This window comes from Ralstonia sp. TCR112, from assembly GCF_007997035.1.
Classification (GTDB): Bacteria; Pseudomonadota; Gammaproteobacteria; order Burkholderiales; family Burkholderiaceae; genus Ralstonia; species Ralstonia edaphi.
This window is the reverse complement of sequence record NZ_VOSS01000001.1, coordinates 112,366-166,859: the sequence shown is the minus strand read 5'-3', so window position 1 is coordinate 166,859 and position 54,494 is coordinate 112,366. Positions and strand designations below refer to the sequence as shown.

The 54,494-nt window shown below is 65.0% G+C and carries 59 protein-coding genes and 2 pseudogenes (1 of these 61 running past the window's edge); 13 read left to right on the top strand and 48 right to left on the bottom strand.

What is annotated here, in order from left to right:
* The first annotated feature begins 124 nt into the window (after positions 1-124).
* Positions 125-1,178, top strand: a pseudogene (purM, locus tag FUT88_RS00855) (phosphoribosylformylglycinamidine cyclo-ligase).
* 74 nt (positions 1,179-1,252) lie between these two features.
* On the opposite strand, the gene FUT88_RS00850 reads toward purM, so the two are convergent.
* From FUT88_RS00850 to mutL, 23 genes are all read right to left on the bottom strand, one after another.
* Positions 1,253-1,693: a hypothetical protein gene (locus FUT88_RS00850; protein ID WP_147213419.1), complete on the bottom strand. Its 441-nt coding sequence runs from the start codon at positions 1,691-1,693 to the stop codon at positions 1,253-1,255.
* Positions 1,694-1,731: 38 nt separating this feature from the next.
* The gene (locus FUT88_RS00845; RefSeq protein ID WP_147213418.1) at positions 1,732-1,995 is read right to left on the bottom strand and encodes an Ada metal-binding domain-containing protein; all 264 of its coding nucleotides are present in this window, start codon (positions 1,993-1,995) and stop codon (positions 1,732-1,734) included.
* A gap of 6 nt (positions 1,996-2,001) precedes the next feature.
* Positions 2,002-3,087 (bottom strand): bifunctional DNA-binding transcriptional regulator/O6-methylguanine-DNA methyltransferase Ada, encoded by a 1,086-nt coding sequence (gene ada / locus FUT88_RS00840; RefSeq protein ID WP_147213417.1) that lies wholly within the window; start codon positions 3,085-3,087, stop codon positions 2,002-2,004.
* 95 nt (positions 3,088-3,182) lie between these two features.
* The gene (gene ccmI / locus FUT88_RS00835) at positions 3,183-4,091 is read right to left on the bottom strand and encodes a c-type cytochrome biogenesis protein CcmI (RefSeq protein ID WP_147213416.1); all 909 of its coding nucleotides are present in this window, start codon (positions 4,089-4,091) and stop codon (positions 3,183-3,185) included.
* Positions 4,088-4,558, bottom strand: coding sequence for a cytochrome c-type biogenesis protein CcmH (locus FUT88_RS00830; protein WP_147213415.1), 471 nt, complete (start codon positions 4,556-4,558; stop codon positions 4,088-4,090). The genes ccmI and FUT88_RS00830 overlap by 4 nt, the downstream gene beginning before the upstream one ends.
* Positions 4,551-5,093: a DsbE family thiol:disulfide interchange protein gene (locus FUT88_RS00825; protein ID WP_147213414.1), complete on the bottom strand. Its 543-nt coding sequence runs from the start codon at positions 5,091-5,093 to the stop codon at positions 4,551-4,553. The genes FUT88_RS00830 and FUT88_RS00825 overlap by 8 nt, the downstream gene beginning before the upstream one ends.
* Positions 5,090-7,108 (bottom strand): heme lyase CcmF/NrfE family subunit, encoded by a 2,019-nt coding sequence (locus FUT88_RS00820; protein ID WP_147213413.1) that lies wholly within the window; start codon positions 7,106-7,108, stop codon positions 5,090-5,092. The genes FUT88_RS00825 and FUT88_RS00820 overlap by 4 nt, the downstream gene beginning before the upstream one ends.
* Positions 7,105-7,575 (bottom strand): cytochrome c maturation protein CcmE, encoded by a 471-nt coding sequence (gene ccmE / locus FUT88_RS00815; protein WP_147213412.1) that lies wholly within the window; start codon positions 7,573-7,575, stop codon positions 7,105-7,107. The genes FUT88_RS00820 and ccmE overlap by 4 nt, the downstream gene beginning before the upstream one ends.
* Positions 7,572-7,724 (bottom strand): hypothetical protein, encoded by a 153-nt coding sequence (locus FUT88_RS26045; protein ID WP_186829210.1) that lies wholly within the window; start codon positions 7,722-7,724, stop codon positions 7,572-7,574. The genes ccmE and FUT88_RS26045 overlap by 4 nt, the downstream gene beginning before the upstream one ends.
* Positions 7,721-8,506, bottom strand: coding sequence for a heme ABC transporter permease CcmC (ccmC, locus tag FUT88_RS00810; RefSeq protein WP_147213411.1), 786 nt, complete (start codon positions 8,504-8,506; stop codon positions 7,721-7,723). Before ccmC ends, FUT88_RS26045 begins: the two co-directional genes overlap by 4 nt.
* Before the next feature lie 4 nt (positions 8,507-8,510).
* Complete coding sequence (gene ccmB / locus FUT88_RS00805; protein WP_012436331.1) at positions 8,511-9,179, bottom strand: heme exporter protein CcmB; 669 nt, start codon at positions 9,177-9,179, stop codon at positions 8,511-8,513.
* Entirely contained in the window at positions 9,176-9,808 is a 633-nt protein-coding gene (gene ccmA / locus FUT88_RS00800) for a cytochrome c biogenesis heme-transporting ATPase CcmA (protein WP_147213410.1), read from the bottom strand. Before ccmA ends, ccmB begins: the two co-directional genes overlap by 4 nt.
* A 52-nt stretch (positions 9,809-9,860) precedes the next feature.
* Positions 9,861-10,448: a cytochrome c3 family protein gene (locus FUT88_RS00795; RefSeq protein WP_147213409.1), complete on the bottom strand. Its 588-nt coding sequence runs from the start codon at positions 10,446-10,448 to the stop codon at positions 9,861-9,863.
* Between the two features lie 12 nt (positions 10,449-10,460).
* The gene (locus FUT88_RS00790; RefSeq protein WP_147213408.1) at positions 10,461-10,964 is read right to left on the bottom strand and encodes a nitrate reductase cytochrome c-type subunit; all 504 of its coding nucleotides are present in this window, start codon (positions 10,962-10,964) and stop codon (positions 10,461-10,463) included.
* Positions 10,965-11,004: 40 nt separating this feature from the next.
* Positions 11,005-13,521, bottom strand: a complete 2,517-nt coding sequence (gene napA / locus FUT88_RS00785) for a periplasmic nitrate reductase subunit alpha (RefSeq protein WP_147213407.1) — start codon at positions 13,519-13,521, stop codon at positions 11,005-11,007.
* A complete protein-coding gene (locus FUT88_RS00780; RefSeq protein WP_147213406.1) occupies positions 13,493-13,837 on the bottom strand; it encodes a chaperone NapD in 345 nt (114 codons plus the stop codon). The genes napA and FUT88_RS00780 overlap by 29 nt, the downstream gene beginning before the upstream one ends.
* A gap of 87 nt (positions 13,838-13,924) precedes the next feature.
* Complete coding sequence (gene napE / locus FUT88_RS00775) at positions 13,925-14,089, bottom strand: periplasmic nitrate reductase, NapE protein (RefSeq protein WP_147213429.1); 165 nt, start codon at positions 14,087-14,089, stop codon at positions 13,925-13,927.
* 158 nt (positions 14,090-14,247) lie between these two features.
* A complete protein-coding gene (locus tag FUT88_RS00770) occupies positions 14,248-14,898 on the bottom strand; it encodes a DNA-3-methyladenine glycosylase family protein (RefSeq protein WP_147213405.1) in 651 nt (216 codons plus the stop codon).
* 15 nt (positions 14,899-14,913) lie between these two features.
* Positions 14,914-15,570, bottom strand: a complete 657-nt coding sequence (alkB, locus tag FUT88_RS00765; RefSeq protein WP_147213404.1) for a DNA oxidative demethylase AlkB — start codon at positions 15,568-15,570, stop codon at positions 14,914-14,916.
* Between the two features lie 10 nt (positions 15,571-15,580).
* Complete coding sequence (locus FUT88_RS00760; protein ID WP_147213403.1) at positions 15,581-16,321, bottom strand: 2OG-Fe(II) oxygenase; 741 nt, start codon at positions 16,319-16,321, stop codon at positions 15,581-15,583.
* Positions 16,322-16,401: 80 nt separating this feature from the next.
* Complete coding sequence (locus FUT88_RS00755) at positions 16,402-16,929, bottom strand: GNAT family N-acetyltransferase (protein ID WP_147213402.1); 528 nt, start codon at positions 16,927-16,929, stop codon at positions 16,402-16,404.
* Positions 16,930-16,931: 2 nt separating this feature from the next.
* Positions 16,932-17,903 (bottom strand): tRNA (adenosine(37)-N6)-dimethylallyltransferase MiaA, encoded by a 972-nt coding sequence (gene miaA, locus FUT88_RS00750; RefSeq protein WP_147213401.1) that lies wholly within the window; start codon positions 17,901-17,903, stop codon positions 16,932-16,934.
* 6 nt (positions 17,904-17,909) lie between these two features.
* Positions 17,910-19,817 (bottom strand): DNA mismatch repair endonuclease MutL, encoded by a 1,908-nt coding sequence (gene mutL, locus FUT88_RS00745; protein WP_147213400.1) that lies wholly within the window; start codon positions 19,815-19,817, stop codon positions 17,910-17,912.
* A 126-nt stretch (positions 19,818-19,943) separates the two neighbouring features.
* Here mutL and FUT88_RS00740 point away from each other — a divergent pair, with 126 nt between their 5' ends.
* Positions 19,944-20,591 (top strand): VTT domain-containing protein, encoded by a 648-nt coding sequence (locus FUT88_RS00740; protein ID WP_147213399.1) that lies wholly within the window; start codon positions 19,944-19,946, stop codon positions 20,589-20,591.
* Between the two features lie 3 nt (positions 20,592-20,594).
* Here FUT88_RS00740 and FUT88_RS00735 read toward each other — a convergent pair whose 3' ends face one another.
* Both FUT88_RS00735 and murJ read right to left on the bottom strand, forming a co-directional pair.
* Positions 20,595-21,440, bottom strand: coding sequence for a SirB1 family protein (locus tag FUT88_RS00735; RefSeq protein WP_147213398.1), 846 nt, complete (start codon positions 21,438-21,440; stop codon positions 20,595-20,597).
* Positions 21,440-22,993 carry a murein biosynthesis integral membrane protein MurJ gene (gene murJ / locus FUT88_RS00730; protein ID WP_147213397.1) on the bottom strand — a complete coding sequence of 518 codons (1,554 nt, stop codon included), beginning with the start codon at positions 22,991-22,993 and terminating at the stop codon, positions 21,440-21,442. Before murJ ends, FUT88_RS00735 begins: the two co-directional genes overlap by 1 nt.
* A gap of 315 nt (positions 22,994-23,308) precedes the next feature.
* Here murJ and rpsT point away from each other — a divergent pair, with 315 nt between their 5' ends.
* Complete coding sequence (gene rpsT, locus FUT88_RS00725; protein ID WP_004631753.1) at positions 23,309-23,575, top strand: 30S ribosomal protein S20; 267 nt, start codon at positions 23,309-23,311, stop codon at positions 23,573-23,575.
* A 143-nt stretch (positions 23,576-23,718) separates the two neighbouring features.
* On the opposite strand, the gene FUT88_RS00720 is transcribed toward rpsT, so the two are convergent.
* Positions 23,719-24,042 carry a DUF3579 domain-containing protein gene (locus tag FUT88_RS00720; protein WP_027680651.1) on the bottom strand — a complete coding sequence of 108 codons (324 nt, stop codon included), beginning with the start codon at positions 24,040-24,042 and terminating at the stop codon, positions 23,719-23,721.
* Between the two features lie 369 nt (positions 24,043-24,411).
* On the opposite strand from FUT88_RS00720, the gene argF reads away from it, so the two are divergent.
* Positions 24,412-25,338 (top strand): ornithine carbamoyltransferase, encoded by a 927-nt coding sequence (argF, locus tag FUT88_RS00715; RefSeq protein WP_027680652.1) that lies wholly within the window; start codon positions 24,412-24,414, stop codon positions 25,336-25,338.
* A gap of 86 nt (positions 25,339-25,424) precedes the next feature.
* Here argF and argG read toward each other — a convergent pair whose 3' ends face one another.
* From argG to murB, 3 genes are all read right to left on the bottom strand, one after another.
* Positions 25,425-26,762, bottom strand: coding sequence for an argininosuccinate synthase (argG, locus tag FUT88_RS00710; protein WP_147213396.1), 1,338 nt, complete (start codon positions 26,760-26,762; stop codon positions 25,425-25,427).
* Positions 26,763-26,910: 148 nt separating this feature from the next.
* Positions 26,911-27,228, bottom strand: coding sequence for a pyrimidine/purine nucleoside phosphorylase (locus FUT88_RS00705; RefSeq protein WP_027680653.1), 318 nt, complete (start codon positions 27,226-27,228; stop codon positions 26,911-26,913).
* Between the two features lie 148 nt (positions 27,229-27,376).
* Positions 27,377-28,405, bottom strand: coding sequence for a UDP-N-acetylmuramate dehydrogenase (murB, locus tag FUT88_RS00700; protein ID WP_147213395.1), 1,029 nt, complete (start codon positions 28,403-28,405; stop codon positions 27,377-27,379).
* 106 nt (positions 28,406-28,511) lie between these two features.
* Here murB and FUT88_RS00695 point away from each other — a divergent pair, with 106 nt between their 5' ends.
* Complete coding sequence (locus FUT88_RS00695; protein WP_147213394.1) at positions 28,512-28,997, top strand: YajQ family cyclic di-GMP-binding protein; 486 nt, start codon at positions 28,512-28,514, stop codon at positions 28,995-28,997.
* A gap of 65 nt (positions 28,998-29,062) precedes the next feature.
* Here FUT88_RS00695 and FUT88_RS00690 read toward each other — a convergent pair whose 3' ends face one another.
* The gene (locus tag FUT88_RS00690; protein WP_147213393.1) at positions 29,063-31,447 is read right to left on the bottom strand and encodes an acylase; all 2,385 of its coding nucleotides are present in this window, start codon (positions 31,445-31,447) and stop codon (positions 29,063-29,065) included.
* Between the two features lie 160 nt (positions 31,448-31,607).
* Between FUT88_RS00690 and FUT88_RS00685 the strand changes: the two genes are divergently transcribed.
* Positions 31,608-32,624, top strand: a complete 1,017-nt coding sequence (locus FUT88_RS00685) for a GlxA family transcriptional regulator (RefSeq protein WP_147213392.1) — start codon at positions 31,608-31,610, stop codon at positions 32,622-32,624.
* Here the strand turns inward: FUT88_RS00685 and plsY are convergent.
* From plsY to queG, 7 genes are all read right to left on the bottom strand, one after another.
* Positions 32,621-33,244 (bottom strand): glycerol-3-phosphate 1-O-acyltransferase PlsY, encoded by a 624-nt coding sequence (gene plsY / locus FUT88_RS00680; RefSeq protein ID WP_147213391.1) that lies wholly within the window; start codon positions 33,242-33,244, stop codon positions 32,621-32,623. The two genes, FUT88_RS00685 and plsY, sit on opposite strands and share 4 nt — an antisense overlap.
* 70 nt (positions 33,245-33,314) lie before the next feature.
* Entirely contained in the window at positions 33,315-33,806 is a 492-nt protein-coding gene (ybaK, locus tag FUT88_RS00675) for a Cys-tRNA(Pro) deacylase (RefSeq protein ID WP_147213390.1), read from the bottom strand.
* A gap of 20 nt (positions 33,807-33,826) precedes the next feature.
* The gene (gene xerD, locus FUT88_RS00670; protein ID WP_147213389.1) at positions 33,827-34,762 is read right to left on the bottom strand and encodes a site-specific tyrosine recombinase XerD; all 936 of its coding nucleotides are present in this window, start codon (positions 34,760-34,762) and stop codon (positions 33,827-33,829) included.
* A complete protein-coding gene (locus FUT88_RS00665) occupies positions 34,759-35,235 on the bottom strand; it encodes a methylated-DNA--[protein]-cysteine S-methyltransferase (protein WP_147213388.1) in 477 nt (158 codons plus the stop codon). Before FUT88_RS00665 ends, xerD begins: the two co-directional genes overlap by 4 nt.
* 62 nt (positions 35,236-35,297) lie before the next feature.
* The gene (locus tag FUT88_RS00660) at positions 35,298-36,275 is read right to left on the bottom strand and encodes a tripartite tricarboxylate transporter substrate binding protein BugE (RefSeq protein ID WP_147213387.1); all 978 of its coding nucleotides are present in this window, start codon (positions 36,273-36,275) and stop codon (positions 35,298-35,300) included.
* A 112-nt stretch (positions 36,276-36,387) separates the two neighbouring features.
* Positions 36,388-37,038, bottom strand: coding sequence for a chalcone isomerase family protein (locus tag FUT88_RS00655; protein WP_147213386.1), 651 nt, complete (start codon positions 37,036-37,038; stop codon positions 36,388-36,390).
* A 257-nt stretch (positions 37,039-37,295) separates the two neighbouring features.
* Positions 37,296-38,453, bottom strand: coding sequence for a tRNA epoxyqueuosine(34) reductase QueG (gene queG, locus FUT88_RS00650; RefSeq protein ID WP_147213385.1), 1,158 nt, complete (start codon positions 38,451-38,453; stop codon positions 37,296-37,298).
* A gap of 16 nt (positions 38,454-38,469) precedes the next feature.
* Between queG and tsaE the strand changes: the two genes are divergently transcribed.
* From tsaE to FUT88_RS00635, 3 genes are read left to right on the top strand one after another with little or no spacing between them, the layout of a single operon-like run.
* Entirely contained in the window at positions 38,470-39,048 is a 579-nt protein-coding gene (tsaE, locus tag FUT88_RS00645) for a tRNA (adenosine(37)-N6)-threonylcarbamoyltransferase complex ATPase subunit type 1 TsaE (protein ID WP_147213428.1), read from the top strand.
* Positions 39,042-40,565: an N-acetylmuramoyl-L-alanine amidase gene (locus tag FUT88_RS00640; protein WP_147213384.1), complete on the top strand. Its 1,524-nt coding sequence runs from the start codon at positions 39,042-39,044 to the stop codon at positions 40,563-40,565. Before tsaE ends, FUT88_RS00640 begins: the two co-directional genes overlap by 7 nt.
* A 3-nt stretch (positions 40,566-40,568) precedes the next feature.
* Positions 40,569-41,114, top strand: coding sequence for a GNAT family N-acetyltransferase (locus tag FUT88_RS00635; RefSeq protein ID WP_147213383.1), 546 nt, complete (start codon positions 40,569-40,571; stop codon positions 41,112-41,114).
* Here the strand turns inward: FUT88_RS00635 and FUT88_RS00630 are convergent, their stop codons facing one another.
* Positions 41,115-42,146: a bile acid:sodium symporter family protein gene (locus tag FUT88_RS00630; RefSeq protein WP_147213382.1), complete on the bottom strand. Its 1,032-nt coding sequence runs from the start codon at positions 42,144-42,146 to the stop codon at positions 41,115-41,117.
* Between the two features lie 119 nt (positions 42,147-42,265).
* On the opposite strand from FUT88_RS00630, the gene FUT88_RS00625 reads away from it, so the two are divergent.
* Positions 42,266-43,159 (top strand): LysR family transcriptional regulator, encoded by an 894-nt coding sequence (locus tag FUT88_RS00625; RefSeq protein WP_147213381.1) that lies wholly within the window; start codon positions 42,266-42,268, stop codon positions 43,157-43,159.
* A gap of 17 nt (positions 43,160-43,176) precedes the next feature.
* On the opposite strand, the gene FUT88_RS00620 is transcribed toward FUT88_RS00625, so the two are convergent.
* The 7 genes and pseudogenes from FUT88_RS00620 to FUT88_RS00590 all read right to left on the bottom strand — a co-directional run bounded on the left by FUT88_RS00620 (position 43,177) and on the right by FUT88_RS00590 (position 48,342).
* The gene (locus FUT88_RS00620; RefSeq protein ID WP_147213380.1) at positions 43,177-43,935 is read right to left on the bottom strand and encodes a 3-hydroxyacyl-CoA dehydrogenase; all 759 of its coding nucleotides are present in this window, start codon (positions 43,933-43,935) and stop codon (positions 43,177-43,179) included.
* Between the two features lie 158 nt (positions 43,936-44,093).
* Positions 44,094-44,761, bottom strand: a pseudogene (gene adk / locus FUT88_RS00615) (adenylate kinase).
* Between the two features lie 346 nt (positions 44,762-45,107).
* Positions 45,108-45,914, bottom strand: a complete 807-nt coding sequence (kdsB, locus tag FUT88_RS00610) for a 3-deoxy-manno-octulosonate cytidylyltransferase (RefSeq protein ID WP_147213378.1) — start codon at positions 45,912-45,914, stop codon at positions 45,108-45,110.
* A 16-nt stretch (positions 45,915-45,930) separates the two neighbouring features.
* On the bottom strand, positions 45,931-46,119 hold the full coding sequence (locus FUT88_RS00605) for a Trm112 family protein (protein ID WP_004631803.1): 189 nt from the start codon (positions 46,117-46,119) through the stop codon (positions 45,931-45,933).
* 68 nt (positions 46,120-46,187) lie between these two features.
* Entirely contained in the window at positions 46,188-47,237 is a 1,050-nt protein-coding gene (gene lpxK / locus FUT88_RS00600) for a tetraacyldisaccharide 4'-kinase (protein WP_147213377.1), read from the bottom strand.
* A 27-nt stretch (positions 47,238-47,264) separates the two neighbouring features.
* On the bottom strand, positions 47,265-47,693 hold the full coding sequence (locus FUT88_RS00595; RefSeq protein ID WP_004631807.1) for an ExbD/TolR family protein: 429 nt from the start codon (positions 47,691-47,693) through the stop codon (positions 47,265-47,267).
* Positions 47,694-47,721: 28 nt separating this feature from the next.
* On the bottom strand, positions 47,722-48,342 hold the full coding sequence (locus FUT88_RS00590; protein WP_045202714.1) for a MotA/TolQ/ExbB proton channel family protein: 621 nt from the start codon (positions 48,340-48,342) through the stop codon (positions 47,722-47,724).
* 1,068 nt (positions 48,343-49,410) lie between these two features.
* Here FUT88_RS00590 and xseA point away from each other — a divergent pair.
* Both xseA and sodB read left to right on the top strand, forming a co-directional pair.
* Positions 49,411-50,820, top strand: coding sequence for an exodeoxyribonuclease VII large subunit (gene xseA, locus FUT88_RS00585; RefSeq protein WP_147213427.1), 1,410 nt, complete (start codon positions 49,411-49,413; stop codon positions 50,818-50,820).
* Positions 50,821-50,967: 147 nt separating this feature from the next.
* Positions 50,968-51,546: a superoxide dismutase [Fe] gene (sodB, locus tag FUT88_RS00580; protein ID WP_009241368.1), complete on the top strand. Its 579-nt coding sequence runs from the start codon at positions 50,968-50,970 to the stop codon at positions 51,544-51,546.
* Positions 51,547-51,598: 52 nt separating this feature from the next.
* Here sodB and FUT88_RS00575 read toward each other — a convergent pair whose 3' ends face one another.
* From FUT88_RS00575 to FUT88_RS00565, 3 genes are all read right to left on the bottom strand, one after another.
* Positions 51,599-52,318, bottom strand: coding sequence for a site-2 protease family protein (locus FUT88_RS00575; protein ID WP_147213376.1), 720 nt, complete (start codon positions 52,316-52,318; stop codon positions 51,599-51,601).
* A 3-nt stretch (positions 52,319-52,321) separates the two neighbouring features.
* Positions 52,322-53,251, bottom strand: coding sequence for a DUF2167 domain-containing protein (locus tag FUT88_RS00570; RefSeq protein WP_147213375.1), 930 nt, complete (start codon positions 53,249-53,251; stop codon positions 52,322-52,324).
* Positions 53,252-53,396: 145 nt separating this feature from the next.
* Positions 53,397-53,942, bottom strand: a complete 546-nt coding sequence (locus FUT88_RS00565) for an ester cyclase (RefSeq protein WP_147213374.1) — start codon at positions 53,940-53,942, stop codon at positions 53,397-53,399.
* Between the two features lie 257 nt (positions 53,943-54,199).
* Between FUT88_RS00565 and FUT88_RS00560 the strand changes: the two genes are divergently transcribed.
* On the top strand, positions 54,200-54,494 hold the 5' portion of the coding sequence (locus FUT88_RS00560) for a hypothetical protein (protein ID WP_147213373.1). The gene runs 227 nt beyond the window's last position; 295 of the gene's 522 nt are visible here — the first part of the coding sequence; the start codon lies at positions 54,200-54,202; the stop codon falls past the right edge of the window.

The window sequence follows — 54,494 nt, the reverse complement described above, 5'->3', positions numbered from 1 at the left end:
AAGCGGCCATCGGGACGGCCGCATCCGGTAAAATCGCGATTTTACTGGACCGGCGGGTCCGATTTTTGTGACTTCCCGCCGCCGTCTCGCTTTCTTTCCCGGTTTTTTCAATTCAGACGACTGTATGAGCGCTTCCGAAACCCCATCCGCATCGACCGGCCTGTCTTACCGCGACGCGGGCGTCGACATCGAGGCGGGTGACGCCCTTGTCGACCGCATCAAGCCGTTTGCCAAGCGCACCATGCGCGAAGGCGTGCTGGGCGGCATCGGCGGCTTCGGCGCGCTGTTCGAGCTGTCCAAGAAGTATCAGGAACCGGTGCTGGTGTCGGGCACCGACGGCGTGGGCACCAAGCTGAAGCTGGCGTTTGCGCTGAACCGCCACGACACGGTGGGCCAGGATCTGGTCGCCATGAGCGTGAACGACATCCTGGTCCAGGGTGCCGAACCGCTGTTCTTCCTGGATTACTTCGCCTGCGGCAAGCTTGACGTCGACACCGCTGCCACGGTGGTCAAGGGCATTGCCCAGGGTTGCGAGCTGGCTGGCTGCGCGCTGATCGGCGGCGAGACCGCTGAAATGCCGAGCATGTACCCGGACGGCGAGTACGACCTGGCCGGCTTTGCCGTCGGCGCGGTCGAAAAGCGCAAGATCATCGACGGCACCACCATTGCCGAGGGCGACGTGGTGCTGGGTCTGGCTTCGTCGCGCGCATTCGAACGGCTACTCGCTGGTGCGCAAGATCATCGAGGTGTCGCGCCCGGACCTGAACGCAGACTTCCACGGCCAGCGCCTGCAGGACGCCATCATGGCGCCGACGCGCATCTACGTGAAGCCGCTGCTGGCGCTGATGGAGAAACTGACCGTCAAGGGCATGGCGCACATTACCGGCGGCGGTTTGACCGAAAACGTGCCGCGCGTGCTGCAAGACAACCTGACCGCCGTGCTGCACAAGGACGCCTGGACGCTGCCGCCGCTGTTCCAGTGGCTGCAAAAGGCCGGCAACGTGGCCGATGGCGAAATGCACCGCGTCTTCAACTGCGGCATCGGCATGGTGGTGATCGTGTCGGCAGCCGATGCACCGGCCGCCATCGCCCACCTGAAGGACGCAGGCGAGACGGTCTACCAGATCGGCGAAATCCGCGCCCGCCAAGCCGGCGAAGCGCAGACGATCGTGGTCTGACGCGAATTTCGCACCCACAAAAAACCGCCGATGCGTTCGGCGGTTTTTTTATGCGCGTTCTGTCTTGCGGGCGCTTATTTGAGCGGGACGTATTCGCCGCTGGCCGGGTCGTCCTTCTGCAGAGCGCCGGTGTTCTTGTCGATGAGCAGCGTGACGACGCGCGGTGCAGTGTTCGGGTCGCCGCCGCAGGCCGGAGTGTGGTTTTCCAGCACTTCAACGCTGTTGTGCGCGTCGTCGGCGCGGTCCACCACGAACGACAGGCACTCCTGCGGCAGGGTGGTCAGCTTGTACTTTTCGATGGCGGCGCGGGCGAGGTCGACGGCCTTGGCCTGTTCGGCTTCGCTGACGGCGGGCGCGCTGGCGGCCGGAGCACTGGCCGCGTTGGACGCGCCAGGGGCGGAGGCCGCAGGTGCGGAAGTCGTAGCGGGGGCGGCAGGTTTGTGCGCGTCGTCGGAGCGGCCGCAGCCCGCCAGCGCGAGAGCGGTGAGCAAGGCAAGCAGCAGGGGTTTGGTCATGATGTGCGGAGCGTGTCGGCGATGTTCAGCCCACGACTTTACCCGGAACTGACCGATCGTTTCCATGCCGCATACGCCTGCGGCATGCACACTGCGCAGGGCCGGTAGCCGGCGGCACGCGCATCGGCTTCGTTCAGGAAAAATACGCGGTGGCGCACATAACCGCCGCGCGCGATGGCCCGGCGTGCGGCGGCGCAATCGAGGCGGCCATAGATGCGAGCGCGCCGATGGCCGCCCAGCGTGCCGGGCACGGCGCTCTCATAAGGCTGGCCGCTGGCGCCGATGAGCGTCCACGTTTTCACGCGGTTTCATGCGGCGGATTGCGACTCGCGCTCCAGCAGCGCCAGCTTGCGCTCCACGCCCCAGCGATAACCGGAGGTGTTGCCGTCCCGGCGGATCACCCGATGGCAGGGAATCGCCACTGCGATGTGATTGGCCGCGCAGGCCTGCGCAACGGCGCGGACGGCCTGGGGCGCGCCGATGCGCGTGGCAATCTCGGTGTAGCTGGTGGTGCTGCCGGGCGGCACTTCGCGCAGCGCCTGCCACACGCGCTCCTGAAACGCGGTGCCGCGCACGTCCAGCGGTAGGTCCAGGCCGATGGACGGCGCCTCGACAAAACCCACGACCTTCGCCACCAGATCTTCAAAACCCGCATCGCCGCCGATGAGTTCCGCCTTCGGGAAGGTGTCCTGCAGATCGCGCGCGAGAGCGTCGGGGTCGTCGCCCATCAGGATCGCGCAGATGCCGCGATCGCTCTGCGCTACCAGGATCGAACCGAGCGAACATTCGCCCACCGCAAAGCGGATCGTCGTCTGTACGCCGCCGGCGCGGTAGCGGCTGGCCGTCATGCCCAGCACGTTGTCCGACGCCTCGTAGAAGCGGCTGCTGGCGTTGAATCCGGCGTCGTAGATGGCTTCAGTGACGGTGCTGCCGCGTTCCAATTGCGCGCGCAGCTTGCGGGCGCGATGCGCATCGGCGTAGGCCTTGGGCGTGAGGCCGGTGACGCTTTTGAACAGCCGATGGAAGTGATAGGGGCTCAGGCCCGCGCCCTGTGCAAGCGCTTCAAGCGTGGGCGGTGTGTCGGCTGCCTCGATGCGGCGGCAGGCTTGCGCGACCAGCGCAGCTTGCTGCGCCCGGACGGTGGTCTGATCCGGGCTGGCGCGGCGGCTCGGGCGGTAACCGGCGGCTTCTGCGTCGGCAGGTGTGTCGAAAAACTCGACGTTTTCCGGGCGCGGCAGGCGCGACGCACTGCTCGGCTGGCAATACACGCCGGTGGTCTTTACCGCGTAGACGAATTGCCCGTCAGCAGAGGCATCGCGCGCCAGCACGCGAGCCCAGCGCGGGTCGTGTTCGACGAGGGTGGTGTCCGGTACGGGGCGGGCGGAGGTTTGCATGGCGTCATCCAGTGGACTGCGATGACTGTACTGTAGGTGCGGCCCCCTGGCGGGACACTCCGGGTCTTGCGGTCAAATTCGAAGCACCGATTGCTTCACTTTCTGCGCGGTGCCTTTTGCTGATCGGCGCGCGCGGCGGCCAAGTTGGCGGCGATTTGCCTGGCGCCGGAAGATTCGGGCGGCAGCAACTGGTAGAGGTGCTCCCACTGGGCGATGGCCTCGGCCACGTCACCACGTTCCGCGGCGGCGGAAGCGGCCAGCGCCAGCGCTTTGGGCTCGTCCGGATCGCTCTTCAGTGCGAGGCGCACCTGCTCCATGGGCGCTCCGGCGAGGGCGCCGCCCTGTGCCGTGGCGAGTGCGTCGGCGTAATCGGCGCGCAGGCTCGCGACGTCGGGCGCAAGGGCGACTGCCTTGGCGTAAGCGGCGACGGCATCGGCCGGGCGCTCCATCGTGCTGTAGGACCGGGCGAGCAGGGCCCAGCCGGGCGCGTCGTCAGGCGTGTCGCGCAGGCGTTGCGCGAGGCTGTTGACCATCGATTCGATCTGCGCATCTCCACCGGTGTGGTCGCTGCGCGCGGCGGTCAGCATGTCGCCGGGCATCCACAGCGCGGCGGGCTTGCCCAGGTGCTGATAGAGCAGCACTGCGGACGTGGGCAACGCAGCCAACAGCAGTGCCGCGAGCACGACGGGGCGGCGGTCCGGGCGCGCCGGCGGCGTGGTGGCGGTATCGGCGGTATCGGCGGTATCGTCCAGCAGCCGTTGGCCAAGCTCTGCGCGTGCATGCGCGTGGCCGGCGGCATCGATAGTGCCGGCGCGCAGATCGGCATCCAGCTCGCGCAGTTGATCGTGGTACCAGCGAACCATCTGGCTGCGCGCCGTGGGGCCTTGGATGCGCGTATCGAGCTGATGGGTGCGCGCGCGCCGCAACAGCGGCGTCAGCAACACCGCCATGGTGACGGCCGTGAGGGCAGCCGCCAGCAGCCAGAACAGGGTCATCACAGTCATGGGCGGGGGTCGTCCGGTGACGACGACGCAAGCAGTGCAGCGAGGCGCGCCTGGGCGTCGGGGTCCATCTCGGCAGGCGCCGGCTTCTGCTGTTTGCGGGACGACACGATGCCGAACACCACCGCCATCAGCAACAGCACCGGGCCGAACCACAGCAGATACGTCAGCGGTTTGACGGGCGGACGGTACAGGACGAAATCGCCATAGCGCTGCACGAGGTACTGCTTCACGTCGGCTTCGGTGGCGCCGGCGCGCAGTTGTTCGCGAATCTGGCGGCGCAGGTCGACGGCGAGGTCGGCGTTGGAGTCGGCGAGGGTCTGGTTCTGGCAGACGAGGCAGCGCAGCTGCTCCGACAGCGCATGGACGCGGGTGTCGAGATCGGCGTCCGACGCCGTCGCACGGGCGGGCATTTGCAACGTGAACGCCGCGACGCCCGCGAGAACCAGCGCAGCCAGTCGTTTATGCATGACCGCCCTCCTGCTCCAGTTGCTGCAGCAGCGGCACGATCTTGCGTTCCATGGATTCGGCTGTGACGGGGCCGACCTGGCGATAGCGGATCACGCCGGCGCGATCGATCACGAAGGTTTCCGGCACACCGTACACGCCGTAGTCGATGCCGACCTTGCCGTCTGCATCGATGAGCGAGGCGACATACGGATCGCCCATCTGCTTGAGCCACGCGCGGGCGGCGCTGGCGTCGTCCTTGTAGTTCAGGCCGTAGATCGGCACGGGTGATTGTTTGGCGAATGCGTTCAGCACGGCGTGCTCTGCCCGGCATGCGGTGCACCACGACGCCCAGACGTTGAGCATCCACACCTTTCCGCGCAGGTCTTGCGGCGTGATAGGGGTGGCAGTTGAATCCAACGCCGTCAGCCGGAACGCCGGTGCGGGCTTGCCGACCAGCGGCGAGGGCAGCTCACGAGGATCACGCGACAGCCCTGCCGCCAGCGCAATCACCAGAACAAAGAACGCTGCCAGCGGCAGCACGTAACGCAGCTTCACCGGGGCTCCTCGGTTGCCGGCATCGCCAATGAGGGACTCGCCAGTGCGGTGTCGGGTGCGGTGCGCGATGCCGTGGAGCGGCGACGGAGCCGGTAGCGGCGGTCGCACACGGCCAGCAGGCCGCCCAGCACCATCAGCACGCAGCCGCCCCAGATCCAGCTGACGAAGGGCTTGATGTAGACGCGCATGGCCCAGTTGTCCTGTCCGAGTGATTCGCCGAGCGCGACATAGAGGTCGCGCGTGATGCCGCTGTCGATGGCGACCTCGGTCGTGGGGTTGTCTTGGCTGTGATACAGGCGCCGCTCAGGCAGCAGTGTGGCCACGGGTTTGCCGTCGCGGCTGACGTCGACGTGGCCGCGCAAGACGTCGTAATTGGGGCCCTGGGCCGGTACAACGCTGGTGAGGTGGAACGTGTAGCCGCCCACCTCCACCGTGCCGCCTACGCGCACGGGCAACTCGCGTAGCGTCTCTTGGCTGAGCACGAGCGTGACGCCCGCGATGAACACACCGACTCCCGCGTGCGCCACGAGCATGCCGAAGTAGCTCGGCGGCAACTGCCGCAATGTCGTCAGTCGATTGCCGGGCCGCCGGAGCTTTTCGGCCAGACTGGCCAGCGCGCTCGCAAGACACCATGCGGCGAGCGTCAGCCCCAGGCCTGCCAGTGCGGACGTCCGATAAAACACCGCGAGTCCGAGCCCGACCACAACACTCGCCACTGCCGCCCAGCGCAGCCGCACGGCCATGGACGGCAGCGCACCATGACGCCAGCGCGCCAGCGGCGCCGCGCCCATCAGCAGCACCGCAGGCGACATCAGCGGCACAAAGACCTGCTCGAAATACGCCGGTCCGACCGAGATCTTCCCCAGCCGCAGCACATCGAGCACCAGCGGATACAACGTGCCGAGCAACACCGTGGCGGCAGCCACAGCCAGCAGCACGTTGTTGGCCAGAAGGAACGATTCACGCGCGAACAGCGAGAACGTGGCGCCTTCCGCCGTGTTGCCGGACAACCGCTTTGCCCGCCACGCAAACAGACCCAAGGCGCCCCCCGTCACGATCCCCAGCAAGGCGAGGATGAAGAGACCGCGTTTCGGGTCGACCGCAAACGCGTGCACCGACGTCAGCACGCCCGAGCGGACGAGGAACGTGCCGAGCAGACTGAGCGAGAACGTGAAGATGGCCAGCAGCGCCGTCCATGCGCGGAACACGCCGCGCTTTTCCGTCACGGCCAACGAGTGGATCAGCGCCGTGCCCGCCAGCCACGGCATGAACGAGGCGTTTTCGACCGGGTCCCAGAACCACCAGCCGCCCCAGCCGAGTTCGTAATACGCCCACGCGCTGCCGAGCATGATGCCGGTCGTCAGGCATGCCCAGGCGGCCGTCGTCCACGGCCGCGACCAGCGCGCCCAGGTGGCATCGAGCCGGCCGGACAGGAGTGCGGCCATGGCAAACGAAAACGCCACCGCAAAGCCCACGTAGCCCATGTAGAGCATGGGGGGATGCGACACCATGCCCGGGTCTTGCAACAGCGGATTGAGATCACGCCCTTCCATCGCCGGCGGCAACAGGCGCAGGAACGGGTTGGATGCGAACAGCAGGAACAGCAGCAGCCCCGTGCTGATGGCGCCCATCACGCCCAGCACGCGCGCCACCACGGGCAGCGGCAGCTGTCGGCTGAACAACGACACGGCCAGCGACCACAGCGCCAGCATCGTCGTCCACAGCAACATCGATCCCTCGTGCCCGCCCCACACGGCGGCCACGCGATAGGGCAGCGGCAGCGCGCTGTTCGAGTTGGCAGCGACATAGAGCACGCTGAAGTCGTTGCTGACGAAGGCCCATGTCAGCGCGCCATACGCCAGAAGCACCAATGCGCATTGCAAGCGCGCGGCAGGGCGCGCCACGGCCATCCAGCGCTCGTCGTCGCGCGCGGCGCCCACCAGCGGCAGCACGGATTGCATGGCCGCAGTCAGCAGCGCGAGGATCAACGCGAAGTGGCCCAGCTCGGCGATCATCGTGACGCACTCCGGGCGGATTCCTTCGCCATCTGGTCGTTGACCTGCGCGGCGCGTCGTACGGCATCGGCGGCTTCGGGCGGCATGTAGTTCTCGTCGTGCTTGGCGAGCACCTCGCTGGCGACGAAGACGCCGTCCTGGCCGAGACGGCCGCGCGCCACCACGCCCTTGCCCTCCCGGAACAGGTCGGGCAGCAAGCCGCGGTAGACGACTGGCACGCCGCGCCCAGTGTCGGTGACGATAAAGCGGATCGTCATGCCGTCACGTTCGCGCTGGATGGAACCGCGCTCAACGAGCCCGCCCAGACGGAAGACCTGCGCCACGGGCGCTTCCTTGGCGGCGATCTGGCTCGGGCTGAAGAAAAACACCAGATTCGAGCGGAACGCATTCAGCGTAAGTGCGGTGGCTGCACCCGCGCACACCAGTGCGGCGATCAGGATGCCGAGGCGGCGTTGTCTGCGTGTCATTGGTCGCCGCCGTCTGGATGGGAGTGACTGGCGCGGTTGGCCGCGCGCCAGCGGCGGGCAAGCAGCAGCATCTCGGCCGCAATGCAGATCGCGGCCACAATAAACGCGCCCGCAATATAGTCGACGTGATTGACGGAGAACTGGCTCATGCGGGCGTGCTCAAGTTGTGGTCATCGTCGGCGCGTTCGCGCATGATGCAGCGCACGCGAATCAGCGCCACGCAGATGCTGTACATCCAGCACGCGAGCGTCATTAGCAGCATGCCGAGCAGCATCGTCATCACCATGGACGGTGCCGCCGTCAGGCTGATGGACGCGCCCTGGTGCAGCGTGTTCCACCACTGCACCGAGAAATAGATCACGGGGATGTTGACTACGCCGACCACGGCCAGCACGGCGCAGGCGCGTTCGGCGCGGCGCGGGTCTTCAACGGCGCTTTCCAATGCGATGAAGCCGAGGTACAGAAACAGCAGCAGCAACTCCGACGTCAACCGCGCATCCCATACCCACCATGTGCCCCAAGTGGGCTTGCCCCACAGCGCGCCGGTCCATAGCGCGATGGCGGTGAAGAGCGCACCCGTGGGCGCGAGTGCCGACGCCATCATCGACGAAAGCCGCGTGCGCAGTACCAGCCCCAGCGCGCAATAACCGGCCATCACGAGGTAGATGAACATCGACATCCACGCAGCCGGCACGTGCAGGAAGATGATGCGATAGACCTCACCCTGCTGCGCATCGGTGGGCGCCACCATGAAGCCGACATAGAGGCCAGCGACGAGGAACACGAGAGCGGCTGCACCAAACCACGGTGCGAGCTTGCGCGCGAGCGGATCAAACCGCACGGGGGACGCATACGCGAGCCAGTTCCAGCGCCGCGACGCAGGCTGGCGCACGGTGATGGGCGTGGTGTGGAGTCCGGATCGATTCGTCATCGGGTCATTCCACGGCAATGCGCAGCCCGGCAGCCGTGGCCAGCGGGCAGACAAACAACGACAGCGCCAGGCAAGCGCCCAGCAACGACAGATGCGGCATCACATCGAGCCCCGCATCAGCGGCAGATCCGGCGCCTGCGCCAAACACAAGCACGGGCACACAAAGCGGCAGCACGAGGATGCACAACAGCGCTGCGCCGTTGCGCACGCCCAGTGTGAGCGCTGCACCAACGGCACCGATCAGCGCAATGGCCGGCGTACCGATCAGCAGCGTGGCGGTCAGCAGTAGCGTTGCATGCAGCGGCAGGCTGTACTGCTGGGCCAGGATGGGCGTCAGCAACAGCAATGGCAAGCCGCTGGCGAGCCAGTGTGCGGCAATCTTTGTCAGCACGATCAGCGCAAGCGGGTGCGGCGACAACAGCAGTTGATCCAGGCTGCCATCGGCGTGTTCCTGCGCAAACAACCGAGAGAGCGAGAGCATCGACGCCAGCAGCGCCGCGACCCACAGGATGCCCGGCGCGAGCATGCGCAACTGCTGCGGGTCGGGGCCGATGGCCAGCGGGAACAGGCTCGCCGCAATGACGTAGAACACCACGCCGCCGACAAGGTTGCCGCGCCGCCGCCATGAGAGCGCAAGGTCGTGTCGCAGGATGGCCATCAGCATCGGCTTCATGCGGTGCTTCCCAGGCTGAGCACGCGACTCGCCCCTTGCGGGCGCGACAGCAGGTGGTGCGTGGCCATGATTGCCATGCCGCCTGCACGCAAGTGCGCATCGAGCTGTGCGGAGAAGAGGCCGACTGCATGATCGTCGAGCGAGGCGATCGGTTCATCGAGCAGCCACAGTTCGCGCCGCGCGAGCAGCAAGCGCGCCAGTGCCACGCGCCGACGCTGTCCCTGCGAGAGCTTGCGCACCGGCGTGGCGGCAAGCTTGCCGAGTTCGAGCGCCTCCAGTGCGCGCCCGATACCAAACGGCTCAGACGCCGAGCCGCGCAATCCGGCCAGTTGCATGGCCAGCCGCAGGCTCTCGGTCACCGTGAGATCAGGGTCGATGCCGTTGGTGTGCCCAACGTAGCAAAGCGCATTGAGGAAAGCGGGGCCGTTGCTGCGCACGGGCACGCCGCGCCATGTCAGCGTGCCGCTTGCCGGTGTCAGCAGGCCACAGAGCACACGCAGCAGCGTGGTCTTCCCGCTGCCGTTCGCTCCGGTGATCTGCACCAGCTCGCCTGCCGACACGGAGAGTTCCAGCTCGCGGAAGATTCGGCGGCCGGCGCGCGAAAACGTCAATTGGCTGGCAACAAGCACGTCAGGTGTCGGAGTCGAATGGGGGCTGGCACATGTTGCACGATCGCGTGCGTCACTCGGTCTTCATCTTCGACATGTCGGGCAGATGGTGCGCAATGCCCTTGTGGCAGTCGATGCAGGTCTTCTCCTTGCTGCCCAGGTACTGGGAGTGCATGGCAGACGCGCGCGGGCTTTGCCGTGTGAAATCCATCGAATCGTAGTTGTGGCAGTTGCGGCATTCCAATGAATCGTTGGCCTTGAGGCGATCCCATTCGTGCTGGGCCAGTTCGAGCCGGTGGGCTTCGAATTTCTCGCGCGTATCGATGGTGCCGAAAATCTTGCCCCACACTTCCTTGGAGGCCTGCATCTTCCGTGCAATCTTGTTCGTCCAGGCGTGCGGAACGTGGCAGTTCGAGCAGATGGCGCGTACACCGCTGCGGTTGGTGTAATGGATGGTGCTCTGCAGCTCCTGGTACACGTTGTCGTGCATTTCGTGGCAGCCCGTGCAGAACGCTTCGGTGTTCGTCACCTCCATCGCGGTGTTGAACGCGCCCCAGAACACCACGCCGGCAACAAAGCCACCCAATGTCAGAAAGCCCAGGCTGAAATACGCACTGGGCCGGTTGATGGTGCGCCAGTAGCGCTTGATCAGGTCGAACATGGCTGCACCGCCTCAGTTCTTGCCAACGCTCTTGCCGTCAGGCTTGCGTTTGAGCAGTTCATCGACATCGACAAACGTATTGGTGATAAGCGGCTTGGCGTCGGCCTGCGGCACGTGGCATTGCGTGCAGAAGAAGCGGCGCGGCGAAACGTCGGCCAGTTGATGGCCGTCGCGGTCAACGTAGTGCGTGGGGCTGATCGGGATCGCCCGCATCTCTTCGGCCTTCGTACGCGCATGGCAGGACAGGCAACCGTTGTTGTCCTTGGTGATCTGATACATGTAGGTGCCGTCGATCTTGTGCGGAATCGTCGGCGGCTGCCCGGTGTAGTTGCGCTCGCGGCGCACGTCCTTGTTCTCGGTCGGATACAGGATGGGCGGTGTCGATTCGGCCGCGATCGGCGTGGGGCCGCGCATGGCGTCGACAACGCCTTGGGCCTGCGCGGGCAAGTTGGCAAGGGTCGCCAGCAGCAGCGCACAGAGTACGGCTGGCAGTCCCAGGAGTCGGCTGAGCTTCATGACGTTTTCCGGTTGCGCGTGTGTCGTCTGCCTGGGCTCGTCAGACCTTCACGATCTTGACGGCGCATTTCTTGAAATCCGTCTGCAGCGAGATCGGGCAGGTTGCATCCAGGGTGACCTTGTTGATGAGCTGGCTTGCATCGAACCAGGGCACGAACACCAGGCCCTTCGGCGGCTGGTTGCGGCCGCGCGTTTCAATGCGGGTGCGCATCTTGCCGCGCCGCGAAATCACCTCGACCTCGACACCACGCCGCAGCCCCAACGCCTTCGCGTCTTCGGGGTGCATGAAGCAGACCGCATTCGGGAATGCGCGATACAGCTCGGGCACCCGCCGCGTCATCGAGCCCGAGTGCCAGTGTTCCAGCACGCGGCCGGTCGACAGCCAGAACGGGTATTCCTTGTCCGGCACTTCCGGCGGCGCCTCATAGGGCAGGGCGAAGATCACCGCCTTGCCGTCCGGGTTGCCATAGAACTGGTAGCCGGTGCCGGCCTTGACGTACGGATCGCTGCCTTCCTTGTAGCGCCAGCGTGTTTCCTTGCCGTTGACCACCGGCCAGCGCAATCCGCGCGCCTTGTGATAGTCGTCGAACGGTGCCAGGTCGTGGCCGTGGCCGCGCCCGAAGCTTGCATATTCCTCGAACAAGCCCTTCTGCAGGTAGAAGCCGAACGCTTTGGCTTCGGCATTGTTGTATTCCGGGTCGACGTCCTTGAGCGGGAACTTGTCGACGTTGCCGTTGCGGTAGAGCACGTCGTAGAGCGTCTTGCCGCGCAGCTCCGGCTTCTTGGCGATGAGGTCTTCCGGCCAGACTTCTTCCACCTTGAAACGCTTGGAGAATTCCACCAGTTGCCACAGGTCGGAACGTGCCTCGCCGGGCGCATCAACGAGTTGATGCCAGAACTGCGTGCGGCGCTCGGCGTTGCCGTAGGCGCCTTCCTTCTCGACCCACATGGCGCTCGGGAGGATCAGGTCGGCGGCCAGCGCGGTGACGGTCGGATACACGTCCGAGACAACGATGAAGTTCGCCGGATTGCGGTAGCCCGGGTAGCCTTCCTCGTTGATGTTGGCGCCGGCCTGGATGTTGTTGTTGACCTGCACCCAGTACGCATTGAGCTTGCCGTCTTTCAGCATGCGGTTCTGCAGCACGGCGTGATAGCCCGGCTTTTCCGGGATCGTGCCGGCGGGCAGTTTCCAGATGTGCTCGGCTTCCTCGCGGTGCTTCGGGTTCGTCACGACCATGTCGGCCGGCAAGCGGTGCGAGAACGTGCCGACTTCGCGTGCGGTCCCGCAGGCCGAAGGCTGGCCCGTCAGCGAGAAGGGGCTGTTGCCCGGCGTGGCGATCTTCCCCGTCAGCAGGTGCAGGTTGTAGATCATGTTGTTCGCCCAGGTGCCACGCGTGTGCTGGTTGAAACCCATGGTCCAGAACGAGACGACCTTGATCTTCGGATCGGCGTACAGCTCGGCAAGCTTCTGGAGCTGCTGCTTGAACTCCTTCTCCTTGCTCTTGTCCGGGTTCGCCAGCTTGGTGGTGTAGTCCAGGTCGTACGTCGAGACGAACTTTGCGAACTCGTCGAACGAGATCGGTTTGGAATCGCCCACCTTGTCGGCATTCTTGGCGGCCTTCTGCACGGGGTTGTCCGGCCGCAGGCCGTAGCCGATATCGGTCACGCCCTGCTTGAAGACGGTGTGCTTGTTGACGAAGTCCGTGTTGACCTTCTTGTTGGTGATGATGTAGTTCGCGATGTAGTTCAGCATCGCGAGGTCGGCCTGCGGCGTGAAGACGATCGGAATGTCGGCCAGATCGAACGAGCGGTGCGTGAACGTCGACAGCACCGCGACCTTCGTCTTCGGCGCAGACAGGCGCCGATCCGTCACGCGCGACCACAGGATCGGATGCATCTCCGCCATGTTCGAGCCCCACAGCACGAACGCGTCGGCGACTTCGAAGTCGTCGTAGCAGCCCATCGGCTCGTCCATGCCGAACGTGCGCATGAAGCCGGCCACGGCGGAGGCCATGCAGTGGCGCGCGTTGGGGTCGAGGTTGTTCGAGCGAAAGCCCGCCTTCATCAGCTTGACGGCGGCGTAGCCTTCAAAAACGGTCCATTGGCCGGAGCCGAACATGCCGACAGCGGTCGGGCCCTTTTCCTTGATGACGCGTTTGAACTGCACCGCCATCTCGTCGAACGCACGGTCCCAGCTCACCGGCGTGAACTCGCCGTTCTTGTCGTACTTGCCGTTCTTCATGCGCAGCAGCGGCTGGGTCAGCCGGTCCTTGCCGTACATGATCTTCGACAGGAAATAGCCCTTGACGCAGTTCAGGCCCCGGTTGACCTCGGCCTTCGGGTCGCCCTGCGTGGCCACCACACGGTTGTCCTTGACGGCCACTTCAACGCCGCAGCCGGTGCCGCAGAATCGGCAAGGCGCCTTGGACCACTTGAGCTGCGTCAGCTCTTTGTCGGTGACGAGGTTTGCGGCGCCGACAGGAAGCGTGACGCCCGCTACCGAAGCGGTGGCGGCGGCAGCGGTCTGCTTAATGAACGCGCGGCGAGAGACTTTCATCGTCCATTTCCTCATTCATGGCGTCTGCCATTTCGTTGTGCTGATAGATCAGCGCGGTGTTCAGCACACCGTCGATCTGCTGAATGAACGCCAAGTGGGCTGCAATGGCGCGCGAGCTGGGCGCCTCGAGCGTGACCACGAGCTTGCCGTTGTCGCTGGCCGCATGGATTTCGCTGCCGGCGATGGCTTCGATGGATTGGCTTACCGATGCAAGCTGGGTTGGCCGCGTCTGGACCAGAACCCCGGCGATATGCCACTCGTCATCTTCGAGCGGCGCCGGCCGAATGGGGATGTCTATTTTTCTTGTGTGTCGCATGACGCTGTTGTGGCGATCAACGCCTTTTCTAATCAGTGCTGCGCGAACATATGACCGACTCGCCCTCGGACCCCCCGGGGCGTTAAATCAATGCGTTGGCGGACCGCTCAGTAATTGCGTTGCCCAGACGATAAAGCCGTATCCGGCCACGATAAGTACGGAAAGAACCGGCACCATCACCGCTGTCAGAAACAGGAAGCTCCGCAGTTCTTCGGATTTACGTTGCGCGTCGACGTTTTGGGGCTGTTCCACGATGACTCGACCAATGAGGGCGGCGCAATGGCGCGCGAACGTTTTCCAGTAAAGCGAACGTCGCACGGGAATTCAAGGTTTTCGCATGATCCCGGCGTGCCCGCTATCGCGCAACCGATATGTCGGTGGGGCGTGATCTAGCGCAAGATTTGCCCGATTCACGCGCGTGAAACATTGACGGGCACGCGCCATAAATACCAGGCCGCGACGGTCCGATATGGGCTCCATGCAACGCCGAGTTTTTCCATCTGCTTGCGCGTGGGCGTGCTGTCGAGCCGCTTCAGGCGGCGGTAGCCATCACGCACGCCGAAGTCATCTGCGGGCAGGATGTCGGAGCGCTCCAGCGTGTAGATCAGCAGCATTTCGACCGTCCACCGGCCGACTCCGCGCAATGTCACCAGACGTTCGATGAGCGTTTCGTCCGGCATGGCGCGCGCCTGTTCACGCGTCGGGACGACGCCGTCGAGCGCGGCTTGTGCGATGCCGCGAATGGTCGCCAGTTTGGTCGCCGAGAAGCCGCAGGCGCGCAGCGCCGCCTCGTCGGTGGCCAGCACTTGCTGCGGTGCAGGAAAAGCCGCTGCCGGATACAGCGCGAGGAAACGTCCCAGGATGGCGTCGCCGGCCTTGGCGTGCAACTGCTGATAGGCGATCGCGCGGATCAGCGCTTCATAAGGTTCGCGCGCAGGCTTGGCGGCGTGGCGGCACGGTCCGATCGCTGCGATATGGCGGGCCCAGTCTTCGTCCAGCGTGGCAAGGAAGGCTTCGGCTTGTCGGTAGGCCGTATCGGACAGGTCTGCGGCGATGGTCATGCGGTAATTTGCCGGTCAGCCGGCCTTGCGGAACGTGAGGTTGATGCGCTGGCTACCAAGCAGCGCATGCGGGTGGTCTTTGAGCGGCGCAACGCCGTGATAGCGCAGGCGATCCGGCCCGCCCCAGACGACGACATCGCCGTGAAAAAGGGGGATGCGCTGCGTCTTGTCGGCGCGGCGATGTCCGCCAAACAGAAAGACGGCCGGCATGCCGAGCGACACGGAGACGATCGGCGCGCCGTAATCCTGCTCGTCCTTGTCCTGATGCAGCGACAGGCGTGCGCCGGGCACATAGCGGTTGATGAGGCAGGCGTCGGGCGTGAAGCCCGGGAAGCCGGCCGCTGCGGCGGCGTTGCGCGCAAGGCGCAGGAACACGTCGGGCAGCGGTGGCCACGCGGCTCCCGTGAGCGGGTCGTGCGTGGCGTAGCGGTAGCCGCGGCGGTCTGAAGTCCAGCCCAGCGTGCCGCTGTTGGTGAGCGCGACCGACATCTCAAAACCGCCCGGTGTGACCATGTGGCGAAACGCTGCCTGCTGCGCGATGGCGTCGACCGCTGCGAGCAGGGCCGGTGCATCCGTCAGCGCAAAACCACGCAGTACGAACGCCGCCTCGCCGAGCGCAATGCGGGCGTCATCGGCGGGTGCGTGATCGGCAAACAGATCGCCGGTGGTCATGGTTTGGTCGCTACAGCGCGTCGTGGAAGATGATGCCAACAGTATGCCGCTGGCCGGAGCGCAGGCGGCTCACGCCGTGGCGCATGTTCACGCGGTACGTGCCGCGCGTGCCTTGGACGGGGCGATGGTGTACCGCAAAGACCACCGCATCGCCTTTGCGCAATGGCACCACCTCGGGCCGCGACTGCATCCGCGGGCGCTGCTCCGTCATGACGAATTCGCCGCCGCTGAAATCGATGCCCGGTTCCGACAACAGGATGGCGACCTGCAGCGGGAAGACGTGTTCACCGTAGAGGTCCTGATGCAGGCAGTTGTAGTCGCCGGCGCCGTATCGCAGGATCAGCGGCGTGGGGCGCAGCTGGCCGGCTTCGTGGCAGCGACGCAGGAAATCGGCGTGTTTGGCTGGATAGCGCACGTCGATATCCATGGCTTGATTCCAGCGGTTGGCGATGGTCGCCAGCGGCGGGTAGAGCGAGGCGCGCAACTGCGCGATGAGGTCCGGCAGCGGATACGCGAAATACTGGTATTCGCCGCGCCCGAAGCCGTGGCGTTCCATCACTACGCGCGACCGAAACAGGCTCTGTTGCGGGTACAGCGCGGCGAGGGAGTTGCACGCGTCAGCGGCGAGCAGGCTTGGCAACACGGCGCAGCCGGCCTCGTTGAGGGCCTCCTCAACGGCATGCCAGTCGATGCAGTCAAGACTTGGACGGTGCCCCGCGCTGATATGTGCGGCGGCCGTGGAAGGCGGCATATGGGCTCCTTTCCGAGATTCGATATGCCAAGCCTACGCTCGCTGGAGTGCGCGCGGCACTCCGGAGCTTGCGGTCAAATTCAGGCGGCTGCGGCCAGGCTGGCGGGCATGGTGGTAGCGGCCAGCTTGGTCAACGCATCGCCGGTGGCGCGGCAGATGCGCCACTCGGGCAGCACATCGGCGCCCATGGCTTCGTAGAAGGCGATGGACGGCGCATTCCAGTCCAGCACGCTCCATTCGAAGCGGCCGCAGTCTCGCTCCTGCGCCAGGCGCGCCAGGTGGATCAGGAGTGCCTTGCCGATGCCCAGGCCGCGGTATTCGGGTTCCACGAACAGGTCTTCCAGATACAGGCCCGGCTTGCACAGGAAGGTCGAGAAGTTGTGGAAGAACAGCGCAAAGCCCACGGCCCGGCCGTCGACTTCCGCCAGCACCGCCTCGCAATACGGGCGCGGCCCGAACAGCATCGTCGCCAGCGCTTCAGGCGTGGTCTGCACCAGGTGCGTGAGCTTTTCGTACTCGGCCAGTGCAGAGATCAAGCGAACGAGCGAGGCGCAGTCGTCCGGCGTGGCAGGGCGCAGCGTGAAGCTGCTCGCTGTGGTGGCGGTCATTGTCATCGTGGTTCCAGTGAGGTTTGGACCAGGCGCGCAACCTGGTCGACGTAATCGGGCGCGAGGCAGTCGACCACGTGCCGCTCGGGGGTGCTGCGCAGCCACGTGATCTGGCGCTTGCAGAGCTGACGCGTGGCGGCGATGCCTTGTTCGCGCAGAGCCGCCATGTCGATTTCGCCGTCCAGATAAGCCCACGCCTGGCGATAACCGACGCAGCGGATGGATGGCAGCGTGGGCGAAAGATCGCCGCGGCGGCGCAAGGCCTCCACCTCGTCGAGCAGGCCGCCGGCGAGCATCGCGTCAAAGCGCTGCGCGATGCGCGCATGCAGCACGAGGCGGTCGGACGGTTCCAGCGCAATCGTCAGATACGGCGCAGCCGCATCGTGCTGCTGGAATGCATTTGCGCCAACCTCGCGTGCGAGCAGGGCGGACATCGGCTGGCCCGTCAGCCGATACAGCTCCAGCGCGCGCTGGATGCGCTGCGCATCGGTCGCGTGCAGTCGCGCGGCCGTCACCGGATCGACCTGCGCCAGTTTGGCGTGCAACGCCGGCCAGCCATCGCGGGCGGCTTCGGCATCGATCTCCGCGCGGATGGCGGGATCGGCGCCGGGCAAATCGGAGAGACCTTGCGTGAGCGCCTTGTAATACAGCATCGTGCCGCCGACGATCAGCGGCAGCCGGCCGCGCGCGCGGATGGCATCGATCAGCGCATTCGCATCGTTGGCAAATTGCGCGGCGGAATACGCATCGAGCGGATCGATGATGTCGATCAGGTGATGCGGCGCGATGGCTTGTTCTTCGGCGCTGGGCTTGGCGGTGCCGATGTCCATGCCGCGATACACCAGCGCGGAATCCATGCTGATGATCTCGACCGGCCAGCGCTCGGCCAGCTTCAATGCGGCGGCGGTCTTGCCGGAGGCGGTCGGCCCGAGCAGGCAAATCGCGCGCGGGGCGCTTGCAGCAGACGCAGTCATCGGAATTTACTGACCACGCAGGAAGAGGCGATCCAGGTCGGCCACGGTGAGCTGAATCCACGTCGGCCGACCGTGGTTGCATTGGTCGGCGCGTTCGGTGGCTTCCATCTGGCGCAGCAGCGCGTTCATCTCATCCAGGTTCAGGCGGCGGTTGGCGCGCACGGCGGAGTGGCACGCCAGCGTGGCCAGCAGTTCGTTCTGGCGTTCGGCCAGCACGCGCGAGCCGCCATAGGCGTGCAGATCGCGCAGCACGTCGCGGGCCAACGCCTGCGCATCGGCCTTCTGCAGCAGCGTCGGCACCGATCGCACGGCCAGCGTGGTCGGCGACACGGCGGAGATGTCGAAGCCCAGCAGCGTGAGCGTGTCGCGGAATTCCTCTGCGGTGCCGATCTCCACCGGGCTTGCGGCAAACGTGACGGGAATCAGCAGCGGCTGGACTTCGACGCGCCTGGCTTCCAGCGCGGTCTTGAGCTGTTCGTAGAGGATGCGCTCGTGCGCGGCGTGCATGTCGACGAGCACCATGCCGCGCGTGTTCTGCGCCAGCACGTAGATGCCGTGCAGCTGGGCGACCGCAAAGCCGAGCGGGTGCGCATCCTCGTCATCGGCGTGCTGCGCAGCGGCCGGCTCCGCAACGGCGACAGGCGCTTGCGCAGTTGCCGTACCGCCGTCGAACAACGTCGCGGCGCTCGGCACATCGGTCATCCAGGCGGGGCGGCTCGACGGCATGGGCGCGCTGTCGCCGCGCATCATCGACAGGTATTCCGCACGCGGCTGCGCAATGCCGAGCGACGTTTGCCGTGCCGCCATCTGGTTGATCCAGCGCGTGGTGTTGTCGGCGGGCGAGGGCGCCGTCGTGACCCCGGCCACCTCGGGCGCGTCGGCGATGTCGGTGCGCAGGCTGTCGCCTTGTTCGCCGGCATGGCGGGACAGGGCGCGTTGCACCGCGTGATAGACGAACTGGTGCACCGCGCGGCTGTCGCGGAAGCGCACCTCGATCTTGGACGGATGCACGTTCACGTCCACCGCTTCGGGCGGCAGCTCCAGGCACAGCACGTAGGCGGGGAAGCGGTCGCCATGGAGCACATCTTCGTAAGCGCTGCGCACGGCGTGCGTGAGCAGGCGATCCCGCACGAAGCGGCCGTTGACGTAGAAGAACTGGTGGTCGGCCCGGCCGCGCGACGCGGTCGGCAGGCCGGCAAAGCCGAACAGGCGCAGCTCGCCGGCGGATTCTTCGAAAGGCAGGCGCGCGCGCGCGAATTCGGTGCCGAGCACGGCCGCCGAGCGTGAATCCGCCTGCGTGGCGTTCCAATGCTCCAGCGGCTTGCCGTTGTGATGTACGGAGATGGCGACATCGGGCCGCGCCAACGCGGTTCGGCGGATCACTTCCATACAGTGACCCAGCTCGGTCTGCTCGGTCTTGAGGAATTTGCGGCGCGCCGGCGTGTTGAAGTACAGGTGCTGCACATCGACGGTGGTGCCGACGCCGCCCGAGGCGGGCTGTGCTCGGCCGGTCTGCGCGATGATCTGTGTGGCGTGGGCGTCATGGGCGGTGCGTGACGTGAGCGTCAATTCCGCCACCGAGGCAATCGAAGCGAGCGCCTCGCCCCGGAACCCCAGCGTCGACACCGATTCCAGTTCTTCCAGCGAGCCGATCTTGCTGGTCGCATGCCGCATCAGCGCGACGGGCAGTTCATCGGCCGGAATGCCTGCGCCGTTGTCAGTAATGGCAATGCGCCGCACGCCGCCTTCCTCCAGCTTGATCTGGAGCTGCGTGGCACCGGCATCCAGCGCGTTTTCCAGCAGTTCCTTGACGACGGACGCCGGCCGTTCGACCACCTCGCCGGCCGCGATCTGGCTGATCAACTGGTCGGGAAGCGGGCGGATGGGGCGGCGGGAAGTCGAGGCGGAAGTCATCGCGGCATTATAAATGTCACGCACTGTGCGGCGCACCGACGCAAGCCCCGCAGGCGCAAGGGGAAAATTAATTGACATCCGGTATCATTCCCCGCTGCTCAATCGGGGGTTGGTTTGGATATCGTGATGCAACTCGTCGACATCGTTCTGCATGTCGACAAATCGTTGGGACTGCTCATTCAGCAGTACGGCGCGTGGGTCTACGTGCTGCTGTTCGCCATCGTCTTTGCCGAGACCGGCCTGGTGGTGCTGCCCTTCCTGCCGGGCGACACGCTGCTTTTCATTGCCGGCGCCATGTGCGCCACGGGCCAGATGGACGCCTGGCTGCTCATCGTGCTGCTGGTCACCGCGGCGGTAACGGGCAATACGGTCAACTATTTCGTCGGCTCGTGGATTGGCCCCAAGGTGTTCGACGGTCACATCCGCTTCCTCGATCACGAAGCGCTGATGAAGACCCACGGCTTCTATGAGCGCCACGGCGGCAAGACGCTGGTGATGGCGCGCTTCATCCCGGTGGTGCGCACGTTCGCGCCGTTCGTGGCCGGCGTGTCGAAGATGACGTTTGCGAAGTTCCAGCTCTTCAATATGATCGGCGCCGTGCTGTGGGTCGGCTTGTTGGTTCTGGCCGGCGACCTGTTCGGCAACGTGCCCATCATCCGCGAGCACCTGAACACGATTGTGCTGATCGGTCTGGGAGCGGCGATCGTGCCGCTCATGCTGGGCGGGCTGTGGAAGCTGCTCAAGCGCCGTCGCGGCGCTGTGGCGCCGAAGTAGGCGTCAATTCAAGTTCTTGCTCATGGCGCGCAACGTTGGCATGCGCTCCTTGAGCTTGGCGGTGTCGGCCGCATCGGGGCGGGCGTCCACGTAGGCTTCCAGGTCTTCCAACGCAGGGCGGAAGCACTCCAGGTTGGCGTAGGCCAGTCCCCGGTCGCGCACTTCTTCGATCGAATCGGGCAGCAGAATCACCAGCCGCTGCTGCACGGCCAGCAGGCGCTGCCACCGCGATTCCTGCAGGTAGATCGCCTTCAGGTTGCGCAGCATGCGCGCGATGATCTCGCGGTGCGTGGCCACTTGCAGGAACACCCCGAGCGGCACCGTGTTCGGGTCTTCGATGCCTTCCTTTTCCAGGTACGGGTCGAGCATGTCCTGCAACTCTTCCTTCGAGAGCGTCTGCCCCGTCAGCGGATCGAGCACGACCTCGCCCGCAGGAATGCTCATGCGCACCAGGAAGTGATTCGGGAAAGACACCCCCTTGAGCGGCAAGCCGATCTGCTGGCCGATCTCCATCAGCAGCACGGCCAATGAGATCGGAATGCCGCGCCGGCTTTGCAGCACGGCATTCAGATAGGAGTTTTCGGGGTCGTAGTAGTCGTTTGCATTGGGCCCGAAGCCCAGCTCGCGATAGAAGAACTGATTGAGCAGGCGCAGGCGCTGGATGGCCGGCGTGCCGTCGGCAATGCGGTTCTTGATCCGCGCGACGAGCACGTCAATGGCGGCCAGCTCCGCCTGCAGGTCCAGATCCGGATATGCGTCCTGCGCAATCGACAGTGCCGTTTCTGTGAGGGGGATGCTGTCGTCGTCCGCGACCAGGGCCGAAAAATAATCGAGGACTTTAGTGGTCATCAGATGGCCTTTTTTCGGAACGTGGAGAACTTCAATCCAGTGAGCCACAGTGTACCGAAATAGACCACCGCGCACAGGACCAGGCTTGCGGCCAGCAGCGCGATGCGCACAAGCGGCTTGGCGCCCAGTCCCACCCAATCGAAATTGTGGGCGAGCCACAGCAGCACGCCGGCCAACAGCAGTACGGCCGACATCACCTGCGCAATGAACAGCCCCCAGCCCGGCAGCGGATGGTAATAGCCGCGCCGGCGCAGGCCGAAGAACAGCAGCGCCGCATTGATGGTTGCGCCAAAGCTGATCGACAGCGCCAGCCCCGCGTGCCCGAAAATCGGCACGAAGACATAGTTGGACAACTGCGTCGCCACCAGCACCACCAGCGCGATCTTCACCGGCGTGCGAATGTCCTGCCGTGCGTAGAAGCCAGGCGCCAGGATCTTGATGACGATCAGCCCGATCAGCCCCACGCCGTACGACGTCAGCGCCTGGCGCGTCATCTCGACGTCCATGCCGGTGAATTTGCCGTAGTGGAACAGCGTGGCCGTGAGCGGCGCGCCAAACACGAACAGCCCCACCGCAGACGGCACCGCCAGCAGCACGGTCAGCCGCAGCCCCCAGTCGAGCAGCGATGAGTACTCTTCACGGTTGTCCTCCGCGCTGGCCTTCGACAGGCTTGGCAGCAGGATCGTCCCAAGTGCCACGCCCAGCAGCGCGGTCGGGAATTCCATCAGCCGGTCTGCGTAGTTCAGCCACGACACGCTGCCCGTGGGCAGGCGCGACGCAATGTTGGTGTTGATGATCAGGCTGATCTGCGCGACGGACACCGACAGCGTGGCCGGCAACATCTGCTTGAGCACGCGCCGCACGCCCGGGTGATGCCACGCCGCCCGCACGTTGAACGACACGCGCGGCAGCATCCCGACCTTGCGCAGCGACGGAATCTGAATGGCGAGCTGCAGGATGCCGCCCACCATCACCGCGTAGGCCTGGGCGTAGATCGGCGTCTCAAGGTGCGGCGCCACAAACACCGCTGCCACGATGAACGACAGGTTCAGCAGCACCGGCGTAAAAGCTGGCACCGCAAACTGCCGCCACGTATTGAGAATGCCCGACGCCAGCGCCACCAACGACACCAGCCCGATGTACGGAAACATCACGCGCGTCATGAAGATCGCCGAGATGTACGCCTGGCTCTCGTGCTCCTTGAAGCCGGTCGCGACAGCGGTGACGATCAACGGCGCGCCAATCACGCCCAGCGCCGAGATGATCACCAGGAACCAGGTCATCACCGTGGCCACGGAGTCGACCAGCGCGCGCGTTTCGGCTTCGCCCTGGCGGTTCTTGAATTCGCCCAGGATCGGCACGAACGCTTGCGAAAACGCGCCCTCGGCCGAAAGCCGGCGAAGCAGGTTGGGGATGCGGAAGGCGACGTTGAAGGCGTCGGTGTAGACCGAGGCACCGAAGGCGCGGGCGATCAGCGTTTCGCGAATGAGCCCCGTGATGCGCGAGAGCATCGTCAGGCCGCTGATCGTGGCGAGGGTTTTGAGGAGATTCAAGATGAAAGCGTGGTTGGGCGCCGCCTGGGAGGCAAACACGGCGATGGCGGTCTGACCGACGGCGCCATGCGGGGTTCGCGCCCGGCGTGACGAACGTGACCGGAGGGCACAATTGCGGCCGTATTATAGGGACCGGCCTGCCACGCGCCCAAAAGTGCTGCAAAAGCCGCAAACTGCAGCTATCCGGGCGATTTCACAACAGGGTTTGCGTTGAAGGCGGAAGTCTGCGTATAATTGCCGTCTTTCACCAATTTGCGCGCTTCGGCCTTCCGTGTCTCCCGGGGCGCTTGCTACCGTTTCTTCAGGGATTTTTCCATGGCAAACACCGCACAAGCACGCAAGCGCGCACGCCAAGCCGTCGTTCAAAACGCTCACAACTCGGCTCTGCGCTCGCGTCTGCGTACCGCAATCAAGGGCGTCCGCAAGGCTGTGGCTGCCGGCGACAAGACTGCCGCTGCTGCTGCATTCAAGACCGCCCAAAGCACGATCGACAGCATCGCTGACAAGAAGATCGTCCACAAGAACAAGGCTGCACGCGCCAAGTCGCGTCTGTCCGCTGCCATCAAGGCAATGGCTGCCTAAGTTCGGGTGATGCCGGCCTGGGCCGGCATGGCGCGACACGAACGTTGCGCTCCGACGATAAAAAAGCCCGTCTTCGGACGGGCTTTTTGCATTCTGCGCGCCTGCAATGTGCAAGGCGCTGCGTCGAGCGGCGTTCTTGGGGATCAGGCTTTCGCTGCAGCGCCGCCTTCCGGCAGGATGCAGGCTTCCACGAGCTGGAGGTTGTTGTCGTGCGCGAAGTTCAGCACGAAATCCAGCGCCTTGGGTTCGATGTCGCGCAGACGCTCGTCGACGAACACGCTGCGGATGCCGCCCGACATGACGGGGCGCACATATGGGGAGTAGGTGAAGCGGGGATCTCCGGAATCACCGGCGGGGCGGAACTGCGCCATCACACCGCACAGCCGGTCGGCCCAGTCGCTCGGGCGGAAGGTCTTTCCGTCACGGGTGACGCCCTGGATAAAGAATTGGCGAGGGTTGGCTGCCATGGACTGCGTGGGGCTGTGGAGATTTGCAAACGACTTCGACCGTGCGGGTGCCGCAACGTTCGAGCGGGGTGCACTTGTGGTGCGGATGATGCGCCTGCCTGGTTGCCGATTCGTGAACCGGACGGACCGGCTCGTCGTGCCGGCGTGCGGACGGGTGGGGCATCCGAGGCAGCCAGTATTATATCTTATATAAGACTTTCATCGGCCTTTCACCGGGGCCTTTGTGGTAGCCGGCCCGCGCAGGCGCGAAACTCGCCAAACGGGTGGCGATCCCGTATGATGGCCTGAATCTTCAACAGGCAAGGCGGCTAGGGCGACGTGCCACGGGATGTTCCCGGTGCGTCATCTGCAGGCCGCCTTCGTTGTTTTATGAACCCACCAAGCTCGATCAAGCACTACCTGCAGTTCAAGGACTTTTCGCTGGAAGAGTACGAATACCTGCTGGACCGTTCCGCGATCCTCAAGGCCAAGTTCAAGAACTACGAGACGTGGCATCCGCTGCACGACCGCACGCTGGCCATGATCTTCGAGAAGAATTCCACGCGTACGCGCCTGTCGTTCGAAGCCGGCATTCACCAGCTCGGCGGCCACGCGGTCTTCCTGAACACGCGCGATTCCCAGCTGGGGCGCGGTGAGCCGATCGAAGACGCCGCGCAGGTCATCTCCCGCATGACCGACATCATCATGATCCGCACCTTCGGGCAGGAGATCATCGAACGTTTTGCCGCGCATTCGCGCGTGCCGGTCATCAACGGGCTGACCAACGAATACCACCCGTGCCAGGTGCTGGCCGACATCTTCACCTTCATCGAGCACCGCGGCCCGATCAAGGGCAAGACCGTCACCTGGGTGGGTGATGCCAACAACATGGCCTACACGTGGATCCAGGCGGCTGAGATCCTCGGTTTCCGCTTCCATTTTTCTGCGCCGAAGGGCTATCAGCTGGATCCGGCCATGGTGGCCGATTCCGCTTTGCCGTTTGTGCATGTGTTCGAAAGTCCGCTCGAGGCCTGCGACGGCGCGCATCTGGTGACCACCGACGTGTGGACCAGCATGGGCTACGAAGCCGAGAACGAGGCCCGCAAGAAGGCCTTTGGCGACTGGATGGTCACCGAGGCGATGATGCAGCGCGCACAACCCGATGCGCTGTTCATGCACTGCCTGCCCGCACACCGCGGCGAGGAAGTCGAAGCGGCCGTCATCGACGGCAAGCAGAGCGTCGTGTGGGACGAGGCGGAAAACCGCCTGCACGTGCAGAAGGCGCTGATGGAATACCTGCTCTGCGGTCGTTATTGAGCGCGTAGCCGCCCAAATCTGCAGGCATAAAAAAGGCCGCTCCGATTGACGTCGGAGCGGCCTTTTTGCCTTGATGCGGCAGGCAGTTACTTCTTGCCGCCATCGAGCTGGGGCAGCGCGTTGGCGGTGCCCAGCGACAGCAACCCGGCCTTCGAGTAGATAGCGAGCTTGTCGCGTGTGTCCATCAGGTCGAGGTTGCGCATGGTCAGTTGGCCGATGCGGTCAGCCGGGCTGAACGGGGCGTCTTCCACCTTCTCCATCGACAGGCGCTCCGGCGCGTAGGTCAGGTTGGGCGACTCGGTGTTCAGGATCGAGTAGTCGTTGCCGCGGCGCAGTTCCAGCGTGATGGTGCCGGTCACGGCGCGGGCCACCCAGCGCTGGGCGGTTTCGCGCAGCATGATGGCTTGCGGGTCGAACCAGCGGCCCTGGTACAGCAGACGGCCCAGGCGCAGGCCGTTGATGCGGTACTGCTCGATGGTGTCTTCGTTATGGATGCCGGTCACCAGGCGCTCGTAGGCGATGTGCAACAGCGCCATCCCCGGGGCTTCGTAGATGCCGCGGCTCTTGGCTTCGATGATGCGGTTTTCGATCTGGTCGCTCATGCCCAGGCCGTGGCGGCCGCCGATGCGGTTCAGCTCCAGGAACATCTCCACCGGGTCGGCAATCTCGCGGCCGTTGACGGCGACCGGGCGGCCCTCGTCGAACGTGACCGACACTTCTTCCGCCTTAACCTCGACTTCCGGCTTCCAGAACGCCACGCCCATGATCGGGTTGACGATGCGGATGCCGCTGTTCAGCTGTTCCAGATCCTTGGCCTCGTGCGTGGCGCCCAGCATGTTGCTGTCCGTCGAGTAGGCCTTCTCGGCGCTCATCTTGTAGCCGAAACCTTCCTTGGTCATGAACGCCGACATTTCAGCGCGGCCGCCCAGCTCGTCGATGAAGGCCTGGTCCAGCCAGGGCTTGTAGATCTTCAGTGCCGGGTTGGTCAGCAGGCCGTAGCGGTAGAAGCGCTCGATGTCGTTGCCCTTGAAGGTCGAGCCGTCGCCCCAGATGTTGACGTCGTCTTCCTTCATGGCGGCGACCAGCATGGTCCCGGTCACGGCGCGGCCCAGCGGCGTGGTGTTGAAGTACGTAATGCCGCCAGTGCTGATGTGGAACGCGCCGGATTGGATAGCGGCAATGCCTTCATTGGCCAGCTGCGGGCGGCAGTCGATCAGGCGGGCCTTCTCTGCACCGTACTCCATGGCCTTGCGCGGGATGGCATCGTAGTCTTCCTCGTCGGGCTGGCCGAGATTGGCGGTGTAGGCATAGGGCAGCGCGCCCTTGTTCTTCATCCAGCGCAGCGCAGCGCTGGTATCGAGACCGCCCGAGAAGGCAATGCCGACCTTCTGGCCGACGGGAACGTGTTGCAGGATGGTTTCCATGGTGTGTCTCTTCAGTCTTTCAGTTCTTTGAACCTGTTCAGAATCCGTAGCGAGCGGTTCGAGGTTGGCCTGAGAAGCGCAGCCGTACACGGGTACGGCGAGCATCACAAGGTCAAGATCGAGCCGCGCAGTAGGATCCTGGACAGGTTCAGGCGTAGTGGCAGATGTAGTGGTAGGCCTCGGTCACGCGAATATCGAACTTCGAGTTGGCCGGAACCTGGAAGCTTTCGCCTGCGCCGGACGTCTTCCACTCGTCGGTGCCGTCGAGCTTGTATTCGCACGAACCGCCCACGCATTCCATGATTTCCGCGGCGGCCGTGCCGAAGGTCAGCGTGGCCGGCAGCACCACGCCCACGGACTTCTTGGTGCCGTCGGGCAGGGTAAAGCTGTGGCTGACGCACTTTCCGTCAAAGTACACATTGGCCTTGGTGGTCAGGCGGACGCCGTCAAAGGTTTCGGTGGTCATGAAATGGAATGCGAAAAGGGAGGTCGTGGGGTCAAACCAGCCATTTTAGGCCATTGGATCGACCGCGGGTACGTCAGGCGAGTGCTGCCCGGATCTTGAGGCGTGCGATGTGGCGCAAGATGCCCAGCGCGCCCATCCGCCCGCCTCTTTACACCACGACCGGCTCAGGTTCGATGCGCACGCCAAAGCGCGCATGAACCGCGTCCTGGATTTCGCGCGCCAGCGTCATCAACTGGATCGCGCTGCCGCCGCCACGATGTACCAGCACCAGCGCCTGTTTTTCATACACCCCAACCGCGCCGCTCTGCCGGCCCTTGAAGCCGCACTGATCGATCAACCAGCCGGCGGCGAGCTTGTAGGTGCCGTCGGGCTGCACATATCCGACCAGATTCGGGAAACGCTCGGCGAGGGCATCGCGCGTGGCGGCATCGACGATGGGGTTCTTGAAGAAGCTGCCGGCGTTGCCGATCTCGGCCGGGTCGGGCAGCTTGCGGCGGCGGATGGCGACTACCGCGTCGAAGATGTCCTGCGCAGTCGGGCTGGCGATGTGTTGCGCGGCCAGCTCGCGCGCGAGTTCGGCGTAATGCGTGTCGGGCTGCCAGTCGACCGGCAGGGCGAAGGTGACCTCGGTAATGACGTAGCGATCGGCGCCGCTGCGCTTGAAGACGCTGTCGCGATAGCCGAAGGCGCACTCGGTGGCGGTGAGGGTGACGAATTCGCCGGCGTGGCGGTCGTAGGCGCGCAGCGAATGGAACCGGTCCTTGATCTCGACGCCGTATGCGCCAATGTTCTGGATGGGCGCGGCGCCCACCGTGCCGGGAATCAGCGCGAGGTTTTCCAGCCCAGGCAAGCCATGCGCCACCGTGTGGGCGACCAGGCCATGCCACGATTCGCCGGCGCCTGCGGTGACGGTGTGGACTGCGCGGCCATCGGCCATGCTTCGGCCGGTGGCGATGCCCGGAATCTCCATCAGCAACACCAGGCCTTCGAAATCGCGCGTGAGCACGACGTTGCTGCCACCGCCCAGCACCAGCACCGGCAAGCCCTGCACGCGCGGGTCGGCCAGCGCGGCGGGAATGTCGTCCGGCGTGCGAACGTGGGCGGCATAGCGCGCAGTGGCCTCGAAACGGAACGTGTTGTGCTGGCCTAGGGGATAATGCGTGTCGAGCAACGCCATGGCGCCAAATCTGCTGGGAAAGCCGAGATTATAGAAGCCATGGCGCACGCGGCCCCCGCACAGAGGCGCCGCAGCAATCCGAATTCAAGTCTGCAAGGAGAACACGATGCCGTCGTTTGACGTGGTATGCGAAGCCAACATGGTGGAAGTGAAGAACGCCGTGGAACAGGCCAACAAAGAAATTTCGACGCGATTCGACTTCAAGGGCTCCGACTCCCGCGTCGAGCACAAAGAGCAGGAACTCACGCTGTTTGCCGACGACGATTTCAAGATCGGTCAGGTCAACGACGTGCTGATGAACAAGCTTGCCAAGCGCAACGTCGACGTGCGCTTCCTGGACTACCAGGACAAGCAAAAGATCGGCGGCGACAAGATGAAGCAGGTCGTCAAGATCAAGAAGGGCGTTTCGGGTGACCTGGCCAAGAAGATCGTCAAGACGATCAAGGACAGCAAGATCAAGGTGCAGGCGAGCATCCAAGGCGACGCGGTGCGCGTGACCGGCGCCAAGCGCGATGACCTGCAAAGCGTGATTGCCATGCTGCGCAAGGAAGTGACCGACACGCCGCTGGATTTCAACAACTTCCGCGACTGAACCCGCCACGCTTCCAGGCAAAACGCCCGCACGAGCGGGGCGTTTGCATTTGCAGTGGCAAAACTTCACTGCGACAGCTTGGTCACCTTCAGTGCCGGATCGGCGGCGATGGCGGCTTCCGAGAACGGCAGCCGGTTCCAGCGCTTGGCCGAAAACTCGCGCATCTGGTCGAACGCATGCGGCGAGGCCGCGTCGGTCGATTCACCGTAGGTCAGAAGCGCATCCGCCACCGGGCCCTGATCGTCAAACGTGACGGTCTGAATGTAGCTCGTGCCGAAATACACCTGCAAGCCTTTCGGCCCGATCGGCGTGCTTTGCAGCTTGTTCAGCACGCCTTCGTACTCCTCGCCGCCGTGCAGGGCGATGTCACCGCCCGGCGCATGTGCTGCCTGCACAGTCCCCAGCGGTGCGTCGAGCGCAAAGCCGGCGGTGCGGACGGCGCCCACGGCATCCTTCAACGCCTTGAACACGGCCGTGCGCACAGCTGCATCGCTCATGCGCAGGCTGCGCGGCGTGTGGATCGGATCGGCCGGGTCAAAGTCGACGGCGTAGACATGTGGGATGTCCTTGGCACGCATCCAGAACTCGCGGAACACATGCGCGGCGCGCGCGTCGACGTTGTCCGTGAGGTTCCATTGCGCCAGGGCAGCGCAACCGTCGCGCACGTCGGCGTCGAGGTTTGCCGTGGCTTTGCAGGCGGTCAGCAGATCGTCACGCACGAGGTGGCCGGCGAGGTTGGCATTCCGGAAGATCATCGCCTGCAGGTTCGGCAGATTCACCTTGTTGCCGGGCAGGCCGTCTGTCCCGGCGAGGCGGCGCTCGATTTCGATGATGCCGATGCGGGTGCGCAGGCGTTGCGGCACGTCGGTCGAGCCCATCACCGGCGAGAAGCCGGTCAGCTTCTGCGCCGGGTTGGTCAGCCACGAGCTGTCGTTGCTGTTGGCGACGTAGTCATCGCGCTCCAGCACGGGCATGCGTGCAGGCGCTACCAAGCCTGGCACCGGCGATGCCGGATCCACCTGCCAGTTGCACGCGCTGCGTGAACCGTCGAGCAGCACGAGGCCCACGCCCTTGAAGAGCTTGTCTGCGAGCGGCGACGGTGCGCAGCGCTTGAGCGCTTCAGTCGACACGTCGGGCGTGGTCGACACATCGGCAAACAGCGCGCGGCCGTTGCGGTCGGTGGCGATCGTGTTCACCCAGGGAATGCCGAGATTGCCGATGGCCTGCCGGATACCCGCCACATCCTTGGCCTGCGCGATATGCAGCCACGTATCGATGGAGCGCGTGTTGTTGCGATTGACGTCGCGCAGCGTGTAGGCCTTCTGCGAGGTCCAGGGCATGCCGCCGGCGGGCATCGACAGCACCGGCCCGTACACCGTGTTGTAGAAGGTGTGCGTGCGGCGCTCGATGCGGCCGTCCGGCAGCTTCACGTCAAAGGCGACGGTGCGCGTGGTCATCTTGTGCGGCTTGCCGTCGATCAGGTAGGTGGTCGGGTCACCCTCGGCAAGCTTCAGTTCGAACAGCGTGAAGCGGCGGCCCGTGGAGACGGTGTGCGTCCACGCCACGTCTTTGTTGAAGCCGATGCTGACGACGGGGAAGGCGGCAATCGACGCGCCCATCACGTCCAGCTTGCCCGGCACCGTCAGGTGGACCTGGTAGAAGCGGTTGGTGGTCGTCCACGGGAAATGCGGGTTGCCGAGCAGTACACCGCGGCCGTTGTCTGTGGCGGCCTTGCCGAAGGCCCAACCGTTGGAGCCGATCGGCATGTCGCGCAGCTGCAGATCGCGGTCAAGCGCGGCGGTGTCGACGGCATGCGGTGGAATGACCGCCGATGCTGGTGCGCCCCCCGGCGGCTGCGCTGCGACGATGCTTTGCAGCATGGCGCCCGCGCTCGCCTGAATGGCTTTCTCTTCGCCCATCCGCATCATGTCGGCCACCGTGAGCGGGCGCACCCAATCGGCATTGCGGCAAGCGGCCGGACGGCTGGCGGCCGGCGTGTCTTTCAGATAGCGGTTGTAGCCGGCGATGTAGCCGCGCAGCAGTTCACGCGCCTCGGGCGACATCTGTGCATAGCCGGCGCGCAGGCCAGCCTCGTCGAATGCGCCCTTGAAGAACGCGTCGGCTTGCGTGTTAGGCACCGGCTTGAACGACACCACGACCGTGCCGTCCGGCCCGAACGTCTTCGAACGTTCGCCGTTGACAGTGACGACCTGGTCGGCCAGCAGACAGACGTTGTCCTGCGCATAGGCGTAGGCCATGCCGAAGCCGAGGCTCGCGTAGTCGTTGGCGCGGACGTGTGGAATGCCAAAGCGGGTGCGGCTGATTTGCGCCGAGAGGCCCGTGTCCGAAGGCGTGGCCCAGCCGCTGTCTGTGCTTGCGCAGCCGGCCAGCGCCGCAAGCGCGGCCGTGGCAAGCGTGCCGCGTGCGAATCCCTGCATGAATCGCTGCATCGTGCGTTGTCTCCTGATGTCGATGTTGTTATGGGCGGTTGCGTCTGTGCGCAGCCACCGCGGCATCCTCAATCGCGCGGGTCTGATTCGAAAGAGGTATTCCCGCCAGAATTCGGGGCAATATCGCCACGCGTATTGCCGCCCAGACCTATACTGCGGCATGCCGAAAATCGACTTGCTGACCTTTCCTGACGCCGGTTTCTCTATGCTGGCCACGGCTTCCGACACGCTTGGCGTGGCCAATGCGCTGGCTTCCATGCAGGCCGGCAAGCGGGCCAATGCCGCCAAGGCGCCGGTGTTCGGCTGGCGCCTCGTCGCGCGGGACCCGGCGCGTTGGCAGGCGACTGCAGAAACGCTCGCTTGCCGTTGCGACGCACTGCCGCAAGACGACACGCAGCTGGGCGACGCGTTGATCGTCCCGCCGCTGCATTTCGACCACATCGGCACGCTGGAGCAGCGTCTGGCCCTGCTGGAAGCGGAGCGCGCCACGATCCGCCGTTATTTGCATGCAGGGCGGCTCGTGGCGTCGCCGTTCACGGGTGTGGCGATGTTGGCCGACGTGCTGCCGCCCGGGCAGCGCCTGACCGTCACGTGGCTGATCGCCGGGTGGGTGCAGGGCAATTTCCCCAGCCTGAAGGTGGTGCCGGCACAGGCGATTGTCAGCAGCGGCAACGTCATCACCGCACGCGCCATGGAGCATGGCGTGGCGCTCACGCACCGCGTGGTCGCGCGACTGGCAGATGCGCGGCTTGCTCGCACGCTGGGCAATACGGCGCTCGATCACCCCTCGCGCGGCGAGGCGATCGGCATCTGGCTGCGCAGCAAACCGGCCATTCGCGACAGCGTCGTGCTGCGCGCGCGGCGCTACCTGCAGCAGCATCTGCACGAACCGTTTGATCTGGAAAAACTTGCGGCCGCGGCCTCAACCAGCGAGCGGACGCTGCTGCGGCATTTCGCGAAAACGGTGGGGATGTCGCCGTTGCAATTGCTGCACCGGTTGCGCGTGGAGCGCGCGTGTCACCTGCTCGAAGTCAGCACGCTGAGCCTGACGGCGATCGCCGAGCAGTGCGGCTATCAGGACATGTCTGCCTTCCGGCGATTGATCCGGCGGCACACGGGGCGGCCGCCGGGAGAGCATCGGCGCGCCCATTCGGTGCGCGCGGAGCTGCGGAATTAGGCCGCTTTTTTCTTCTCGCCGATGCGGCTTTCCTTGCCGGCGAGCAGCTTGGCGATATTGGCGCGGTGGCGCGCGATGAGCAGTACCGCCATCAACGCAACCGCCCCGGCAATCCAGTCGAAGCCGTTCATCAGCACGTAGAAGAACGGCGCGAACACCGCCGAGACCAGCGCCGCCAACGATGAATAACGGAAGAACACGGCGATGATGAGCCACGTGGCCAGCGTGGCCAGCCCGAGCCACACGTTCAGCGCGAGCAGAATGCCTGCCGCCGTGGCCACGCCCTTGCCGCCCTCAAAGCGGTGGAACACCGGAAACAGGTGACCCAGGAACACGGCGATCACCACCAGCGCGATGCCGGTTTCGTCCACGCCAAAGCGCGCGGCCAGCCATTGCGCCAGCCACACTGCCAGCCAGCCCTTGGCCGCATCGCCGAGCAGCGTGAGGACAGCCGCCTTCTTGTTGCCCGAGCGCAGCACGTTGGTGGCGCCGGGGTTGCCCGAGCCGTAGGTGCGCGGGTCTGCCAGACCCATCGCGCGGCTCACCACCACGGCAAACGAGATCGAGCCGATCAGGTAGGCGGCCACGGCAAAAATGACGGTTGCGACGACTGGGGACATAGGAAATCGGTGAAATCAGGCTGCGGGATTGTAGCGTGCCGCGTAGGGTGCCCCGGCCGCCGCGTTCGTTTCAATCGGGGTTTGCACAGTTGACGGGCTGCGCGTTCAGCACGGTGGTCAGCACGCTGGGCGCGATGCTGACGAGAAAGCCGCGCCTGCCGCCGTTGATGTAGATGCGCTCCAGTTCCAGCACGCTCGCTTCCACATACACCGGCATCGCCTTGCGCAGGCCAAACGGCGACGTGCCGCCCACCAGGTAGCCGCTGTGCCGCTGCGCCACCTCGGGCTTGCACGGCTGCACGTTCTTGCGCCCGGTCTGGCGCGCGAGGTTCTTGGTGGAGACCGAGCAATCGCCGTGCATCAGCACGATCAGCGGTTTGGCGTGCTCGTCTTCCATCACCAGCGTCTTGACGACGTGGTGTTCATCGACGCCAAGCTGGCGCGAAGACTCGGTCGTGCCGCCCTTGTCGACATAGTCGTAGGTGTGCTCGGTGAAAGCGACGCCATGTGCCTTGAGGAACTGCGTGGCGGGTGTCTCGGAAACGTGCTTGGACTTGCTCATACGGGGCAGGGAAACGATCGCTATCCGCGCGGATGGTGCTGCGCATGCAGTGTGCGCAGACGCTCGCGCGCGACGTGGGTGTAGATCTGCGTGGTGGAAATGTCTGCGTGGCCGAGCAGCATCTGCACGACGCGCAAGTCTGCGCCGTGGTTGAGCAAGTGCGTGGCAAACGCGTGCCGCAACGTGTGCGGCGACAGCGGCGCGTGAATATCAGCCAGCAGCGCATAGCGTTTGATGAGATACCAGAACGCCTGGCGCGTCATGCCTTCGCCGCGCGCGGTGACGAACAGCGCGTCAGCCGTGCGCTCGCCGAGCAGCGCCGTGCGGCCATCGCGCAGATAACGCCGCAGCCAGTCGCCCGCTTCGGCGCCGAACGGCACGAGGCGGTCCTTGCCGCCCTTGCCGCCAACCACGCGCACCACGCCTTCATTCAGGCCGACTTCCACCGTTTTCAGCGCGACGATTTCCGACACGCGGAGCCCGCTCGCATACATCAGTTCGATCATCGCTCGGTCGCGCAGGCCGAGCGGCGTGTCGACATCGGGCGCGTTGATGAGCGCCTCGACTTGCGTTTCGGACAGTGTCTTCGGAAAGCGCGGCGGCTGTTTGGCGGTCGGCAGCAGGCGCGACGGATCGGTGCTCACCACGTGCTCGCGCAACGCCCATTGAAAGAAACGCTTGAACACCGTGCGGCGCCGGTTGGCGGACGATGCGCGGCTCTCGGCATGGCGTGCGGCGAAGTAATCGGCCAGGTCGCCGTCTTCGGTTTCGGCGATGGATTTGCTGCGCTCGGCGAGCCACTGCGCGTAGAGGGTCAGGTCGCGCCGGTACGCATCGAGCGTATTGCGGGCGAGGCCATCCTCCAGCCATAGCGCGTCGCAAAAGCGCTGGATCGCGTCTGCGCTTTGCGGCGGCAGGCACGGTGCTTCGGCGTCTTTCCGTGCGGCCTTTCTCATATCAGCATCACGCCTTCGTGGCGCAGCAGCCAGTGCTTGATGTTCAACAGATAGCCATCCGTGTGATGCGAAAACCCGCCGATGCCGGATGCACTCACCACGCGGTGGCACGGGATGAGGATCGGGAACCAGTTGTCGCCGCAGGCCTGACCCACCGCGCGTGGCACGCTGCCGACCTGTTGCGCGATGGTGCCGTAGGTGATGACGCTGCCGCACGGGATGGCGCTGATGGCCTGCCATACGCGGTGCTGGAAATCCGTGCCGGCGCGCGCGAGCGGGATGTCGAATGTCGCGCGAGGGTCGCTGTAGTACGCGTCGAGCTGCCGGGCGAGCCTTGCGATCAACGCGTCGGATGAATCGACGCGGGGCGTGCCTTCCGGCAGATAAACCAGTTCACGAAGCGCGCCGTCGGCCACGCGCACGCCCAGCTTGCCGAAGGGCGCTTCGAGAACGGCGTCGAAAGGGGATGGCATGACAGGGGCCGGCGCTGGAAAACAATCCTGCGAATCTAGCACAGGCCCCAGGTGAGGCAGGGTTACTGATCCAGCTTGATGTTCTGCTGCTTGACCAGGGTGCGCATCTTGTCGAATTCGCGCTTGATCTCGGCCGCGTATTGCTGCGGGGTATTGCCGACAGGCTCGGCGCCGGCGCCGCGGAATCGGTCTGCCAGGCCCGGGTCTTTCAGCGCCTTCACGGCGGCTTCGTTGAGCTTGCGGATGATGTCGTCTGACGTGCCCGCCGGCGCGACCAGGCCATACCACGCCGGGTCATTCGCATCCTTCAGGCCGACTTCGGCAAAGGTCGGCACATCGGGCAGGCTATCGATGCGTTTGTTCCACGCCACCACGATCGGCCGGAGCTTGCCGCCCTTGATGAACTGAATGGACGACGGCAGGTTGTCGACCATGATCGGCACCTGGTTGGCCAGCACGTCGTTCAGCGCAGGCCCCGCGCCGCGATACGGCACATGAACCATCTGCGTTTTGGTCAGCACCTTGAACTCTTCGCCGAGCATGTGGCCGATGCCGCAGGTGCCCGATGTCGCAAACGAATATTTGCCCGGATTGGCCGTCAGCACCGCGACAAATTCCTTGTAATTCTTGGCCGGAAAGGTCGGGTTGACCGCAATCACGTTGGCCACCGTGGCCAGGTTGGTGATCGGCTTGAAATCCTTGAGCGGGTCGTACGAAAGCTTCGGGTTGCACGCCGGGTTAACGGCATGCGTGGAGACGGTGGCGATGCCGATCGTGTAGCCGTCCGGCGCCGCCTTGGCGATGGCGTCTGCGCCGATCGAACCGCCGCCGCCGCCCTTGTTTTCCACCACCACGGCCTGGCCCAGCACCTTGGAAAGCTGGTCGGCTACGCCGCGCCCCACGATGTCTGTCGTGCCGCCTGGCGGAAATGGAATGATCAGCTTGAGCGGCTTCGTGGGGTAGTTGTCGGCCACCGCCGGCCCGCACAACGCCATTCCTGCGGCGCCGATCAGGCTGGCAATCAGTCGTCCCTTGGTCATGGTCTCCTCCTAGCGTGGTGTGCGTTCTTGTGGGGAAACTGCTGAATAGCACAACGGCAAACGCCCGCCACACGGCAACCGGGGAAACCCTGAAAAGCCAATCGTCAGATTGTCAGGTTCCCAGCAGCCCGCTTTTCAGATCACGGTCGACCGGGCTGTTGCCGATGAAGATGCTGAGCACGGCCTGGTAGAAATCTTCGCCGGGGATGGCCTTTGTGCGCGCCACGCCGTTGATGCTGATGGTGGTGCCGGCGTCGGGAGCGTAGTCGAAGTTGATGGTGTCGCCGCGCTTGGTGGAGCCGATCTGGCGCATCGCGTCTTCCAACTGCGTCAGCCGGTCGGCCAGCCTCTGTACTTGAATTTCGGTCTGGTTGCGATGGATGCCGTCGTTCAGTGCGTGGATGAACGTGTCGGCGCCCACATCGCGCAGCGGGTGGATCTGCAGCCGCTTCGGCCCTTTCATGCCGAGGATGACTGCTGCGTTCTTCGCGCGCTCAGGCAGGTACAGGCCTGCCACGTAGCCCTTGATGACAAACACTGAACGCAGGCCTGTGCCGTTGAGCAGCAGTTCGCGGCCGCCCACGCGTGCGGCATCGTCGAACGGCACGCCTTCGACGTTCACCGTTGCCCATGCTGGGCCCATGCACGCGGCACAGAGCACCGTGGCCACGACGCCGCCGCGCCACGCGCGTGCCGTCCACGATGAGCGGGCACGTGCGGCAACCTGCAATGCGCGGCGGAGATCAACAAGAGCGGAAAACATCGAAATGAGCGGTTTGAGATTAAGCCGCCATTTTCGCGATAATTTATTTGCAAACAATCGGTGTCTGCCCTGATGCGCAAGCGTTTGCGTACTAGGCGGTATAAGGCGCTGTCGGCATGAGCGTTAAGCAGGCATTCGTGGCTTTGTACCAGGCGCGCATTGTCCGGTTTTAAACCGATCGGTGCGGCAACTTGGAATTCCAGATTAAAACCACATCACAGTCCTGATGCATTCGCGTGCCCCACACGAGCGAGCGCTTACGTCGACTGTGTCAGCGCCCAGGCCACGTGCTCACGCACGAGTTCTGAAGGATCGTCAGCGCGTGCGTGCAGGGCGGCAGTCAATTGCGCACGCGCGCTATCGGGCAGCGGCGCGCGAAGCGCGTTGCCGATCGCCACGGCAATGTTGCGCAGCCAACGCTCGTGCCCGATGCGGCGGATCGGGCTGCCTTCCAGCCGTTGGTTGAATTCGGCGTCGGTCCAGTGGAACAGCCCGGCCAGCGTGGCCGCGTCCAATCCGTTGCGCACGTCAAAGTCGGGCAGGTTGGCCGGCACGGCAAACTTGTTCCATGGGCAGATGAGCTGGCAGTCGTCGCAGCCGTAGACGCGGTTGCCCATCGCTGCGCGCAGTTCGACCGGGATGCTGCCCTTGTGCTCGATCGTCAGGTAAGAGATGCAGCGCCGCGCGTCCACGGTGTATGGTGCGACGATGGCCTGCGTGGGGCACACGTCGATGCAGCGCGTGCAGTTGCCGCAGTGGGGCTCCACGGGTGGGTCGACGGGAAAGGGCAGGTCGACGAGGATCTCTCCGAGGAAGAACATCGAGCCCGCATCGCGGTCGAGCAGCAGCGTGTGTTTGCCGCGCCAGCCGAGGCCGCCGTTGGTGGCCAGTGCGACTTCCAGGACCGGCGCCGAGTCGGTGAATACGCGAAAGCCGTACGGCCCGACGGCGCCGGCAATCTTTTCTGCCAGCTTCTGCAGGCGCTGGCGAAGTACCTTGTGATAGTCGCGGCCGCGCGCGTAGAGCGAGATGGTGGCGTCTTCAGGGCGGCGCAGGCGATCCCACTCGATAGTGCGCCAGTCGCTGCCGGGTGTTTGCGGGTCGGCAAGATGTGGCAGATACGGCATCCGCGCGACGATCGCGCGTACCGTTCCGGCAACAAGTTCGGCCGGGCGTGCGCGGAGCATGCCGTGGTTCGCCATATAATCCATGTCACCGTGAAACCCCTGCGCGAGCCATGTCTGGAGCCCTTCTTCAGCATGCGACAGGTCGACATCGGCGATGCGGACCGCATCGAAACCGAGTTCGGCACCCCAGGAGCGAATCTGCGCGACAAGCGCTTGCATGCCGGCCGCATCGGCTGGCAGGCGTGCATCGAGGTTCGTTTCGGGTGATGACGTGGGGGTGGCGGACATGCCCAAATTGTACGCAATGCCCACCGTGCTCCCTGCTGACGCGCCTTCTGGTCTGACCCCTCCGCTCGCCGAGCGCACGCTTTCGCTCACCGATGAAGCGGCCACGTCGGCCTTTGGCGCGGCACTCGCGCAGGCCGTGCTGGCATTGGGCCCACGGCCCGTGCAGGTGCAGCTTTCCGGCGATCTTGGCGCGGGCAAGACGACGCTGTCGCGCGCCATCCTGCGCGGCATGGGGCATACCGGGCGCGTGCGCAGCCCCACCTATACGCTGGTTGAGCCGTACGACGTTGCCGGAACCACTGGCACGCAAAAGGTCTATCACTTTGACCTGTACCGCTTTGCCGATCCCGAGGAGTGGACCGACGCCGGGTTCCGCGACTGCTTTGCCGAACCTGCGCTGTGCCTGGTCGAATGGCCCGAGAAGGCGCAGGCGCTACTGGGCACGCCCGACCTGCACATCGCTTTATCGGTCGACGTTGTGCACGAAACCTACGATGACGGCGTTGAGCATGCACCGCGCGCAGCACGTCTGAGCGCACGCACGCAGACCGGCCTTCAACTTCTACAGTCGTTGCAACACCTGTTCCCATGCTGATCAAGCATCTGCCGACCGACCGACCGGATGATCCCAACCTGCCGAGCCAGGCCCGCCGCCAATGGCTCACGCGCATGGCGAAGGCCGGCGCAGGCACGGTCATCCTGAGCCTGGTGGGCCCGCAGATCGCACGCGGCGCCAACATCGTCGCCGTGCGCGTGTGGCCCGCCGAGGACTACACGCGCGTGACGATCGAATCCGACGTCGCGCTCAAGGCCACGCATCAGCTCATCAAGGATCCGGATCGACTGATGGTCGACATCGACGGGCTGGACCTGAACCCGACGTTGCGCGAGCTGGTGGCCAAGATTGCGCCGAACGATCCGTACATCCGCCAGGTGCGCGTGGGCCAGAACCGGCCGAGCGTCGTGCGCCTGGTGTTCGACCTGAAGGAAAGCGTCAACCCGCAGGTGTTCACGTTGCTGCCGATTGCCGGCTATCGCAACCGGCTTGTGTTTGACCTGTACCCGACCAACCCGCCCGACCCGCTGATGCAGCTCGTGCAGGCCACCGAGGGCAAGCAGGAGCGTTTTGCCGCATCCGGCGGCACGCCGATGCCGGAGCCGTCGGATGACGATGACCCGATTGCCGCGCTGGCGCGCCGCGGCAGCAGCGGCAGCCCGACCAAACCGCCGATCGAAGAGCCGCAACACCCGGCGCTTGCCGGCCGCACGCCGCCTCGCAAGACGCCGCCTGCCGCCGCTGCGAATCCTCCGTCGACGCTCGCCAACGCGCCGAACACGCCTCCGCTGGAGATCGTTCCCGAGCAGCCTGTGCCGCGCGCGTCGTCAAACGGCCCGCGCATGCGCCGCCTGCTTACCGTCGCCATCGACCCCGGCCATGGCGGCGAAGATCCGGGCGCCACGGGCGGTGCCGGCACGCACGAGAAAGACGTGGTGCTGTCGATCGCCCGCATGCTCAAGGCCAAGATCGACGCCCAGCCCAACATGCGCGCCATGATGACGCGCGATTCCGACTATTTTGTCCCGCTGGGTGTGCGCGTGCAGAAGGCGCGCCGCGTGCAGGCGGACCTGTTCGTCTCGATCCATGCCGATGCGTTTCTCTCGCCGGAGGCGCGCGGGGCATCGGTGTTCGTGCTGTCCGATCGCGGCGCTTCGAGCGCGCAGGCCAAGTGGCTCGCCAACAAGGAAAACGCGGCCGACATGATCGGCGGGGCGAATCTCGGTTCGAAAGACGCGCAGGTCACGCGCGTGCTGCTGGATCTGTCGACCACCGCGCAGATCACTGACAGCATGAAGGTCGGCAAGGCGGTGCTGGACCAGATTGGCGGCATCAACCGGCTGCACAAGGGGCAGGTCGAGCAGGCGGGTTTTGCGGTGCTCAAGGCGCCGGACATTCCGTCGATCCTGGTCGAGACGGCCTTCATCTCCAACCCCGAGGAAGAAGCCAAGCTGAACGACCTGGGCCACCAGAACCAGCTTGCCGACGCCATCTTGCGCGGCATTCGGGCGTACTTCGCCAAGAACCCGCCGCTGTCGCGCAACCCGGGCGTCTGAGGCATGGCGACGCTCGTATTGCGCGAAGGCGGTGCGTCCGACGCCGGCACCATCGCCGACATTCATACCCGCAGCTGGCAAAGCGCGTATCGCGGGCTGGGCGTTTTGTCCGACGCGTATCTCGATGGCCGCGCAGCGACCGACATCCAGGCGAAATGGCGTGAACGCATGGCCGCACCCGTTGCCGGACAGCAGGTGTGGTGCGCCGATCTGGACGGCCAGACCATCGGTTTTCTGTGCGCCCTGCGTGAAAACGGCACGCCCTGGGGTGCGTTCGTCGACAACCTGCATCTGCTGCCAGCCTCACGCGGCCATGGCGTCGGCAAGCGCCTGATGAGCGAAGCGGCGCACTGGGCCGCCGCTCAGGGCATCACACAGTTGCATCTGCTCGTGTACGAGGCGAACACCGCCGCGATCGGCTTCTACGAAGCCCTGGGTGGTGTGCCGGTCAGCCGTGACTGGCTGGAGACGGCCGATGGCGGCCACGCTTGGGTGCGCACCTACCACTGGCCTGAAGCGGAATTCGCGGGTTTGGTGGGCTCGCGCTGATCAGGCCGGGCGGCTGGCCGGAGCGTTAGCGCCATCCTCCGCCTGCGCAACGCGATCCGCGTACCTGCGCGCCAGCGTCGAGCACACGATCAGCTGCAGCTGGTGATAAATCATCAGCGGCAGCACGATCAGCCCCAGCGCCGGGTTGCCGGCAAACAGGATCTTCGCCATCGGCACGCCGTTCGCCAAGCTCTTCTTCGAGCCGCAGAACACGGCAGTGATTTCGTCGGCCAGGTTGAAACCCGCGCGCCGCGACAGCCATGTCGTCGCACCAAGCACGACGAACAGCAACGCGCCGCTCATCACGGCCACGGCCACGATGGTCTCCCACGGATACTTCGACCACACACCCGCGTGCGTCGAGTCGGCAAACGAGTTGAACACGATCAGCAGGATCACCGCGCGATCCACCTTGTTGATGATCGCCTTGTGCTTGTTGATGAACCCGCCGATGACCGGGCGCAGCAACTGACCCAGCACGAATGGCAGCAGCAGTTGCTCGGCCACGCCCAGCAGCGCCTTGCCGACCGACAGGTCCGCGCCCGACGCCTGGATCACGAAGCTCATCAGCAGCGGCGTGGCGATCATGCCGATCAGCCCTGAGATGGTCGCGTTGAAGATGGCGGCCGGCACATTGCCCTTGGCCATGGCCGTCATTGCCACCGACGACGACACCGTCGACGGCAGCGCGCACAGATAGAACACGCCCAGCAGCAGCTCGGCCGGAATGAACGGCTTGCAGACAAACAGAATGACCGCGCCGATCAGCGGAAACAGGATGAACGTGCAGCTCTGCACGAACAGATGCAGCCGCCAGTTGCGCGCGCCTTCGACGATCTTCTCGCGCGAGAGCGCCGCGCCGTGCAGGAAGAACACCAGTGACACGCCGACGATGGTGACGATGTCCAGCCGCAGCGGCCCATCGCTCGCGCCAAGCGCCGGGAAGAAGAGGGCCAGTGCGACCATCACCAGCATGGCGCGAATGAACCCATCGATCTGGGACAACAACGGAGACAACAGCGGGATCTTCATGTGCGTGCGCCGCCACCATTACGTGACGGCGCGGATTGGATGGCGGGATAGCCGCTATTGCACAACATCCCTATCTAGAATACAAATGCATTGATCGAATCAATTCATACGTCGTCAGCATGAATGTGACCTTGCGCCAGTTGCGCGTCTTTCTCGCGGTGGCACGCGCGCACAGCTTCAGCCGAGCGGGCGACACCATCGGCCTGACGCAGCCGGCCGTGAGCCGTTCGATCTCGGAGCTGGAAGGCGAACTGGGCTTGAAGTTGCTGGACCGCACCACGCGCGAAGTCGTGTTGACGGAAGTGGGGCGCTCGCTGGCGACGGCGCTGGATCGCCTCGTGGCCGATCTGGACGACACGTTGCAACAGGCGCGCCAGGTCGGCGAGCAGCGGCGCGGACGCGTGGTGGTGGCGTCCAGCCCGACCGTGTCGACACGGCTGATGCCGGTGTATGTGGCCGAGTGTGCGGTGCGCTATCCGGACATCCGCATGATCGTGCGTGACTCCGTCCAGGTCGACACGCTGCAATTGATCCGCACGGGCGGCGCCGATTTCGGTGTGGTGGTGGAGCCGCTCGATACCGAAGGCCTGTGGACCGAGCCGCTGCTGATCGATCCGTTCTGCCTGGTCTGTCGCAGGGATCACCCGTTCGCGCAGCGCAGCAGCGTGCGGTGGAAAGATCTGCATCGCACAGCGGTCGTCCTGCTCGATCACGCCTCGGGCAGTCGACCGCTGATCGACCGCATCTTCCTGCGCCACGGCGTCCAACCTGAGGTTGCGCAGGAGATGGGCCACAGCAGTGCTGTCTTCGGGATGGTCGAAGCGGGCATCGGCGCGGGGGTGGTGCCGTCGCTGTCGTTGCCGCTGCCGTCCTCGTCGCCATTGGTGGCGGTGCCGCTGTCGCCCAAGGAGACCCGCGCCATCGTGCTGGCGCGGCGGCATGACAGGTCGCTTTCGCCGGCGGCCGAGGCCGCGTGGCAGATGATCCGCCGGATGGCGCTGCCGGCCGCCTGATGGCCTGACTGCCGCGCTTATTTCGGCTGCATGCGGATGGCGCCATCCAGGCGGATGGTCTCGCCATTGAGCATCGGGTTCTCGACGATCGCGCGCGCAAGCTGCGCATACTCCGCCGGCTTACCGAGGCGCGGCGGGAACGGCACCATCTTGCCCAGGGCGTCCTGCACTTCGGCCGGCATGCCAAGCAGCATCGGCGTCTCGAAAATGCCCGGTGCAATCGTCATCACGCGGATGCCGTCGCGCGACAGGTCACGCGCAATCGCCAGCGTCATCGCCACCACGCCGCCCTTGGACGCCGCGTAGGCCGCCTGGCCAATCTGCCCGTCAAATGCCGCCACCGATGCCGTGTTGATGATCACACCGCGCTCGCCGCCGGCGTTGGGCGTGTTGCCGGCCATGGCCGTCGCGGCCAGGCGGATCATGTTGAACGTTCCGATCAGGTTGATGTTGATCACGCGTGCAAATTGGTCCAGCGGGTGCGGCCCCGTCTTGCCCACCGTGCGCGACGCTGTCGCGATGCCCGCGCAGTTCACCAGCCCGCGCAGCGTGCCCAGCGACGTGGCGGCGTCCACCACCGCTTGCCCGTCGGCCTCGGACGTGACGTCGCAACGCACGAAGCGGCCGCCTAATTCCTGCGCCAGCGCGGTGCCGGCGGCCTCGTTCAGGTCTGCAATCACCACCTTGCCGCCAGCTTCGGCCAACGTTCGTGCCGTGCCTGCGCCCAGTCCCGACGCGCCGCCGGTGACGATGAATACCTGATCGCGAATCTCCATGCCATGTCTCCTTGTGTGTGGTTTGCGAGTTACTTGACGTTTACGTTCGCGTCAAGTTCAGCGTCGTATGGTAGCGCGAAGCGGTCGGCGATCGGGCAAAAAAAAGGGCGCCTCATGATCGAGGCGCCTTTTTTCGTCGCGGGTATTGCGTGGTGCGCTCAGTCTTGCAGCGCACCGAACACGCGGGCCGTGATTTCATCGACGTTGCCCACGCCGCTGATCTTGCGGTACTTCGGCGGCGCGACCTTGGCGGCGCCGTTGCCGTTGGCGGCCCATTGGGAGTAGTAGTCGACCAGCGGACGCGTCTGGTTCTCATACACGTCCAGGCGCTTGCGCACGGTCTCTTCCTTGTCGTCGTCGCGCTGGATCAGCGGTTCGCCGGTTTCGTCATCCACGCCTTCGGTCTTGGGCGGGTTGTACTTGACGTGGTACGTGCGGCCCGACGCCACGTGCACGCGGCGGCCGCTCATGCGCTCGATGATGGCGTCGAATGGCACGTCGATTTCCAGCACGTAGTCGATCGCCACAGCGGCGTCTTTCATGGCTTCCGCTTGCGGAATGGTGCGCGGGAAGCCGTCGAACAGGTAGCCGTTCTTGCAGTCGGGTTGTTGCAGGCGGTCTTTCACGAGGCCGATGATGATGTCGTCCGACACCAGACCGCCGGCATCCATCACCTTCTTTGCTTCGATACCTAGCGGGGTGCCGGCCTTGACGGCCGCGCGCAGCATGTCGCCGGTGGAGATCTGCGGAATGCCGAACTTTTCGCAGATGAATTTGGCTTGCGTACCTTTGCCGGCGCCGGCGCGCCCAACAGAATCAACCGCATGGTGACGAGTTCCTCAAGTTTTCGAATCCTGTCGCGCTGTCAAGCTGTGTGAAGCGCGTTGGGAATCGGTCCAAGAGGGCGGATTCCCAATACGCCTGGTGGTCAAGCCATGGCGACGCAATCGACGCGAACAGGCAGCCTAGCGGGCGAAGTTGACGCCAGCCTTACCGGACTCTGGGGAATCAGGCGTCCGCCGGACGGCGGCACCCATGGCTCGATCTGTCTCCCTGTCGCCGCTGTGGCGCCTGCGTGGGCACCGTCATGCGGCTTGTCGTCCTCGCGATTATGCCATGGCGAGGACGGGGTTTTGGCAGCCCCGCACGCAAAGTTCAGAGAAATCGCGGGCTCAGGGGCCGTCCTGGGCCAGAAGTTCAGCCCAGGCGGCGCGCACCCGTGCAAGGTCTTCGGGGGTGTCGACGCCGGCGGCGGGTGCGTCTTCGGTGGTCAGCACGGCAATGCGTTCACCGTGCCACATGGCGCGCAGCTGCTCCAACTGCTCCGTCTGCTCGATGGGGGCGGCGGCCAATTGCGGGAAGCGGCGCAGGAATCCGGCGCGGTACGCGTAGATGCCGATATGGCGCAGCACGGGCATGGCCGGCAACGGGCGCTCCACAACGGACCGCGCCATGACCGCGGGCGTCCAGGTGTCGCGCGCCCAGGGCAGCGGCGCGCGCGAGAACAACAGTGCGCGTTCAGCAGCGTCGAGCACGACCTTGACGACGTTCGGGTTGAACACGTCGGCCGGGTCGTGGATCGGGTGGGCAGCGGTGGCGATGGCGCAGTCGGGATGGTCGCGCAGGTGCGCGGCCACGTTGTCGATCAGCGTCGGTGCGATCAGCGGCTCGTCGCCTTGCACGTTGACGACAATGGCGTCATCGGGCAGGCCCAGCACGGTGGCCACTTCGGCCAGGCGGTCGGTGCCCGAGGCGTGGTCGGCGCGTGTGAGCACGGCTTCCACGTGATGCTGCATGCAGGCATCGGCGACCGACGCTGCATCGGTGGCGACCACCACGCGCGCGGCGGACGACTGATGCGCGCGTTCAGCCACGCGCACCACCATCGGCTTGCCGTCGATGTCGGCCAGCGGTTTGTTGGGCAGCCGCGTGGACGCCAGCCGCGCGGGAATGACAGCGATGAATGGCGGGTGCGACATGGCGGCGACCTTCGTATCAGGCCGGATCGACTGGCGTGCCTTCCACGGTCTGGCGCGCTTCGTCAGCCAGCATGACGGGGATGCCGTCGCGGATCGGGTAGGCCAGCTTGTCGACGTGGCAAATGAGTTCGTTATTGGCGCGGTCGTGTTGCAGCGTGCCCTTGCACAACGGGCAGACGAGGATTTCCAGCAGGCGATTGTCCATGGCGGTAGAGGCTCCGTGGCGGCCGCTCAAGGCGAAGGGCGGCGCGCCGGTACAGCGGAAGGGTGGCGTTATTGTGCGCTTGCCTTGAGCGTTGCGCGATCGGCCAGGGCGCGCACGCGCTGGCAGACCTGTTCGACCAGCGCCGCGTCGACCACCGGCGTGGTCGGCACCACCCAGATGCGCGGGTCGTCGAGATGGCCGCATTTTACGGCATCCTTTTCGGTGATCAGGATGACCTCGGCGTGGCTGTCGGTGAACGGGTTGTCAGCGAAATCGTAGTGATCGGGCAGCGGCAGCGTGCTCGGCTTGAGGCCGGCGGCGCGCAGCGAAGCGAAGAAGCGCTCGGGGTTGCCGATGCCGGCCGCGGCCAGCAATTGCGCGCCTTCAATGCGGGCGAACTGGGCCAGCGGGCGGCGCAGCGCGGGGTCGGCCAGGTTGTAGGCGTCCTGCAGCTCGAGGTGCATGCCGAACACGTCCGGGCGGTCCGGTGTGGCGCGGTAGTTCGGATCGTTGATGAGCGTGGCGTCACGGCGGCGCGTCATCGGTTCGCGCAGGGGGCCGGCGGGCAGCAGGAAGCCGTTGCCGCCCATGCGCGTGTCGAACACAATGATTTCGATATCGCGGCGCAGGCGATAGTGCTGCAGGCCGTCGTCGCAGACGATCACGTTGCAGCCCGGGTGCGAGGCCAGCAGCGTCTGCGCGCACAGCACGCGGTCGGGGAAGACCCACACCGGCAGATCGGTGGCGCGGGCGATCAGCAGCGGTTCATCGCCCACGTCTTCTGCGCGAGAGTGTTCTCGCACAGGGCGAGGATGCTTCAGTTGCGCACCGTAGCCGCGCGAGACGATGCCCGGGCGCAGGCCGGCTTCAGCTAGCGCCGAGGCCAGCGCAATCACGGCGGGCGTCTTGCCGGCGCCGCCCACGGTGACATTGCCGATCACCACCACCGGCATCGGCAGCCGCACCGAGCGCAGCACGCCAAGGCGGAACAGCAGCCGGCGCAGCGCGCTGATCCCACCAAACAGCCACGACAGCGGCCACATCACCCACGCAAACCAGCCGCGTTGCTGCCATTGGCGGGTGACGAAGCTGGCGAGACGGTGCTGGGCGACGGGCATGCGTGATGGTGGTTGAGAAGCGGTCTCTTAGCGGGCGTTGCCGGTTTGCGTGGCGAAGGTCAGGTGCGAAAGACCGGCCACTCGCGCGGCTTCCATGACATTGACCACTGCCTGGTGCGCGGCTTGCGCATCGGCGTTGACGATGACGATGGGCTCGGGGCCGCCGGCCTTGCCTGCGGCATTGCGGAGCGCATCGGCCAGGCTGGTGACATCGCGCGTGTCGAGCACCTGCTTGTCGACAGAGTAGACGCCGTTGGCGGTGACGGACACGACGATCTGGCCCGGACGCTCGGTGGCTTTCTCAGCCTCGGCGGTGGGCAGGTTGACCTTCAGTTCGGTGTAGCGGGAATACGTGGTCGTGATCATCAGGAAGATGAGGATCACGAGCAGCACGTCGATCAGCGGGATCAGGTTGATCTCCGGCTCTTCGCGGGCACGGCGCGGGCGGAAGCGCATGGCTGTTTCCAGTAAGGCGTGGCCCGGATCAGCCGCGCCGCGGCGGCAGGATCGCGTCGAGGTACGTGGTGGACAGATGCTCCAGCTCGACCACGTAGTTATCCACCACGCCACGGAAGTAGCGCCAGAAGATCAGCGTCGGGATGGCCACCACCAAGCCCAGCGCCGTGTTGTACAGCGCGACCGAGATACCGTGCGCCAGCGCCTGCGGGTTCGTGCCCGCGGCGGTCTGGCTGCCGAATATCTCGATCATGCCGACGACCGTGCCGAACAGGCCCATCAGCGGCGCCACCGAGGCAATCGTGCCAAGCGCGTTCAGGTAGCGCTCCAGGCGGTGGGCAACGTTCTGGCCGGCTTCTTCCACCACTTCCTTGGCGGCATCGCGCGTGGTGTTCGGATGCAGCACCACGTGGCGCAGCGCGGCAGCTAGCAGGCGGCCCAGCGGCGAGCCCTGTTCCAGCGTATTCACCACTTCCGGTGTGGCGCGGCGCTGATGCGCGACGGCCAGCGCCTCGTCATAGACCTTGGGCGGAATGATCTTCTTGCGTTGCAGGGCGACGAAGCGTTCGATGATGAGCGCGAGTGCGAGCACCGAGGCGATCAACAGCGGCCAGATCGGCCAGCCGGCGGCTTGAATGATGGAAAACACTGGACAACCCGTTTTGTCGTTGTGGAAGGAGTGTGATTCTGATGGTGTGCTCGTGCCGTCCGCGTCCCCGAACGCTGTCCGTTGCGGCAAAAACAGGCAGCACTCTAGCGCGTCGGACCTGCCTCGGCAACACGATGGCGCAGCATCGCGACATGCGCGGGCGACGGTCAACGCGCTGTCACGAAAGAGACTGGCCGCGCAATCCACAGCCAGGCGGGACAGTCTTGTGGACGGGTTGTGGACATTGCCCGAACAAGCAAACTAAGTGCTTGATGCGAAAGGGTGTTCGGGGTCTTGCTTAAAAAATATGCAACCGGCGTTTTCGCGGTCCATCCATGAAAAAGCGCGCGCTGGCCCGGCAAAACGGCGGGTAATCCACACCGCTGCGGGACAGTCTTGTGGATGGGTTGTGGACATTGCCTCAACAAGCACGCTAAGTGCTTGATCCAAAAGGAAGTCCGATGACCTGCTTAAAATTCAGGCAAGGGGGGTTTTGCGGGAATTTGGAGAAGACCGGAGGCGCGCCTCAAAAAAGGGCGCGGAAATCCACACCGACACGGGACAGTCTTGTGGACCAGTTGTGGACATTGCCCGGACAAGCACCTTAAGTGACTGATTCAAAACGGTGTTCGGTGTTGCGCTTAAAAATTGAGCAGTGGCGATTCCGGCGAAAAACTGTGGAGACGCAGCCCTGACGTGTGAGAATCGACGGCCGATTTATCCACCGCCCAGGCGTCACACCGCGGTTTTCCAGCGATGCTGTGGATAACTTTGTGAACATCCTTGGGGCGCTCGCGCTAAATGCTTGACGCAGAACGAAATTACTTGCGTTGCTGAAATTTTGACATGGGTGGATTTTTCATAAGAATCAACGGGTTGCGTCAAAATGCAGAGAGCGCGTCACCTGACCTCTGTCAAGCTTGACAAGCACGTTATGCTGTGGACAGGTAGCCCACTTGCCATGCGTTGCCTCCCCTATTCAAGGTAGAAGTCGACCCGAAGCCTCATTGTTTTGCGCTGCTCGCACCACTTATGACCCCGCCGCCGTCTTCCCGCCGCCCGTTCTGGATGGATGCCTCCGCACCCACGCCCGCCCCCTCCTCGGAGATGCCGGCCGCACCTGCTGCCGCGTCTGCACCGACCCGTGGCGGACAGGAAGTGCTCACCGTCAGCGACGTCAATCGCCGCATTGCGGGGCTGCTCGAACGCAACTTTCCGCTGGGCTGGGTGCGCGGCGAGATTTCCAACTTCACGCGCGCAGCGAGCGGCCATTGGTATTTTTCGCTCAAGGACACAGGCGCGCAGATTCGCTGCGTGATGTTCAAGGGTCGCAACCAGTACGCCGATTTCACCCCGCGCGAAGGCGAGGCCGTCGAGGTGCGCGCGCTGGTCACGCTGTACGAAGCGCGCGGCGAGCTGCAATTGAGCGTCGAAGCCATCCGCCGCGCCGGTCTGGGCAATCTGTACGAGGCCTTCCTGCTGCTGAAGGCCGCGCTGGAAGCGCAAGGGCTGTTCGATGCCGACCGCAAGCGGCCGCTGCCACGGCATCCGCGCGCGATTGGCGTGGTGACGTCGCTGCAGGCGGCGGCCTTGCGCGACGTGCTGACCACGCTGCGCCGGCGTGCGCCGCATGTGCCGGTGGTGGTGTATCCCGTGCCGGTGCAGGGTGCCGGGGCGTCGGAGCGCATCGCCGCCATGCTGGAACGGGTCAATGCCCGGGCAGAGGTCGACGTGGTCATCCTGTGCCGGGGCGGCGGCAGCATTGAAGACCTCTGGGCCTTCAACGAAGAGCCGGTGGCGCGCGCGGTGGCCGCATCGGAAATTCCCATCGTGGCCGGTGTCGGTCACGAGACGGATGTGACGATCGTCGACTTTGTGGCCGACGTGCGCGCGCCCACGCCCACCGCAGCGGCCGAACTGGTCAGCCCGGACCGTGCGCGCATGCTGCGCGATGTGGGGCGTGACTGGGATGCGCTGTCTGCCCAGTTCCGCCGGCAGCTCGATCGCCGCGCGCAGACCGTCGATTGGCTCGCGCGCCGCCTGCGCAGCCCGCAGGCGCAGATGCGCGAACGCCGCACGCAACTCGCCCATCTGGAGGGCCGCCTGCGCTTTGCCCTGACCGGCCGCATGCAGCGTGCGGAACATCTCCAGCGTCTGCTGACGATGCGCCTGTCCGCGGCGCGCCCCGACGCCACGCGAGAGCGCACGCGCCTCCAGCAAGCCGAAGCGACGCTGGCACGCGTCATGCGAGACACGCTGTCTCGCGCCCAGGAACGCCTGGCGCGTCAGCACGCCGGTCTGGAACTGCTGGCGCCGCAGCGCACGCTGGAGCGCGGCTATGCGGTGTTGCTCGATGCCAAGGGCCACGCCATCCGCGATCCGAACGCATTGCATGCCCGGGCGCGCATCGAGGCGCGGCTGGCGCAAGGCACGGCCGACATCGAAATCGCCCGCGTGCAACCGAAGCTCGAACTGTGACCAGCGCATGACCTGATCGCGGCAATGATCGCGATTCCGCACGCGTTTAGCGGGTATTCCGACTATTTAGCCTGCGGTTTGCGCCGGTTTTGCAAGTCTCCTACAATCGTCGCTCCCAACCTGTACAACCCACAGAAGGCAAGAACAATGGAACACACGCTCCCCCCGCTGCCGTACGCCCAAGACGCTCTGGCGCCGCACATCTCCAAGGAAACGCTGGAGTTCCACTACGGCAAGCACCACCAGACCTACGTCACGAACCTGAACAACCTGATCAAGGGCACCGAGTTCGAGAACCTGAGCCTGGAAGACATCGTCAAGAAGTCCTCGGGCGGTGTGTTCAACAACGCCGCACAGGTCTGGAACCACACGTTCTACTGGAACGGCCTGAAGCCGCAAGGCGGCGGCGCTCCGACCGGCGCGCTGGCTGACGCCATCAACGCCAAGTGGGGCAGCTTCGACAAGTTCAAGGAAGAGTTCACCAAGACGGCCATCGGCACGTTCGGTTCGGGCTGGGCCTGGCTGGTGAAGAAGGCCGACGGCTCGCTGGATCTGGTGTCGACCTCCAACGCCGCCACGCCGCTGACGACCGACGCCAAGCCGCTGCTGACCTGCGACGTATGGGAACACGCCTACTACATCGACTACCGCAACGCTCGTCCCAAGTACGTCGAGGCGTTCTGGAACCTGGTCAACTGGGACTTCGTTGCCAAGAACTTCGCCTAAGGCGAATCGCTCCGGCGATTCAGAAAAAACCTCCGCACCGGCGGAGGTTTTTTTATGCGCGCACGCTGCCCAGCATGTCGTGCAGCTCGTGGCTCATCATCGCCAGGAACACGACCAGGCCGATGTAGTAGACGGTGTAAGTCAGCCGCGACTCGTTCGAGATGCTGTAGTACGCGCGGTTTTCCGGCGCATCCGGGTCGTAGCGCCACGCCTTCATCAACTGCGGCACGGCCAGCACCGCAATCAGAATCAGGATCGGGCTCGGCCGCCAGACGAACAGCGCCACCAGCACCGGCACGCCTAGAAACCAGATGCGCGGCGACAGCACCGCCGTAATCCGTCCGCCGTCAAACGGTGACAGCGGGATCAGGTTGAACAGGTTGAGGAAGCAGCCGGCGTAGGCCAGCGCCAGCAGCAACTGGCTGTCGGTGTAGCGCGCGAGCCCGTAGCACAGCATCGCGCCGACCGTGCCGGCGACGGGGCCGGCCAGGCCGATATGGGCCTCGGTTTCCACATCCATCGGCTGCTCTTTCAGGTCGATCCACGCACCCACGAACGGGATGAAGGTCGGCGCGCCCACGGCCAACCCGCGTTGGCGTGCCGCCATGAAATGGCCCATCTCGTGGATGAACAGCAGCACCACGAAACCCACCGCATAGCGCCAGCCGAACACGAAGGCATAGGCGGCCACCGACAGCAGCATCGTGCCGCCGGTGGTCAGCAGCTTGCCGAACTTCAGCCCTGAAAACAGCAGGATCAGCAGCTTGGCCACGGCTTATGCGCTCGGCTTGCGCTTGAAGAACTTCGCGAAGGCCGCGCCAAAGCCTGCCACCGCCAGGATCGCCACCTTGGCAAACTTCGCGAGGAACGCGGCGATCACCGCAAACAGGCCGAGCTTCTTGGCGGCGATGCCACCGACCAGCGCGGCCAGGCCGTACTCGGCGACCTTGTCGGTCTTCGCGTTGAAATCGGTGTAGCGCTTGCCGTCTTTGAAATCGAGATCGGCGAGCAGCTTTTGCACGGCGGGTTTGTCGGTGTCGACGTGGTTGCGGCCGGTGATCAGGTTCAGGCTGATGTAGCCGTCGCGGCCCAGTGCATAAGTGTTGTAGTTCACCGCGCCGGGGTCATCAGCGGGCTGGCCCTTGGAGCGTGCAGCCATCGACCAGATCAGGCGGTGCGTGGCGGCGTCATAGTGCGGACGCTCGACCCAGCCTTGGATTTCCAGTGCGGGGATGCCGCGCTTCTCGCGCTCTTCGTTGGCAGCAGCGGTGCCTTCCTTGAGCGATTTGTATAGATCGTCGACGTTCCAGTCGCGGGCGTCGTCGTCCTTGATGTAGCCCGAGGCCTCGTACTTGGCGACGACCATCCATTCGTCGTCGTCGCTGGTGGGCATGACCAGGCCGAGCATGTCGGGGTTGTTGCTGTTGCCCATGGCGTGCATGAGCTGCCCCGCGGCCGGCTGTGGAATAAAGACCTCGTCCTTGCCGATCTTGAGCGTGGCCTGGTCTCGTAATTCGATCGACGTGGGGCCGACCTTCGCAGCGGCCTTGGCAGCGGCCCAGGCCTGCTTCATTTCCTGTTGCGGATCGCTGGCCTGTTGCGCGTGGGCTGCCGTAGCGCCCGTCAAGCTCGTTGCGCCCAGCACTGCTGCGCAGGCGAGTGTGCCCGCGCAGGCGCGCAACGCGCCCTGAAACCCCTTTCCCATTGCTTCTCCCGAAGATGTTCTTGTGTGTTGATTGGCTCGATTTTTCTGACGCTTGGGCAGCCGCATCAGCGGTCTGCAAGCTGGGCCGAAGCATAGCGGGAGCGGGCAGCAGGGCTGTTAATGGGCGTTAATGAAGCCGTGAGGATTACGGTTGAAGGCCCATCTGCCGCAGCAATGTCTGGTTGTCTTCCAGGTGCCAGTTTTCGGCGATCTTGCCGTCGGCGATGCGGTACAGGTCGAAGGCCTGGAAGTCGATCGGCTGGTTCTGCCCGTGCGTGCGGCCGAATTCGCCAGTGAAGTGTCCGCGAAAGCGCAGGTGAACCGAGACGCGGTCGCCGGCGACGACCATGTCTTCGATCTCCACGCGCATGTCAGGCACGGCCGTGTGAAACGCCTTGGACGCATCGAGCGGGCCTTGCGTGCCCTGCACGCGTCCGGCGGGCAGTGTGCGGTCGACAAACGCGGGCGACAGCGCTTCCGTGGCATAGCGGGCATCGCCGGTATGCCAGAAGGTGGCGTAGCGGCGCGCAGCGAGCACGGCGGCTGCGGCCTGCGGCGTGTCCGCTGCGGCGACGTGGTCTGGGCGGATGAGGTCGGCATCGGACATTGACGCAGCCGCTGCCGGCGCGATGCCGATTGCAGTTGGCAGCGTCAGCACGGCGGCGGCAAGCAGGGCGGGGCGGATGAACATGGTGAAACTCCGTTTGGGTGGCAATGCGCTGCACTGTAGATTTCCAATCGCAGACGATAAAGGGCCTGTGAGTCGATCTGGTTTCAATCCGGATTTGATGATCGATTGCCATGCCGCTCCTCCGCACGAACGCAATCGAGCGCACGTGATAGTCGGTATCGCGCCCCCCGCGGCGTTCGAATGGTCCGCGCCGCGCCGGGTTTTTCTAGACTGGCCTCTCATCCGACAGACGCAAAAAAAAAACAAGGGAGGGGACGGTGGATCTGAGCCATATCCTGTCGCGCACGGAGCGCGGCACGCAGGAGCTGCAAACGCGCAGCGGGCACGTCACGCATCGGCAGCGGGCGATCCTGCTGCTGGTCAATGGCGAGCGCTGCGCGGCGGACATCCTGGCGCAGTTGAGCAGCGCCGGCCCCGATATCGAAGACCGTGCCGAAGACCTCGCGCGCCTGATTGCCGACGGCCATGTCGCAAGCCGCGCGCCCATCAAGACCGCGCCCAAGCCGCCCAAGCCGGTGTCGTCCACGCCATTTGCGCCGCGCCACGTGCGGC

What these genes read in the sequence shown, in the direction of transcription:
- xerD (WP_147213389.1), bottom strand. Translation starts at nt 34,762, where the DNA reads ATGAGAAAGGCCGCACGGAAAGACGCCGAAGCACCGTGCCTGCCGCCG.
- FUT88_RS00760 (WP_147213403.1), bottom strand. Translation starts at nt 16,321, where the DNA reads ATGCCGCCTTCCACGGCCGCCGCACATATCAGCGCGGGGCACCGTCCA.
- ccmI (WP_147213416.1), bottom strand. Translation starts at nt 4,091, where the DNA reads ATGACTGTGATGACCCTGTTCTGGCTGCTGGCGGCTGCCCTCACGGCC.
- FUT88_RS00625 (WP_147213381.1), top strand. Translation starts at nt 42,266, where the DNA reads ATGAATGTGACCTTGCGCCAGTTGCGCGTCTTTCTCGCGGTGGCACGC.
- ccmB (WP_012436331.1), bottom strand. Translation starts at nt 9,179, where the DNA reads ATGAAGCCGATGCTGATGGCCATCCTGCGACACGACCTTGCGCTCTCA.
- FUT88_RS00735 (WP_147213398.1), bottom strand. Translation starts at nt 21,440, where the DNA reads ATGACCACTAAAGTCCTCGATTATTTTTCGGCCCTGGTCGCGGACGAC.
- FUT88_RS00640 (WP_147213384.1), top strand. Translation starts at nt 39,042, where the DNA reads ATGCTGATCAAGCATCTGCCGACCGACCGACCGGATGATCCCAACCTG.
- FUT88_RS00755 (WP_147213402.1), bottom strand. Translation starts at nt 16,929, where the DNA reads ATGACCGCCACCACAGCGAGCAGCTTCACGCTGCGCCCTGCCACGCCG.
- FUT88_RS00770 (WP_147213405.1), bottom strand. Translation starts at nt 14,898, where the DNA reads ATGACCATCGCCGCAGACCTGTCCGATACGGCCTACCGACAAGCCGAA.
- sodB (WP_009241368.1), top strand. Translation starts at nt 50,968, where the DNA reads ATGGAACACACGCTCCCCCCGCTGCCGTACGCCCAAGACGCTCTGGCG.
- queG (WP_147213385.1), bottom strand. Translation starts at nt 38,453, where the DNA reads ATGTCCGCCACCCCCACGTCATCACCCGAAACGAACCTCGATGCACGC.
- FUT88_RS00720 (WP_027680651.1), bottom strand. Translation starts at nt 24,042, where the DNA reads ATGGCAGCCAACCCTCGCCAATTCTTTATCCAGGGCGTCACCCGTGAC.
- mutL (WP_147213400.1), bottom strand. Translation starts at nt 19,817, where the DNA reads ATGACTTCCGCCTCGACTTCCCGCCGCCCCATCCGCCCGCTTCCCGAC.
- FUT88_RS00685 (WP_147213392.1), top strand. Translation starts at nt 31,608, where the DNA reads ATGCCGAAAATCGACTTGCTGACCTTTCCTGACGCCGGTTTCTCTATG.
- FUT88_RS00790 (WP_147213408.1), bottom strand. Translation starts at nt 10,964, where the DNA reads ATGAAGCTCAGCCGACTCCTGGGACTGCCAGCCGTACTCTGTGCGCTG.
- plsY (WP_147213391.1), bottom strand. Translation starts at nt 33,244, where the DNA reads ATGTCCCCAGTCGTCGCAACCGTCATTTTTGCCGTGGCCGCCTACCTG.
- FUT88_RS00595 (WP_004631807.1), bottom strand. Translation starts at nt 47,693, where the DNA reads ATGCGCTTCCGCCCGCGCCGTGCCCGCGAAGAGCCGGAGATCAACCTG.
- FUT88_RS00605 (WP_004631803.1), bottom strand. Translation starts at nt 46,119, where the DNA reads ATGGACAATCGCCTGCTGGAAATCCTCGTCTGCCCGTTGTGCAAGGGC.
- FUT88_RS00780 (WP_147213406.1), bottom strand. Translation starts at nt 13,837, where the DNA reads ATGCGACACACAAGAAAAATAGACATCCCCATTCGGCCGGCGCCGCTC.
- FUT88_RS00830 (WP_147213415.1), bottom strand. Translation starts at nt 4,558, where the DNA reads ATGCATAAACGACTGGCTGCGCTGGTTCTCGCGGGCGTCGCGGCGTTC.
- FUT88_RS00850 (WP_147213419.1), bottom strand. Translation starts at nt 1,693, where the DNA reads ATGACCAAACCCCTGCTGCTTGCCTTGCTCACCGCTCTCGCGCTGGCG.
- ccmC (WP_147213411.1), bottom strand. Translation starts at nt 8,506, where the DNA reads ATGACGAATCGATCCGGACTCCACACCACGCCCATCACCGTGCGCCAG.
- FUT88_RS00665 (WP_147213388.1), bottom strand. Translation starts at nt 35,235, where the DNA reads ATGCCATCCCCTTTCGACGCCGTTCTCGAAGCGCCCTTCGGCAAGCTG.
- FUT88_RS00630 (WP_147213382.1), bottom strand. Translation starts at nt 42,146, where the DNA reads ATGAAGATCCCGCTGTTGTCTCCGTTGTTGTCCCAGATCGATGGGTTC.
- miaA (WP_147213401.1), bottom strand. Translation starts at nt 17,903, where the DNA reads ATGACTGCGTCTGCTGCAAGCGCCCCGCGCGCGATTTGCCTGCTCGGG.
- FUT88_RS00690 (WP_147213393.1), bottom strand. Translation starts at nt 31,447, where the DNA reads ATGCAGCGATTCATGCAGGGATTCGCACGCGGCACGCTTGCCACGGCC.
- FUT88_RS00795 (WP_147213409.1), bottom strand. Translation starts at nt 10,448, where the DNA reads ATGTTCGACCTGATCAAGCGCTACTGGCGCACCATCAACCGGCCCAGT.
- FUT88_RS00820 (WP_147213413.1), bottom strand. Translation starts at nt 7,108, where the DNA reads ATGATCGCCGAGCTGGGCCACTTCGCGTTGATCCTCGCGCTGCTGACT.
- napA (WP_147213407.1), bottom strand. Translation starts at nt 13,521, where the DNA reads ATGAAAGTCTCTCGCCGCGCGTTCATTAAGCAGACCGCTGCCGCCGCC.
- FUT88_RS26045 (WP_186829210.1), bottom strand. Translation starts at nt 7,724, where the DNA reads ATGAGCCAGTTCTCCGTCAATCACGTCGACTATATTGCGGGCGCGTTT.
- murB (WP_147213395.1), bottom strand. Translation starts at nt 28,405, where the DNA reads ATGGCGTTGCTCGACACGCATTATCCCCTAGGCCAGCACAACACGTTC.
- FUT88_RS00620 (WP_147213380.1), bottom strand. Translation starts at nt 43,935, where the DNA reads ATGGAGATTCGCGATCAGGTATTCATCGTCACCGGCGGCGCGTCGGGA.
- argG (WP_147213396.1), bottom strand. Translation starts at nt 26,762, where the DNA reads ATGGAAACCATCCTGCAACACGTTCCCGTCGGCCAGAAGGTCGGCATT.
- tsaE (WP_147213428.1), top strand. Translation starts at nt 38,470, where the DNA reads ATGCCCACCGTGCTCCCTGCTGACGCGCCTTCTGGTCTGACCCCTCCG.
- ada (WP_147213417.1), bottom strand. Translation starts at nt 3,087, where the DNA reads ATGCAAACCTCCGCCCGCCCCGTACCGGACACCACCCTCGTCGAACAC.
- FUT88_RS00570 (WP_147213375.1), bottom strand. Translation starts at nt 53,251, where the DNA reads ATGGGAAAGGGGTTTCAGGGCGCGTTGCGCGCCTGCGCGGGCACACTC.
- FUT88_RS00705 (WP_027680653.1), bottom strand. Translation starts at nt 27,228, where the DNA reads ATGACCACCGAAACCTTTGACGGCGTCCGCCTGACCACCAAGGCCAAT.
- lpxK (WP_147213377.1), bottom strand. Translation starts at nt 47,237, where the DNA reads ATGCCCGTCGCCCAGCACCGTCTCGCCAGCTTCGTCACCCGCCAATGG.
- FUT88_RS00655 (WP_147213386.1), bottom strand. Translation starts at nt 37,038, where the DNA reads ATGTTTTCCGCTCTTGTTGATCTCCGCCGCGCATTGCAGGTTGCCGCA.
- kdsB (WP_147213378.1), bottom strand. Translation starts at nt 45,914, where the DNA reads ATGTCGCACCCGCCATTCATCGCTGTCATTCCCGCGCGGCTGGCGTCC.
- rpsT (WP_004631753.1), top strand. Translation starts at nt 23,309, where the DNA reads ATGGCAAACACCGCACAAGCACGCAAGCGCGCACGCCAAGCCGTCGTT.
- ybaK (WP_147213390.1), bottom strand. Translation starts at nt 33,806, where the DNA reads ATGAGCAAGTCCAAGCACGTTTCCGAGACACCCGCCACGCAGTTCCTC.
- ccmE (WP_147213412.1), bottom strand. Translation starts at nt 7,575, where the DNA reads ATGACACGCAGACAACGCCGCCTCGGCATCCTGATCGCCGCACTGGTG.
- alkB (WP_147213404.1), bottom strand. Translation starts at nt 15,570, where the DNA reads ATGACCACCGGCGATCTGTTTGCCGATCACGCACCCGCCGATGACGCC.
- FUT88_RS00565 (WP_147213374.1), bottom strand. Translation starts at nt 53,942, where the DNA reads ATGTTCATCCGCCCCGCCCTGCTTGCCGCCGCCGTGCTGACGCTGCCA.
- FUT88_RS00740 (WP_147213399.1), top strand. Translation starts at nt 19,944, where the DNA reads ATGCAACTCGTCGACATCGTTCTGCATGTCGACAAATCGTTGGGACTG.
- xseA (WP_147213427.1), top strand. Translation starts at nt 49,411, where the DNA reads ATGGATGCCTCCGCACCCACGCCCGCCCCCTCCTCGGAGATGCCGGCC.
- FUT88_RS00660 (WP_147213387.1), bottom strand. Translation starts at nt 36,275, where the DNA reads ATGACCAAGGGACGACTGATTGCCAGCCTGATCGGCGCCGCAGGAATG.
- FUT88_RS00695 (WP_147213394.1), top strand. Translation starts at nt 28,512, where the DNA reads ATGCCGTCGTTTGACGTGGTATGCGAAGCCAACATGGTGGAAGTGAAG.
- FUT88_RS00635 (WP_147213383.1), top strand. Translation starts at nt 40,569, where the DNA reads ATGGCGACGCTCGTATTGCGCGAAGGCGGTGCGTCCGACGCCGGCACC.
- argF (WP_027680652.1), top strand. Translation starts at nt 24,412, where the DNA reads ATGAACCCACCAAGCTCGATCAAGCACTACCTGCAGTTCAAGGACTTT.